Genomic DNA, 54,585 nt, shown 5'->3' on the forward strand with positions numbered 1-54,585 from the left:
CTCAGGCCGACGTGCTAGCCCACAACAGTTCCGCAGGGCTGCAGCGCCAGCGTGAGGAAACCGACCAGGTCGCCACCGCCGTCAACGAAATGGCCGCTACCACCCTGGAAGTGGCCAACAACGTGGCACGTACCGCCATCGCCACCCAAGAAGCCAACCGCCTCACCCAGCAAGGCCGCACCATCGCCAGCGAAACCCGCGAGGCGATCCAGCGCCTGTCGCTCTCGGTAGGCGAAACCGGCGAAACCGTCACCCGCCTGGCCCGCGACAGCAACGAAATCGGCGGCGTGGTCGACGTGATCAAAGGCATCGCCGACCAGACCAACCTGCTGGCCCTCAACGCCGCCATCGAAGCCGCCCGCGCCGGCGAAATGGGCCGTGGCTTCGCCGTGGTCGCCGATGAAGTGCGTTCCCTGGCTCAGCGCACCGCCCAGTCCACCGGGCAGATCCACGAACTGATCGCCAAACTGCAACGCACCGCCGACGAAGCGGTGCTGACCATGGATATCGGCCGCAAACAGGCCGACGAAGGCGTCGAGCGCGTACAACAAGCCGACCAGGCCCTCGCTGGCATCAGCGACGCCGTCGCCAACATCGCCGAAATGGCCGAGCAGATCGCCGCCGCTGCCGAAGAACAAAGCGCCGTGGCCGACGAAATCAGCCGCAATATCACCACCATCGCTCAGCTGTCCGACCAGACGGCAGGTGAGGCGCAGAGTACGGCGTTGTTGAGTGAGGAACTGACCAGCACGGCGCAGGGGCAGTATTCGTTGGTGGCGCGGTTTAATCGGTAAGTGGTGTTGGTGGGGTGCTATGCTCCAGGCTATACGTGCACCTGATGACAAGGAGAGTCCCGCGCCCTTGCCAGAGTCCAGTGGGCGTGGTTCATAACACGCAAAAAACGATACCTCCTCATCGTGTGCCTCGGTGTAGATGGGTTCAGGAAAATGGCCAGGGTGTTATACGCCACGTCCGTTCGCGGAGTTATGCACCAGCTGGTGTCTGTTTATAGTTATGCATAAGAATGGGGCCGCTGGTTCTCACATGAGTGCTCATCTCGAAAATGAAGCGCGCTTTACGTCATTGGTTGAACCGTTGTTTACAAAAGACGGCCTTCTTCCGTGCAAAAACATCTCCATTCGCAAACGTGGTTGGCATCACGACCTATTCTTGTCAGATGGCAATATACCGTTATTCCCCGCCCCTTTTAATCTAATGACCGCAAACTATCTCGCCAGTCATGAATCGCTATGGGAGCAGGCAGCACTTCGGGTTACTTCGTACTCCCCCATATGCGGCAGCGCGCCTGTTTTCGGCGTGCCTTTTCAAAAGGCAGTCAGCATAGCGCTGAGCAAAGGACAGATGCGAAGTAAGTTTTATTTTCCGGAGTACGTTGAGAATGGCCATCACAAAACCCTTCTGATGCAGCTCGACAAAACGAGTGACAGGAGAGGAGAGTTGCTGCAGCTCCAAACCTGGCAGTACACCCCAGGTAATTCGCATGCTCACTATCTCCATGCACTGTCGCATGATTTCAAGACCTACGTTTGCCACCTTGATGGAGCGGTGATCGAGTTCTCAGATGAGGATCTCGATTTATTTCTTCAGAAGTCAAGAAAAGTAAAGGGCGACAGGTACGAAAAGTTTTTCCGACTGGATGGAATGATCGAGATTGAACACATGCACAATCTCGCAAGAACATTTTTTATGACAGAAGATCTATATAACGAAGCATTTGAAGTTGCGGAACCGGGTGCACCGTATGCATAACCCTGCAGTCGAGCGAGACAGCCGCAAGCAGAGCTTGTGGCACCCTGCACTTCCACGCCAACACACAAAGCCATGATCAAGTCTATATTCAAAAAATCATTATTAAAAATAGCACTACGCCGGCCATCACCAAATAGCATCCCACGCTCAGGAGATGAAGGCGCTGCCGTTAATTGCTACACGACTCGCGCATTCACCGGGGCTGACAAAGCGCTTATTGTCTATTCCATGGATGGAGACTCTTTAGGATGCTTAGAATATGACGGAAACAAATACTCAATCAACACAACGCACAGCTTTGAAACGCTACTCGAATATGAGTTTGAATTCACACACTACCACGGGCTTTACACAACAACATATTTTGGCTGGCGGGACTTTGCAATCGGCGTGATTTTCAGAGCGCCATACGTTAAAGCATGGCTCCACTCTACCCATAGCAAAATATCACAAACTATCTATAACCAAAAGAAGCTTATCACTAAGCAACGAATTGAAATTCTCAAAACAGTACTTAACACCGAGCTCAACGGAAAAAGCGAAATATCCTCTTTAGATATAATGACATTGATGTATGACATTCGCTGGTACTTACACCCAAACCGCGACGAACAACATCACCGCATAGAGCTTTATTTAGATGCTTTAGCAGAAACAGAACATCTAAATAAATCACAGATGTACTACAAAATTACTGGTCATGGAATCGCTGCCATAGAGCTGTACGAGGAAGAAGAGCGAAAACACTCCGAAAGCATATCCACGCAAAGAAAAATGTTCTGGCTAACCATCGTCATAGCCGCTCTAACCATAGTGCAAGCCGGCCTGATAAAGCTTCCGCCACTTCTTGATCTGAGCAAGTAGGGTGGATCGGGGCGCGTAGCTGACGCCTTTTTCATCCACCATTGCAATTTCGAAGCGGTGGACGGAAAAAGCTTCAGCTACGCGCTCAGATTCTCCTACGAACCTTAGGTAATGTTTGCCTGATGATGTTTTTGGACTCCCCTCTTCAAACAGCGCCTAAGGTCAACTCAATGCTCATCCACAACACTCTCCAATATAAAGCCTGGGCGGATCGTCGAACGCTGGACGCGGTAGCTCAGCTCGACCCGCTGACGCAGCCTGAAGCGCTGGCCTTCGCGCGGCAGCAGCTCAACCATATGGTTCGCGTTGAAGAGCTGTTCCGCGCACGGCTACTTGGAGAGCCGGCACCGCATGGCAGTACCAACACCGATACCCTGCCCAAGCTCGATGAACTCGACCGCAGGCTGACGGCTGCCAACCAATGGCTGGCCGGGTACCTCGATGGCCTCGCGCCTGGGCAACTTCAGGAGCCCATTCGCTTTGTTTTCGTGGATGGCAAACAGGGCATGTTGAGCCGTGAAGAAGCGATCTTTCACCTGATCAACCACGGCACCTATCATCGCGGCGCCATCGGCCATGCACTCGACCGGGCTGACGGCAACCGGCCCGCCGATACCTACACGGTATTTATCCATGGGGCGGAGCCTGAGCGTAGAAACGCTTGAGGCATACTCACCGTTCGATGCAGATCAACCACCCGGCGCGCCATGACCAATCCGCAAACCCAGCTGAATGAACTGATCGCTCACCTTGCGGCGCTCACCGACATTCTCTCCTTCGACGCCCATAGCCATTGGGGCGCTCATTTCCGCAATTGCCTGTCGACTGCCCAAGCGCTGGCGGGCAGCAGTTGCGATGCGGATGAACTGACAGGCCTGGCGTGCTCTGTGATGTCGGTTTACGGCGGCATGGGCAGCTTCAACGATTACGCGCCGTGGGAAAATGGTCGCTTCATTGCCGGTATGGAGTCCCTGGATGAGGTCTCAAATCGCGTCTACATGTCGGCTCGGGCGATAAGGCTGCGCAACGCCACAGACGCAGACTGACGGCATACGCCCCCCCTGCAGAGACAACTGAATCGATGTCCACCAACACCCTATCCGCCTTGTTCCAGCCCGCGCCCATCCAGTGGGGCCTGCGAGGCGATCCCTATCTGTGGCAGGAAATGAGCGAGACGCTGGCCACCCTGCCGCTTCCGCCAAGCGAGGCGCAGCTGGCCGCCATTCTCGACGACACCTTCGAGCGCCTGCTTGGCCTATCGCCATCCTCGACGCAGTCGTCCGTATTCGTAGAGCGTCACAGCCATGGCGGCATGTCGTCGGGTGGGATCAGTCTGGTTTTCTGGCGCGAGAAGGGCTTACCGTTGCTGCTGGCTCGTTACCACGCCGCCCTTACCGGCAGCGATGCCAGACCGTGACAGCAAGTAATCTCAAACGGTGGCCGGATAAAGCGTCAGCTACCCGCTCCGGCCCGCCGACGAATTTGCTTTTTAACTGGTAATCACCTGGCAGCAGGTAACAGCATGCTGCCTATCGTGGCCAGCAAAGGACTAATCGAATGACAGAAAACGCCCCCACTTACTCTATCGTGCACGCCATACCGTCGGTGGAAACCTATCGCCACCTGCGGATCGCAGCCGGGCTGAGCGCCAAGACCGTCGAAGCTGCAACCCGTGGCCTGCCCAACAGCCTGTTCGCCGTGCAGATTCTCTGTGCTGGCGAACCGGTCGGTATGGGCCGCGTGATCGGTGATGGCGGCTCGTTCTATCAGGTGGTGGATATCGCGGTGCTGCCGGCCCATCAGGGGCGTGGCCTGGGCAAGCAGATCATGGCCGCGATCAGCGACTTCATCGCCCGCGAAGTGCCAGAATCAGCGTACGTCAGTTTGATCGCCGACGGCGAGGCGTATCGCCTCTATCAGCAGTTCGGCTTTGCACTGACTGCACCGGCAAGCCAGGGCATGGCGCTTCGCAAGGTAGTTTGTCGAAGGTGATAACGATGCTGACCCTCGTGCTGCTACCAGGAACGGATGGTACAGGCACCTTGTTCGAGCCATTCATAACGGCTCTCGGACAAGACGTCGCTGTTCAGGTCGTTAGCTATCCAGCCGTCGATGCACTTGGCTATAGCGAACTGGAAGCCCATGCGCGTCAATCGCTGCCAAGCAGTGGCCGCTTCATCTTGTTGGGCGCATCCTTTTCTGGCCCTGTTGCTGTGGCCATTGCGGCCTCGCGACCGCCGGGTCTAGTAGGCATCGTTCTGTGCAGCACCTTCGTTCGCAACCCACGGCCGGCATTTGGCCCGCTGCGGCATCTCGCTAGCCTGTTGCCCGTCAAGCTCGCGCCGTTGCCCGTTCTCAGTACGCTGTTGCTTGGTCGTTTCTCGACGCCAGCGTTGCGGGCTGCGTTCGCAGCAGCAATGTCGCTGGTGTCGGCGCGAGCATTACGCGCGCGATTGCATGCCGTCCTTGATGTAGAGGTCTCCATGCAGCTTGGAACTATCGACGTACCAATGCTCTATCTTCTCGCACAGCACGATCGCGTCGTTCCTACCAGCGCGCTCAAGCATATCCAGCGTATATCCCCCGCTGTGCAAGTTGCCCCTATCAACGCGCCACACTTCTTGCTGCAAGCAGCGCCTGTCGAGGCGGCTCAAGCAGTGGTGTCATTCACTCAGGCATTGCAAACAACCCAGCGCGAGCACACTGAATAACTGGGCGTTCAATATTGGTTGGCAAGCAGGCAAACGAGGGTGTCGAACATGTGCAGCAGGCCTACCATATCCTTCGGCATCAGCCCCGCTCTCGCCGCTAGCAGACGGCCGGTGCGGCAGCATACATAGGCACTCGGGATACATTAGACTGCCCGGCAAAATCGCTCGCGCGCTCGCCACAGCCCTCTGCATCCCTTCCTCCTGGTTCAATTCAATGCCCAAGGTTCACTCGTACCTGATTCGTTATCCCTCTGCCAGTTTGCTATTCGTGCAGTTGCTGGGCATCGTGCTCTACCCCTTCATGGAGCGGCTGTCCGAAGGCCGCGCCATCGTGGGAGCCTTCGGCATCATCGTGCTGGCGATGTCGCTGCGCATGGTGCGCAGCAGCCCGACCATCCAGTGGATTGCCTTCACTCAGGCCGCCTGCATCCTGGCGCTGACCGTGGCGGTCGAGTTCGAATACAGCTCTGTGCTGGCGATTCTGCTGGCAGCAATGGAGTCGAGCTTCTACTTCTATGCCGCTGGCGGCCTGATCGCCTACATGATGGAAGACCAGCGAGCGAGCACCGATGAGCTGTTCGCGGTCGGCGCCACCTTCACCCTACTGGCCTGGGCGTTCGCCCACGCCTTTTCCGTGTGCCAGTTGCTGAGCCCTGGTAGTTTCACCGCAGCCATCAACCCGGAAGCGGAACGTACCTGGGTGGAACTGCTGTTCCTGAGTTTCACCACCCTGTCGGGCGTCGGCCTGGGCGATATCCTGCCGCTAAAGCCATTCGCCCGGGCGCTGGTGATGCTCGAACAATTCGCCGGGGTCATGTACATCGGCCTGGTCGTTACCCGCCTGGTCAGCCTGACGGTCAGGCCAAAACCACACTGACTGGCCAAGCCCTGGCCCGCCAGTGGAAAACGCCTTGCCGTCTGCCAGACTGAATGAAGCGCGGCGCGGGCGAGCAGCACTACGGACTCGCTGGAGTGGCAGGTGAAAAAAGCCTGCCATCCATCCGTTTCGTTGCCTGGCCCCGTCTGAAATTGGCAACCGAACGCTTACAATCGCGGCCGAAAAATCGCAGCCGTTTGCACGATGTGCACCGGCTGGAAGCCCCACGCGATCAACGCAGCACGCCCAACACATAAACAAGCAGGCCTTATCAGAACATGGCGCTCGATCCCTTAACCATGTTGACGATCACCATCGCCCTCGCCTTGGCGGCGGCGCTTTATCTGGCAATCGAATGGCATACTGTGCGAGAGCCATCGCTGCTGTTCTGGAGCGCTGCTTTCGCACTGATCAGCGTGGGCTCGACGCTCGCCTTGTTGCGCGGCAGCGGCCTGTTACTGATCGGTATCTGGTTTGCCAACGGCTTGCTGATCACCGCGCACTGGCTGTTTCTGGTCGGCGTGGCACGCTTCACCGAGACTCGCCTGTCTCGGGCCTGGTGCCTGATGGTGATCGCCTGGTTCGCCATGCTGCTCCTGCCGGAAGGGCCGCAGTGGTCGAAGGTGATGTTGCTGGTCAATTCACTGTCAGTTGCGCTGACGGCGCTCTGGGCCAGCTGGCTGCTGCGCCCCCAAGGTAAATCCCTGGGTGCCGGTGCCGCGCAGCTGCGCTTCGTGCTGCTCGGCCACGGTCTGTTCTACATCGCCAAGACCATCCCAGTGCTGGTCCCAGGCACGCTGATCGACTTGGCGGCCTTTCGTGGCGAGATCATCCAGATCTCGCTGGTTGAAGGCGTGATGGCGCTCATGCTGATCGCCCTGTCGATGACTGGCACCGTGCGTTATCGCCGCGAGAAACGCATCGAGCGGCTGGCTGCCCGCGACCCGCTCACCGCCATGTACAACCGCCGCGCCCTTGAAGCACGGGCGCCACGCCTGCTCAACGAGGTTTCTCCGTCTCGCCCTGGCGCGCTGCTGTTGATCGATATCGACAACTTCAAGCTGGTCAACGACCTGCACGGGCATAGTGCAGGCGACCGCTTGCTGGTGGTACTGGGCGAGATGATTCGCCTGGTGCTACCCGACGGTTCACTGGCTGCCCGACTTGGCGGTGACGAATTCGTGATTCTGCTGCGCGATGCGTCCCAGGAACGCATCGTGAGGCTGGGCGATACGTTGCGCGAGCGGTTCCATGGCGTGGCCGCGCAAACCTTCGCCACCCCAGAAGCGGTAACCCTGAGCATCGGCGCCAGCCTGTTCGATCAACCGCCTGCCAGCCTGGTAGCGCTGATCGAACAAGGTGACGTGGCGCTTTATCAATCCAAGCGCGGCGGACGTAACAGCATTCGCCTGGTCGATCGTACCTTGAACGGCAGCTCTACCTCGGCCGTCTGATCAACCCGCAGCAGTGGCTCAGTTCTGCACGGCCTGAACCGAACCGCCATCCACCCGCAGGTTGCTACCGTTGATGAACGAGGCCCGCTCGGAGACTAGCAAGGCAATGGCTGCCGCTACCTCCTCAGCCCGGCCACGGCGCTGCTGGACGATGCCGGGGCGCTGCTCCTCGAGAAAGCTCGCCACCGCCTCGTCGAAGGAAACGCCCTCTTCCTCGGCCCGCTTACGCATCATGCCGTCGGTCATGTTGGTTTCGATAAAAGCCGGGGCCACGGTATTGCACAGCACGCCGTAAGCGGCTTCCTTGTAAGACAGGTTCTTCACGAAGGCGCCGAGTGCGGCCTTGGATACGTTGTAGACGGCCTCCTCCCAGTAGGGCTGAACGGCGTTCTCCGAGGTGATGCACACCAATCGCCCCCATCCCCTCTGGCGCATGGCAGGAATGGTGGCCCGAGCGACGCGCACGGCGGAAAAGAAATCGGTGGCCCAGGCTTCCTGATAGTCACTGTCGGGTAACTCCAGCGGGTCGCCCTTGGCACCTGTGACACCGGCGGCATGCACCACGATATCGATTTGCCCAAAGCGGGCTTCGCCAGCCTTGACCAGCGCATCGACCTCATCCTGGCGAGTCATGTCCGCGGCGACCCTCAGCGCGTCGCCAGGCAGATCGGCACTTGCCTTGTCCAGGGCGGCCTGATCCTTGTCGGTCAGCAGCAGGTGAACCCCTTCTTCGGCAAGCAGCTTTGCCGTGGCCAGACCAATACCCCCGGCAGCGCCACTGATGAGCGCAACGCGCCCCTTGATGTGCAGATCCATAGAAACCTCATTGACGTGTGAAAGATGCTGGGCAGAGCCGGCCCACAGGTGATCGATGGACTCGACCCGCACGTGCAAGATTCACAGTAAATGACGACCTGCACCCGACGCCTATTGCGCCAGGGCTGTCTGGATTACCTAGCTGAACGTATCGCCGTCATCGAAGAAATCCGAGCTATCGAAGGCATCGGTGTCGATGTCGTCGGTGCCGGCGTAGGGCGCATCGTCCAAGCTGCTGGCGAAGCTGTCCTGGGCGGGCAGGTCTTCACGGATGACTTCGACGATTTCCTGAGGCTGATCGTGTTGGAACATGCTGGTCAGCAGATCCGCGACCATCACCCCGCCCGCCACGCCGGCCGCCGTCTGCAAGGCGCCGCGCATGAAGCCGCCGCCCTGAGCAGCCGCTGCACCAGCAGGCGCACTGGCAGCCGGCGCAGCCGCAGTGTTTTGCGAGAAGCGGGTTTCACCCCAGCCCGCCGGGCGCTGCGCAGGCTGTGCGGCACTATTGGGCTGGCCGCCGCCGAACAGGCCGGCGAGAAAGCCGCCATTACCTGAGCGCTGTCGTTGCTGCTCGGCGGCCTGGGCTTCCAGTTCACGCACGCGCTGATCCAGGCGTTTGATCGCCGCCTCCTGAATCAAAATCGCCTGGGCCATGTAATACGGCGCGGCTGGCTGGCGGGCCAGGTGCCCCTTGACCTGCGCTTCGGCCTCGGTATCGCGTAGTCCCCCCTGGTGCTCGGCCTCCTGCAAGCGGGAGAACAGGCCATCGATCAGGGTTTGCTCTTCGGAATTCATGGGCGCCTCGGTTGAGCGATGAAAGGTGAGACATCCTTGTACGACGTGCTGATGCGACGCCTGGCGCCGCTGAATGAGAGATAGGACTGAAAGGGAAAATTACAAGTTCCGGGCTGGCCGCAGTAAAGATGCACCGCCGATAGCGCGGACGGTTCGCAGGCATGCCGAGCTCAGACAGTTGTCGGTCATGCGTAGCTCTATCGCGGGCAACCTTTTAACCATCAGCAAGAGCCAATCCAATGGCCAACAAGCCGCTTACCCTCGTGTTGTAGACGCCTGTAAATGGAACGCATCAAGGGCGCATCCATAACGGGAAAAGGAATGGGTAATCCTTTGCTGAAGAATGGGCCGCGCAGAACGATTTCCACCCTTACCGAATAGGCAGCTCTGAAAAATGGGCAGAAATACCGCCGTGTGGCTGGGCATCAAGGCCCACGAGGTAAATGGTGTTGGAAAACGCATGAGATGCGCGGTGATGGAAGGCTGCACTCTGAACTTGAACGTGGAGCGGCTATGGAAAACCAGGATAGCTACCGCTGAGATCAATAGAGGAAGGCATCAATACAAGCTATCAGCTCACTCGTCGTCGGCCATGAAACAGTGAAAATCGACACCCAAAGCGCATTCACAAATATCCTTGAGGAGATTATTAAGCTCAAGTGAACTCATACTTTCATTCAAAGACTGACTATCCGCCCAATAGGTACTGAGTATCCACTCAGGACATCCTGAAGTTCTACGCGTATACGAGCAATTCAAGCAACCAGAAAAACTGGACAGGTGTTCAACGCCCACAGCCAACAGCGTGTCAATTCTTGCCGCATTCGCTTCAACTGCTTTGATCTTCATAGTCGTTACAGCTTCAATGGCCATAATGTCTCCCTTAGCATAAACACTGCAAAGAAAATTAAAGTATCAAGCGTGCCCCCTGCCCAACAGACTTGAAGGCGGGAAAACTAGAACAACTCAAGAATTTTCATCAACGTAGATTCGAAACTACTGCCTCGACGACAAGCCAGCGGCAACTGGAGTTGGACTCAGCCCGTCACACACGATCACCATCGAATTCAACATCATTTTTCGACTCAGAAGCATCTAGATGCCCTGAAACAATACTGCCGATTGCCAAGGTAAGGCCAAACGTATTCACTCCATTCAAGCTCTTAGCGAACACATCGCCTTTATGCATGGTCGCCACAGCCTTGACTATTGAAAGACCAAGCCCATGATGAGTGTCACTTCCGGCTCGCGCACCGTCGACCCTGTAAAAACGCTCGAACAGGCGCTTCAAATGCTCTTCCGCAATGGGCTCACCATAATTCGCAACAGACACCACAGCCATGTTGCCTCGCGTAGTGATGGAAACCGTTACCGTAGTGCCTGCAATGGCGTGCCTGGAACTGTTATCCAGTAAATTCGCCAATGAGCGATGGAAGAGCTGTCGATCGATGCATGCCACCCCATCGCCCTCGACTGTAACAACATTGTTCTTTTGCTGAAAAAGAGGCTCGACATACTCAACGGTTTTAAACGTTTCTTCACGCAAAGATACTTCTTTTAGTTGGGTCGCACGCACCCCGGACTGAGCGTGAGATAGAAAAAGCATGTCATTGACGATGGAGGTCATCCTTTCCAACTCTTCCAGATTCGACTCCAGCAGCTCCACCAATTCATGGGTATCTCGCTCACGAGAGAGTGCCAACTGGGTTTCCCCTATCAGGTTAGTCAGTGGTGTTTTCAACTCGTGAGCGACATCAGCGTTAAAGCTCTCCAGTTGCATCCACGCCACTTCCTGTCGTTCAAGCACCCCATTGAAGGAAACGGCCAACTCCTTCAACTCTTCTGGGAGGACTGCCGCATCCAGACGCTGCCCATACTTCCCGGGAGCCAGACGCTGCGCTTGATCACTCAAGCTATTGATGGGGCGCATTCCAACTTTGGAAATAAAATAACCTAACAAGGCAACAAGAAGCACGCTAAACACGCTGATGAACAACAGGGCGCGAGTAAACTCACTCAACGTGCCCATATATGGCGTAGAGTCTATTGCAACAACAAACCTGAGCGCGGGTCGTTCACCATTAACTGAAATATCCGAGATCAACAGGTAAAGAGCACACGCATCTTCACTTGAGCCTGGCACTTGATTAAAGCCACTTGGCAAAGATGAAAAATCCACATCCGCAGGCGGCTGCCCGCCTATTCGATACAGCGAATCCTCACTCAATACCCAGTAACGAACTCGCCCGCCCTCGGCAGCGGACAAGTCCGTCACTTTGGTGACAACAGCTTGCCAGTCATCAAAATTGGTACGAGCGCTTATCCATGGCTCCATGAGCGACTCCCGGAATAACAGTTCGTTATGCATTTGGCTCTCCAGCGACTGATGCAGCGCCACTCGCAAAGAAAAACCAAACACCGATGCAATTAGCACGGACGCAACTGCAAACATCAAAGCCAGGCGGCCGGACACTGATTTTTTTATCATTGAACTCACTCTATGCCGACTGGCGCTCGGGGCGTACCTCAAGAACATAACCCATACCCCGAACGGTATGGAGCAACTTCATTTCATACGGAGCATCAATCTTGCTTCTGAGTCGTTTTATTGCGACTTCGACAACATTGGCGTCGCTATCGAAATTCATATCCCAGATCTGTTCTGCAATCATCATTTTCGACAGAATCTGCCCTTGGTGCCTGGCCAAAAGACTCAACAAGGAAAACTCCTTGGCTGTCAGTTCCAGACGCTCTCCAGCTCGCGAAACTTTCCTCGACAATAAATCCAGATGAAGATCGTGGATCTGCAGCTGCGCGATGTCGGCCCCATCGCTCGGGCGTCGGCGCAACAGTGCCTGGATACGTGCGACTAGCTCTATGAGAGAAAATGGCTTTGGAAGATAGTCATCTGCACCATGCCTCAGGCCTTTTACACGCTCGTCGACAGACCCTCGTGCAGACAGCATCAAGACAGGCGTCTGTTTAGTCATACGCAGGTTTTCGAGGACGCTATAACCATCCATACCAGGAAGCATTACATCCAGAACAACTGCATCGTAGTCATATTCCAATGCAAGGTGGAGCCCTACGGTTCCCGTGGAGGCAACGTCAACGGTGAACCCCAGTTCACTAAACGCTCGATTTATGTAGGAAGAAGTTTTTTCTTCATCCTCCACAAGCAATAACCTCATATATTCCACCTGATAGCTAAAGCCAACTTTATAGTCATTCATCATACAGAACGTTTCCAACAGGCAGCTGACATCCAACTGACATTTCTGTCAGAAAACACTCTAGGCCATTCTGACGAAAATGTTATCCACCGGTCATCTGAATGACAGTCGCGCAATCATAATCTAACCAGAACGCAGATCAAACTCATGGGCAATCCTAATTAACACTTCCTGGATGGCATTAATAAGTGCGACACCGCTCGCACTAAAAACACGTAACAGAGACGAGGAGACTAACATCGATCAACGTCACCCAATCGAAAAGTTCGGCAATAACCAATCACTATGCAACAACCCTTTCACATTAGCGACTCCCAAAATCACAACCAAACAGGTGCAATATGAAAATCATCGCAATCCTTGCTACCGCTCTACTGACATCCTCATTCGTAATGGCTGCAAACGCCTCACCCGCCCTTGGCAATACAGCTACGGCTCAATACCGCTACGGCATGGATTTAGATGTAGCGAGAGTGATCTCGATTTCTGAACCCAAAGAAGCTTGCGGCCTAGTGCCCGTGACCATGCAATATGAAGACAGCCAAGGAGATCGGCATTTCTTGAGCTTTACTCAGCTCAATTCGGGCCCACGCTGCCCGGATAACTGAGGAAAAGGTACGACTATTCGATAGTTTGCAAGCGTCGAAGAATTATCACGACTCACGTATATTTAATCCTGCCGAATAAGCAGTTATCACAACAGACCACACCAGGACAGAGTAATGAAACGAGCCCTTCTATTCGCTGGCAGCCTCACGTTCATTCTGGCGGGCCACACAGTTGCGCAAGAGCGGATATTGATATCGTCAGAATGGGGTAATGCAACGGCACGTCTGGTCGATAATGATGCGACACAGGCATTGGTAGCGATGTTGCCGGTAACGATAGAGATGCGCGATCACCTTCGTCAGGAAAAGACTGGCGACTTACCGTCACCGCTACCGGAAGTAAATCGCCAGAGAGACTTCTCGACAGGCACGATCGGGCTCTGGGGACCTGATCACTTCGTCATCTATTACAGTAAGGGCCGCGTCCCCTCACCTGGCATCGTGATTCTTGGGGATATAGAAGGGGATATCTCCTTTCTGGATCGTCCGGGCCCCATTACCGTCAGGGTTGAACAGGCTGAATAGGCTTTCTTGAAACAGTAAGCAACCGCGCCTTGTCACCCAATACAAGGCGCGGTTCACAGCTCGATCATTGACTCGACAACCCGCCAAGCCCGGCTCAACACACGCCGCTACTGCGCGCGAGCCACACTCGAGTAACCATCAGCGCATCTGCAGAATGATCGGGTTGCTGCTTGCGGGGCTGGTTCGCTCTCGCAGTTCGCCGACCTCAGCCGCAGTCACTGCGCCGCCCTGGTTGCCCCAGGCGGTACGAATGAAAGTCAGCACTTCTGCCATCTCGGTATCGCTCAACTGATTGCGGAACGGCGGCATGCGGTACGCATCAGGCACGCCTTGTGCGACAACCCGATCCGAACCGTTCAGAGTCACATTGATAGAGGTGGCGTTATGTTCTGACATCGAAGAGGAAGCCCCCGCCAGGGGCGGCATCCACTGCCCCTGGCCTCGCCCATCGATACCGTGACAGGAGCTGCACTTGGCCACATAGGTGCTCGAGCCGGGTTTTGCCATGTCCGCTGCCTGGAGCGGCTGCGCCAGTAAAGGATCCCAGGCGGGGCCGTCTCTCTCGGGGTCACCGGGGAGTGATCCAAGATAGCGAGCGATGGCAGCCAGATCCTTATCCGTCATGTATTGAGTCGAGTTATTAAATGCCTCCGTCATGGTGCCGGTGACGACGCTGTGCACGTTTCGCCCGACCTGCAGGTACTGGACGATCTCTTCTTCGCTCCAACGCCCCAGGCCCGTATTAGGATCCTGCCGCAAACTCGGCGCGTACCAGCCATCCAGCAACGCGCCGCTCAGATACAGTGGATTGGTTTCGTCCAACCCCCTCTCGTTCATCGCTATTCCGCGAGGCGTATGGCAGCTACCGCAATGGCCTGGCCCTTGAACGATGTAGGCGCCGCGATTCCACAACTCATCCTGCCCGGGCTTGTCCTCATAGGCTCCTTCTGGCGCGAAAACAGCGTTCCACATCGCGATGGGCCATCGCATGTTGAGCGGCCAGGGAATCTTACTTTCCCGATTCTCCATACGAACAGGCTCAACCCCTTGGGTGAAGAATGCATAGAGGGCGCGAATGTCATCGTCACTGAACTTGGCGTATGACGGGTAAGGCATCGCCGGGTAGAGGCGGTGCCCGTCTGCCGCCACACCAGCGCGTATCGCGCGGTCGAACTCGGCCAGACTGTAATTGCCGATTCCAGTCTCTGGATCGGGTGTGATGTTGGTGGTGAAGATGGAGCCCAACGGGGTTGCCATTTCATAGCCCCCTGAAAACGGAGCACCATCCGGAGTGCTGTGGCAGGCAACGCAATCGCCCAGCCTGGCAACATACTCACCGCGTTGAATCAGCTCGGGAGTCGCTGCGGCCGCGCTTTGATTCGCCAACGGTGAGTAAGGCGTGCGAGTGACGAACCAGGCCAAACCCGCTGCAGCCACGATGCCGCCCACCAGGAGGGATGTAATTGTCTTTTTCAACGGTGCATTCCTTTCTCAGGCGTCGAAGCTGTAATGCGAAAAAGGCATGCTGCGAATCCGCTGCCCGGTGAGTCTGGAAACAGCATTCGCCACAGCGGGTGCGACAGCGGGCAAAGGCGGCTCACCGATGCCCCCCATCTTGGCGCCGCTTTCGACTATCCGGACGTGCACATTCGCCATCATCGCCATCGGCAAGACGCGGTAGAGGTCGTAGTTGCGAGCTACAGGCTGGCCATTCTTGTACTCCGCCTCTTCGATCAATGCCTGGGACAAACCAAGGGCGACCGCCGAATTGACCTGGGCATCGATTATTGCCGGGTTGACGATGCTGCCAGGGTCGATTGCCTGCCAGATATCGTGCACTTTGACCTGACCATTGAGAATCGAGACTTCGGCGATGACTGCCACCTCCGAGCCAAACGGCGACGCCATTGCGACACCACGCGCACGGCGAGAGCCATCCTCGGCAGTGAACGGGCCACGCTTCCAACCACCAGAATGATCAGCGACGGCAATCAGCAAGTTGGTCAACCGCTCGTTGCCCTGCAGCAGTTTCATCCGCAGGTCGTAAGGATCTTGGTTGCCGGCATCGGCTAGCTCATCCAGAAAGGCCTCGTAAACGAAGTCGTTGATGGAGTTACCTACCGACCGCCAGTAAGCGAGCGACGCCGGCGTTTTCACGTAGCGCTGGGCGATCCGGCGATTGGGTATCCGATAACTTTTTTCCGTCAGCCCCTCGACTGCCGTGGGGTCGATCTTTTCACCACGTTTGTTGGCGATACCTTCAGTCGGCCCCTCGGTGACAGTGACCGCCTCGAGCGCAACCGGCATACCCTGTTCATCAACCCCGCCCCGCATGTGCACGACGGCCATAGGTCGCAATGGATCGCGCAGGAACTCTTCCTCGCGGCTCCAGATGACTTTGACCGGGCGACCAACCGCTTTAGCCAGGGTGATTGCCTGCGGATAGGGCGATGCGTTGGGGTATATGAAATGCCGGCCAAAAAAGCCGCCCAACAACGGTGAGTGGACTTTGACGCGCGAAGCATCGAGGCCGGTCTGCTTGAGAATCTCGGCCAGAAAAAGATCGGGAGCCTGGTTGGGCAACCAGACTTCCAGACTTCCGTCGCGATCGAAACGCGCGAGCGCTGAAGGAGGTTCCATCTGAGCATGGTGGAGGTATTGGGTGTGGTAGCTTGCCTCGACAGTCTTGCGTGCACCGTCGAACGCTTTCGTCAGTTCCCCCTCCTCCTCCGCCACATCGCCCTTGTCACGATCGCTGGTGAGCTGCTCCCGGTAAGCCTGCGTAGAAAAGTCTGCTGGCATGTAACGCATCGCCGACTTGTCTTGCGGCTCCTTCCATTCGACCTGAAGCGATTCTGCCGCACGCTTGGCGTTCCACCAGCGCGGCGCTACCACCGCCACGGCACCGGGCAGTACATGCACGGAGTGGACACCCGGCATGCCCTTGACCTGCGCTTCGTTGCGTAAGCTGCCCACCTCCAGACCGAGCCGAGGCGCGTGCTGGACGGCAGCATGAAGCATGTCGTCCACACTGCAATCAATCGTGTAGATAGCCTTACCGGTCGACTTCTCGTACACGTCCAGTCGCTTGACCGGCTTACCGATCCAGCGAAAGCTTCCTGGGTCTTTGAGCTGAACCTGCTCGGGATCAGGGATGGGACGATCCAGCGCTGTTTGCGCGAGTTCGCCATAGCTCGCCGACTTCCCTGAAGCGAGGTGAATGACTCGACCTGGCTCGGTGGTGAGTTGCGTGATCGGTACGCCCCACAACTCAGATGCCGCTTGAAGCAACATTAAGCGGGCCGAAGCGCCGAGCTTTCGCATGGTCGTGTAACTCGAGCGAACCGACATGCTGCCGCCGGTGAACCGCCCACCATTGTCCATCACCATGTAGTCGCCACCAGGCGGTGCCATCTCTACAAAGAAGCTCTCGGGGCTCGCATCCAGTTCTTCACCGACAATTTGCGCCAGGCCGGTGAAGATGCCCTGGCCACCTTCAGCGAACGGGCTTTTCAAATGAATGGTGTTGTCCGCCCGAATTTCCAGGAACGCCGGTACGCGTGTGCCGGGAGCAAGTGCCTTGATGCTCTGTGCTGCCCGCGCTTCTTCAATCGGAATGCCGAAGCTGATCACCAATGCGCCCGCTGTAATACCAGCAGAGGCCAGGAGAAACCTGCGCCGAGAAATATTGACCGGTTCTACAGACGCAAAAGTGCCGTCTTGACCGGTGGAGTTATCCAGCATAACCATGGCCTGTCCTTCCGTCGTATCAGTGGAAGCGCGATTGCTGCGGCTTCATAGGGGGCTCGGGGCGAGATTCAGTAGCTCGTACTGCTTAACCCCAAAAGTCGTAAACGTAAGAGAACCTAAACTTGCCCTGAGGACAGCTCACTGATCGCCGACTTGATCGCGTTGTAGGTTCCGCAACGACAGAGGTTGGTCATCGCCGATACGATTTCTGCTTCCGTCGGATTGGGCGTGCGTTTGAGCAAAGCAGTCGCAGCCATGACCTGGCCGGACTGGCAATATCCGCACTGGGCCACCTGATGTTTGACCCAGGCGGCAACGACTCGCTTGCCGAGTTCGTCATCTTCTACGGCTTCGATGGTGCGGATTTCCCTGCCGGCCACACCCTCAACAGGCGTTACACAGGAACGTACCAAGAACCCGTCGACCATGACGGCGCAAGCTCCACACTGGGCCAGCCCACAGCCGTACTTCGTTCCTGTAAGGCCAATATCATCGCGGATAAGCCACAGCAGCGGAGTTCCAGGCTCCGCCTCGACCTCATACTTGTTGCCGTTGACGTTAAGTTCCATGGTTCTAATCTCGGTCGGCTATATATATTTATTCTATGTATCCGTGGAGCTCGGCGACGGGCTCAATTCGGACGCACCTTCATTATTGAAACGACTAATAGCTGTATTTTCCTTACAGAATCGCCAGGTGCCGTGACAGGAAAGCGCTAAAAATACGTTTTTATATCAACAGGCATGTGATGCCAGATAGCTCATTTCACTGAGTTTCTTGCCTGATCCTATCTAGCGCTTCTTTACTCAGGAAAAGTATGGCTTTCATCAACATCTTAGTAGCGGCTGGCTACTTGGCCATCTTGCAAAGACGCTCATTAACGATGATAAAAATTGCTATCTGCAACAAATTCGTTTATGTCGCTGCCACATAGACAGTTCGACATATTGAAAGCCTCCGCTCTCTCGTCGTTCTACATCTTTTGGGATATGCGGCGGCGCCGTGAAGGCTTGAATTGATTGTTCTAGTCGATATCCATGCAACGTTGTGGTGGAACCCGGTATGAAAGCCACCTGTGCGGTACGCAAGTATTTGTTCTTGCCATAGATCGAAGATCGCGCTTCGCTCTGCATTGGCTGCTCGATTGGTAACGTTGTCGGGTGGGCGCCGAATCCTTACCTAGAACCGCTGTCGTACGCCTTAACTTCAAGTTTTCACATCATCGGGCTCACATGCACAACTCTTCATTCGCTTGCCTCCTCACGCTATGCATCTGCCTGTTCAGCCTCACCGCAGTGGCGGCAAGCAACAGAGCCGAGGCTTTTTATGGACAGGGGATGGAGGCGTTGAACCAGCTGCAACAATTGACCAACGAACAGAGCGGTAACGCCGAGCGACTCGACCGCCACCTTGATGACTTCACGACCAATATCGATCGCGCTGCGCAGCTCGGGCACCCGGCTGCGAAGCTATTTCAAGTGCAAATACGCCTGAAGAAGCAGAGCAAGGATCCCGTCGTGGCACTGGAGAACCGGCGCCAAGGCTGTGCTTCTCTGGATGCCTTGGCCAGAAAAGGTTTTGTGGCCGCGGCCGTGCTGAATGTTCAGGAGTGCGACACCGCTTACAAACGCTTCGAATTCACCAGCCCTGAACACCTGGCCGTGCTCGATGCTGTCGAGCAATCACTGCAGCACGACGATCCTGCCATGGCCTATTACCCACTGCCGATAAGAGCCAGCCAGTGCTTCGCCATTGCCCCGGCTCAGGTCAATGCGCTGAGCCATGGGCAGTTCCGCGCAGAGGCCGAATACATCCTTGGCAATAGCCAGGCACCGGAAAGCCGCGAGGTTATCGAGCGCAACCTGAAATGGCTGGAGGCAGCTTTCCAGCACGGCTGTACCGCCTCATTGGATATGCGCCCCGTATTGCGCAAGCAATTGGCGAAATACCCGTAGCGGCATAATGACATCATCCTGCAAAATTACCGCAGCTTCGCCACGCCAGCCGATCAAAGCTGCAATCCTCGCGGCGTGCCGCTACGCTTATTCGTCATAAATGCCAGCAGGCCGTATTGATGCCCCAACCGCTCGACCACAGTGATCAGACCCGACGCATGATGCTCAAGGCCCTGCTGTGGGTAACGATGTGCTTCGGGGTACTTTTCTCGATATTCAACGCAACCCGCGGGCTCTGGCTGCTGGTAAGCCTTGAAGCGGTCTATACGCTGCTGTCGCTGTACATGCTGATGGTCGTCGAGCGTACCCGTCACTTGCGAGCATTGACCATCATCTACCTGATTCCCTTCCTGACAGTGATGATGCTCACCTTGGCCAACCCACATACATCGGTGGGTATCTTTGCCTGGATCCAGACCATCCCCATCATCCTCTACCTGCTGCTCGGCCTGCGCCTGGGGCTGATCGGCTCACTAGTGTTCGTCAGCCTGGGGCTGTACCTGTATACCCTGCATTACGCCGAAAAAGACCCGATGGACAACCTGGGTTTTATGCTCGACATCGGCCTAGCGAGTCTGGCTATCACCATCTTCTCCCACACCTATGAACGAAGCAGGGTTCTCACCGAAAGGCGCCTGATCGAGCTGATCAGCACCGATAACCTCACCGGCCTGGCCAACCGTTCGAAACTCGCCGAGGTGTTCCATCGCGAGCGCCACCACGCACGCCGCAACAATACCCCGCTGGCCTTGGTGTATCTGGATATCGATCACTTCAAGCAGATCAACGACCGCTTCGGCCATGAAGCGGGCGATCAGGCACTGCGCCATTTCGCCACCGTGCTATCGCAGCGCCTGCGCGCCACCGACCTGCTCTGTCGCCTGGGTGGCGAGGAGTTTGCGGTGTTATTGCCCAATGCCAATGCCATACAGGCCGCCACGATTGCCGAAAGCCTGCGCGAGCGCCTGGCCGGTATGCCCGTGGAGCTCAAGGGCACGCCGCTGCAGATGACACTCAGCGCCGGGGTCGCCAACCTCGGGCAGGATGGCGAACGCCTGGACGAGCTGATGAGCGCAGCGGATCGGCGCACCTACGCCGCGAAACGCGCGGGACGTAATCAGGTCGTCAGCGATGAGGCGGCAGCTGCCACCTGATAACCGCCTTGGCATTGAAAATACATGCGTTTTTCGTTCTGCCAAACACCACGCCACCTCGAAAAAGCCCGCGCCAGGCCTGGCAGGTAGCTGCAGCACGGCTATGCTGAAACTCCATATCGTCCCCCGGAATCTGCCCAGGAGCATCATATGGATATCGCCAGCCTGTTCGCCGAAATACACACCCTGCCCAGCGTTCCCAAGGTCGCCCAGGATCTGATCCAGCAATTCGACAACCCCGCTACCAGCCTGGAAAGCGTGGCACGCAACATCGAGCGTGACCCGGTGATCGCCGCCAAGGTACTGCGCTTGGCCAACTCCGCACGCTTTCGCGGCTCGCGAGAGGCCAGCAGCGTGGAAGATGCTGCCATGCGCCTTGGCTTCAACACCCTGCGCACGCTGGTTCTGGCCTCGGCCATGACTGGTGCCTTCAAGGTCGACACCGGCTTCGACCTGAAAAGCTTCTGGATTCGCAGCTTTCGCGTTGCCAGCATCGCGCGCGCCCTGGCCAAGCAGCTCAAGCTGGACGCTGACGCGGCCTTCACCTGCGGCATGATGCACAACATCGGTGAACTGCTAATCCAGAGCGGCGCACCGGATTTTGCCCGCCGCCTGAACCGTCACCCGCACCGCGAAGCCGCCGCCCAGGCTGCTGAGGAAACCCTGCAACTTGGCTTTGGCTACCCGGAAGTCGGTGCCGAGCTGGCAAGGCGCTGGCAGTTGCCGGCACTCATCCAGAATGCCATCGCCTATCAGGGCAAACCCGGCCAAGCGCCGGACGGCGGTCAATATGCGCGCCTGGTGGCGCAATCCATTCATGTTGAGGAAAGCCTCGAGGCACACGGCCTGACCGACGAAGCCCGCCAGGATCTGGAAGGCCCGCTGTTCGAGGAAGTGGATCTAGCCAAACTGTTCGAAGCACTGCCGGCGGTACTGGAGGCTGACAAGGCGTTTGGCGAGTTACTCGCGTAGCCGCACGCTTGCGGGCGACGCGATGGTGGCCATCCGGCAGGGTTGCCACTGAAACCACCAATCGCCGGCAGTCCGGCGCCTACGGCTGCAGTCATTCAGCAAGGTCGGCATCAATCATCGTTGATGCACTTGCCACAAAACATGCAGATGCCGGATAAGCATCAACCATCCGTTGGCAGATGCCAGACGTATAGAAAGTGGGCTCACTACTTGGGCTTCCTGGCGCTGCAGTGGGTGCACAGCGTCAGGATGTATCGACCTTCATCTCAGCGCGAGAGCGAAAGCCTGGCCAGAACCCGCGAAGTATTGAGGGAGAACAGCAGCCGTTTTCAACTCTGGCCAGAACAAAATCGCCAACTTGAAGCGACCACAAGGTACCACCTGATTCAGTCGCGACCCGGTTTCTTGGCAGTAGCCTCATCGGCCTGGGCGAAAGCCATAATGACGTCGCGCACCACCTTGCGCTGCTGGGGCGACAGCGCAAGGAAGGCTTCGATCGCTTCTCGCTCGGGATAAAACAGTGGGTCTTCCCAACGCCCACGCTGTTCCCGCACCGCTAAAGCGGCACGTTCGCCAAAGCGCAGCGCCTGCGGTTCGATGCGTAACCACTCGGCCAGTACCTGCAACTTGTCCTGCGACGGAATGGCCTGGCCCCTGAGCCAGCGAGACACTGCCTGGAAGGTCACCGAACGGCCCCAATAACGGGAGTTGAACTCTCGTTCCAGTACAGCGGGACGATCAGGGTAACCAGCAGCGAGCATGGCGTCGCGCAGGCGCTGGGCAAATTCGGTTTTTTCATTCATGGGGCGGACGTTAATTCCGCTTCCATGCTTGATTGAACATGCGGTTGAATCTTACATGAAATTCATGGTTTCATTGCAATTACAGCAAGGCCAATCATGCACAGGGAGAGCGCCATGAGCACGCCGTTGAAGTTTCGTTTCGATGGCCGGCAGGTCATCGTCCACGCCAGTAACGATGGCCGTATTTGGTTCACGGCCGAGGCCATCTGCCAGGCGCTGGAGTTCCCCGATATTCACGCGGCCCTGCTGTATCACTGCAGGCCGGATGGCATCCTCTTCGGCAATGAGCACTCGCCTCTAGCAAGGATCGACCTGCAAAACCTTTTGCAACTGAGCCGGCACTGCAGCGCTCATCGTGCTGCGCGCTTGCAAGGCTGGCTGTGTGATGAGTTATTACCGGCACTGCTCATCCACTCTGAGATGCCCCAGCACCACCAGTTGAGCAACGCCGATCAGCGACTGCAAGCGCTCAAATGGCAGGGCAACTGGTGGTTGTCCGTCGAGGACGTGATGCAACTGTTCGGCACACACTCAGGTAACGCTCTGCCGGTGTCGCAACACGAACAGCTGTAGCGGCGCAGATTTGTTACATGCAGCACTGCTTGTACTTTTTACCGCTGCCGCAGGTGCATGGGTCGTTACGGCCAACCTTGGTTTCGTCACGGCGCACCGGCAGCAACGGCTCAAGATGCTCCTGCCAGTACGCGTAAATCGCCACAGCAGCTGGTTCGAGCGTGGCGACGGAAGCATCGTACTCGTCATCGGACATGGCATTGAGCGCTTCCGAACCGCTCTCGGCGCCATGCAGAATGATCACCGCCAATGAGACTTCCAGCGCCTCGGGCAAGCCATCATCGAGCCAGCCCGCCGTATTCGCACCGCGCAGGTAACCCGAGCACCACTCGGAAACGATCAGCTTCTCGCCCTTGCCATTGTCGTCGGCCAGGAAGATCGCCTCATAATCGTCCGGCTCTTCACCGAGCATGTAAGCCGCTTCGCTCATCAACTCGATGGCCAGCTTACGGAAGGTTTCCGCCTCCTTGTCGCTCGGCCAGCGCGGCAACTTGTCGGCCCAGATGGCCGGATACCAGGTGCCCGGGTCGATCTGCCGTGGCCCCGAGACGATGCCGGCAAAAAAACCATCCAACTCGCTGGCAGACAGAATGGAATCATCGTTGCCGTACTTGAGCAGCAATTGATCGAGCTTTTCGAGCCCCTTGTTATCCATCGAAAACGCTCCCCTGCAAAAAAGGTCGCTACTGTCCCACAGATGGCGGTTGTCAAAAAGCCTTGTCAGCCGTCCGGCATATCACCCGTGCCCTCGCCGCGACAGCCCGGTACAATGCGCGCTTGACCGTGCTCAGCTCATATAAAGAAAAAACATGTCCTTGCCCAAGAACCACCTGGAACTGCTCAGCCCTGCCCGTGATGTCAGCATCGCCCGCGAGGCCATCCTGCATGGCGCCGACGCCATCTACATCGGCGGCCCGAGCTTCGGCGCGCGGCACAATGCCTGCAACGACGTCAGCGATATCGCCGGGCTCGTGGAGTTCGCCCGCCGCTATCACGCCCGGGTGTTCACCACCATCAACACCATCCTGCATGACGATGAACTGGAGCCAGCGCGCAAGCTGATCCACCAACTCTACGACGCGGGCGTGGATGCGCTGATCGTGCAGGATCTGGGCGTACTGGATCTGGACATCCCGCCGATCGAGCTGCATGCCAGCACGCAGACGGACATCCGCACCCTGGGCCGGGCCAAATTCCTCGACCAGGCCGGCTTCTCGCAGCTGGTACTGGCCCGTGAGCTGAACCTGCAGGAAATCCGCGCCATCGCCGATGAAACCGATGCCGCCATCGAATTCTTCATCCATGGCGCGCTGTGCGTGGCCTTCTCCGGCCAGTGCAACATTTCCCACGCCCAGAACGGCCGCAGCGCCAACCGTGGCGACTGCTCCCAGGCCTGCCGCCTGCCCTACACCCTGAAGGACGATCAGGGCCGCGTGGTCGCCTTCGAGAAACACCTGCTGTCGATGAAGGACAACAACCAGAGCGCCAACCTGCGCGCCCTGGTCGAGGCCGGTGTACGCTCGTTCAAGATCGAAGGCCGCTACAAGGACGTGGGCTACGTGAAGAACATCACCGCCTACTACCGCCAGCGTCTCGATGACATCCTCGAAGAGCGCCCGGATCTCGCTCGTGCCTCCAGCGGCCGCACCGCACATTTCTTCCTGCCCAACCCGGACAAGACCTTTCACCGTGGCAGCACCGACTACTTCGTCACCGACCGCAAGGTCGATATCGGCGCCTTCGATTCGCCGACCTTTACCGGGCTCTCCGTTGGCCACGTCGAGAAAGTGAACAAGCGCGACCTGATCGCCGTCACCCATGAGCCGCTGTCAAACGGTGATGGCCTTAACGTACTGGTCAAACGCGAAGTGGTGGGTTTTCGCACCAACATCGCCGAGTTGAAAGAAGAGTTCGAGGAAGACGGTGAGAAGCGCTGGCGCTACCGCGTCGAGCCCAACGAGATGCCGGCCGGCATGTTCCGCCTGCGCCCCAACCATCCGCTGAGCCGCAACCTCGATCACAACTGGCAGCAGGCGCTACAGAAGACCTCTGCCGAGCGCCGCATCGGCATCCAGTGGCAAGTCATTTTGCGCGAAGAACGCCTGACCCTGACCGTTACCAGCGAAGAAGGCCTAAGCGCCACCGCCAGCCTGGACGGCCCATTCGGTGCCGCCAACAAACCGGAGCAGGCCCTCGACGGGCTACGTGATCTGCTCACCCAACTGGGCACTACCATCTACCACGCCCAAGGCGTAGAACTGGATGCACCCCAGGCGTTCTTCGTTCCGAACTCGCAGCTCAAGAACCTGCGCCGCGAGGCCATCGAAGCACTCACCGAAGCACGCATCGCCGCCCACCCACGTGGCGGGCGCAAGGCCGAAAGCACGCCGCCCCCGGTGTACCCGGAGTCGCACCTGTCGTTCCTGGCCAACGTCTACAACCACAAAGCACGCGAGTTCTACCATCGCCACGGCGTGCAGTTGATCGACGCGGCCTACGAGGCCCACGAAGAACTGGGCGAAGTGCCGGTAATGATCACCAAACACTGCCTGCGCTTCTCCTTCAACCTGTGCCCAAAACAGGCCAAGGGTGTCACCGGCGTGAAGACCAAGGTCGCGCCGATGCAACTGGTACACGGCGATGAAGTGCTAACCCTAAAGTTCGACTGCAAGCCCTGTGAAATGCATGTGATCGGCAAGATGAAGGGCCACATCCTCGGCCTGCCGCTTGCCGGCAGCGCCGCGGCTCAGGTGGTCGGCCATATCACCCCTGAAGACCTGATGAAAACCGCACGGCAGCGCGCGCCGCACTGAGAGCGATCTAGCAAGGAATCTACGCAGGCGGGCACACCGATGAGCCCGCCTCGACTATCGACAAGGATGTTGCCGCATGACCCGCTGGCTGGATAAACCTTCGATGGACAGCGACGAACTGATCGATCAGGTGATCGAGCGTTCGCAGCGCTTTTTCAGCCAATACTCCTCGCCGGTCGCCAAGTTCTGCCCGCCATTATTCGGCTTCGCCATCTTTCTGTTCTATTTCAATAGGCACGGGTTCTACCCGACCTTCGATCTGTTTCAGTTTTCCTCACTGTTACTGGCCGCTGCCATCCTTGGCTTCGTACTCATCGGTACCTACGTGCTGCTGCTAATGGTGCCGGGTGCCTGGCTGCATTACGGATTCACCAACTCACCGGCCATCAAGGAGGACTTGCGTTATTTCCGCCTGTCCAGCGACAGGCAGAGCTACCGGTTCGTGGGCATTCTGATCGGCCTGGTCTACATAGCGCCATTCGCCGCCAGCGCGCTCAGCGTGATGTACGTGACAATCAACCACACGTCGTTATTCCAGCCGGCAATCTTTCTGATTCCAGCGCTGATGACTCTGGCCTCAGGGTTGGCGGTGCAAAAGCTACTAGAACTGCGCAGCTATAGTTTTCTGCGCTACATGTGGTCCGCTTATATTCCGGCCGTGATCGTCGCGCTCTTCAGTTTTCTGATCATTCGCGACGCAGCCACCGGTATTGACCGAATTGAGAGCGACCTGCTGCGGGCCTGCGTCGTCTACGGCACCCCGCTATTGATAAGTGCCCTCGCTGGATTCTGTGCCATCAGCTTCGTGGCCGGCTGGAGTTTCACCCTGCACTTCGCCACGTTCTTCGCACTGCTGATCGCCTTCTACAGCGGTCTGTTAACCGCGCTGCCGGACAAGACCGTCCGCAGCATCGGCCTGGGCAACTACCAGGCCGAACGAATCATCTTCGAAGATGCGTACTGCGATGCAGAAACCAGGCAGGCTCTGGCGCTCGACGAGCGCTGCTCACTGGAGAACGTGCATGTGGTCTGGCTGATGGGCGACACGCTGTCGTTCAAGACCACGGCAGAGAGCGACCGGCTGATCCAGGTACCGGCGCGCTATATCAAGACAGTTATCCAAGCACCGAGGTGACTGGCAGGAGATAGACAAACCACCTCCTGCCTACCACTCACTTCAACTGACTGGCAAAACGCTCCACCGCAGCCAGCACCTGCTTGGCGCCCTGGCGGATTTCGGCCATTACGCCCCCGGCCTGGTTGGCCAGTTCGAGCCCGGCTTCGGCCTGAGTGCGGCTGCTGGCCATATCGCGTACCGCGGCGTCCACTAGCTTCTGGTTTTCCTGCACCACGCCAACGATTTCTTCGGTAGCGCTGCTGGTGCGGCTGGCCAGTTGGCGGACTTCATCGGCAACCACGGCGAAGCCGCGACCCTGTTCCCCCGCACGCGCTGCCTCGATGGCCGCATTGAGCGCCAGCAGGTTGGTTTGCTGGGCGATGCTGCCGATGGTTTGCACCATAGTACTGATCAGGATCGACTGCTTGCCGAGTGCCTCGATGCCCTGAGATGCCGAGGTCATCTCTTCGGAAATACGCTGCATGGTCTGCACGGTATCAGTCACCACCTGGGCGCCGCGCTGGGCACTGGTATCGGTCTGCTGAGAAATTCCGTAGGCAATGCCTGCGGCCTCGTTGACCTCTTCCTCGCGGTTGACCTGATCGGTGACCAGAGTGGCGAACTTCACCACTTTGTAGAGTTTGTCCTGGGTGTCGTGTACCGGGTTGTAGGTCGCCTCCAACCAAACCACTCGACCATGACTGTCGATGCGCTTGAAGCGGCCGGCGACGAAGTCGCCACGGTTGAGTCGCTCCCAGAACTGCTTGTACTGGGGAGTATGGGTTTCCTGAGGATCGCAAAACAGGCTGTGGTGCTTGCCCTTGATGCGCTCCAGACCATAACCCATGGCCTGCAGAAACTGATCGTTGGCGGTCAGCACGTTGCCACTGAGGTCGAACTCGATCACTGCGGTGGAGCGCAGCAACGCGTTGATGAAGTCTTCGTTCTCCCGCGCACGGTTCATGGTCTCGGTAATTTCCGTACCAAAGCACTGGATGCGCCGCACTACGCCGCTCTCGTCCACCACCGGTTGCCAGCAGGCCTGAATCCATACCAGCGCGCCATCTGCGCGCAGGAAGCGATAGCGGTCACGCACCGAACCACCGGTTCGAACCGACTCGCGCAGGTTCTTGAAGCACGGCAAGGTCTTCACGTATGGCGGCACGATATCGCTCATCGGCCGGTTGCTCAGCTGCTCGACGCTGTAACCGACGAAGCGGGTGAAGTTGGCATTGCAATCGATGATTCGATACTCGGGATCGACCGTCAGCATGATCATCTCGGTCTGGATACCCTGATATAGCTGCCGGAGCAATGACAGTTCGGCATCCTTGACCTGTAATTCTTTTTTAAATCGACTACCGAACATGCTCTTTGCTCCAGAAGCAATCTTGTTGAAGGTCATCGGCCATTTAGGCGTTTTATTGAGCGAACCGTGGGAACAGCACGACGGCATGCCGACCTGCCATCAAGCATAGAAGGCAGGTGCACAGTAGGAACAATTTTCAGGGGTAAAAAAGCGCAGCCCTCGTGAGCCGGTCAGCGTGGAAGCACATTGACATCAAGCGTTGGTAAAAGTGCAACGGGAAAGACTACGCAACTAGCAATGTCTACCCCCGGCAAAACCGAGACAGGCGACACCGTGAGCCTCCCTTCTGCGCAGCACGACATCAGGCATGCCTCACAAACTCGGCCGCTGGTTCTGGCTTCATGGCTGCCCACATCATAAGATGGCGCCATCGCGGGCCAACCCCTTGTATGGCCGCACAATTTTCTCTCTGCTGATCTTCGCCGTACCGTTCAACGAGTCAGCGGATAACATCCTTGTCCAACTGACCCGCAGCAGCCTGGAAGAAGCGCAACGCCAGAAGCTGATCTGAGGCTATAAATGAGGGCCTGCGATCAATTGCTCGCGCCCCTGCTTTCGAGCAGCCTGCTAATTGGATCGACAGCACTACGCGATCAAGGACTGACGAACATGTACTACCCCAGAGAAGAACAGCGCGACTTCCTGTTCACCCTGTCCTCCCTCGCCATCTGGATGATTCCCGCCTTCGCTCTTATCGCCTTTCTGGCGCAGAGCGGCGCTACGGTTGCGATGATCAAGGTGTGGCCGGCAACAATGGAAGGTGTGGTCACCGCTATAAAGATACCGCCGTACGACGATAATGTTCGACAGTACGAGTACAGCTTCAGCAAGGCAGACGGAACACGCTTTGTAGACGTATTCGAACTACAGCGCCAACCAGGCGCATCTACCTACGTGGTTGGCCAGACCATAGAGATCATGCAATCGCGCTTGTTCCCAGACGTTCAACTCCCACGCGAGCGTTACGAGCACAGCCGCATGAACTTCCTGGTGTTCACCTCCTGTATCGCAGCGATTTTCCTGCTGCTCAGCGTGTCCATCTACGCGCTGGTCAGGCAGTGCTCCCACGCCCGCGAAGATATCCATTACTGAGCCTGCCGCTGCGCTACTCTGGGCACATCGTCGACATGGAGGATACGCATGACTTACCCACCCTATTTGCAGGCCGGTGATCGAGTCGTGCTGTTCGATGGTGTCTGCAAGCTGTGCAATGGTTGGAGCCGCTTTCTGATCCGCCATGACCGCGCTGGCAAACTCAAGCTGTGCAGCGTGCAATCCATCCAAGGCCAGGCGATCCTCGCCTGGTTCGGCATGCCGCTGGATCATTTCGACACGCTGCTCTATGTCGAGGGTGATCGGGCGCTGAAGCGCAGCGATGCGATTCTGGCGATCCTTAGACAATTGCCGGTGCCCTGGCGGTGGCTCGGGGTACTGCGCGTCATACCGCGGGGCGTGCGCGACTGGGCGTACGATCCCATCGCCCGCAACCGTTATCGCCTGTTCGGCCGCCATGCGCACTGCCAGTTACCCCGTCCCGAAGACCGCGAGCGCTTCCTGCATGACTGACGCCCTGCTGGCGCGCCTGACGCTGGGCGTGATCTTTATCTACCACGGCCTGGTGCCCAAACTGCTGTTCAGGGATGCCACCGAACTGCAGTTGCTCGACGCCCATGGTATGCCTCACAGCCTGCTTCCCTTGACGGGCATTGCCGAACTGTTGCTGGGGCTGATAATCGTACTGCTGCGTCGCCAGCGCTGGCCGCTCTACGCGGCGCTGGCGGCGTTGCTGGGCCTGCTGGTGGATGTGGCTATCGTTGCGCCAGCGTTGCTGACCCAGGCGTTCAATCCGCTGACGTTGAACTTGGCAGCCATGGTGCTTTGCGTGATCGCACTGCGCGATGGATCGCGCACGTGATCTAACCTCAGTTACGCCCCTGTTCACGCAGAATGCGCGCAATCTCTGCCTGACGTCGATAGGCCGGCGCCTCCACCGCGTTAAAGTCACGACTGTAACGCGCCGCGAAGCCGGCAGTGCCCCACTCCCGGTACTGCTGCACGTGCAGCAACTCGTGGGCCCACAGCGCCACATCCAGCTCAGCCATCTGGGCATTGCGAAACACGATGATGTCGACCAGGGTCACCGCCTTGATATCGGGATTCTGCATCACGTTGCGCGCGGCGCTCAGCTCATCGAAGTCGCCTACCTTGTAGCGCACGGCGTCGAGCAATTCGGCGGCATAGAACGGCAGCAACTGGCGCCGGACTTCAGCGGGAATCGGCAAGGTACCTTCCCGCGTGGCCGACTCACGCGAGCGCAAAATCCAGCCTTCCAGCGCATTGGCCGAGATCGTTCCGGCACGCTCCTGCATCGGCCCGAGTACGCCGTTCGGGTCAGGTACGCAGATGCAGCCGCCCAGGCACACCTGGGTTTCGCCGGGCGCGCAGGCCAACACGGGGGTTACCTGGAAGACAGCCAGAAGGACGAACGCCAGACTGCGTTTGAACATGGATCGCTCTCGATTACGCAAAGAGGCGACCTTGGCGTCAGCGGCGCAGAATGTCCAGCCTCTTAGAGCCTGTTCACGATCTCCATGCAGGGCTTTATCTATTTTGATTGCGACGTGGCGAAAGCGGTCATCAGGCGCTGCTGCTTTTCTTTTGTGGGAGGGGCTTTAGCCGCGATTGTGCCTATCTAGGCGTAAAGAGCTCGCGGCTAAAGCCCCTCCCACGAGCTACGCGAACGACCGCTCTTGCCTTGTAGTTGCCCGTACGCATGCCCCGAAAGATCGTGAACAGGTTCTTAGGTGTCAGCTCAGTGAGTCGAGACCCAAAGCCTTGGCGCAAGCCTGTAGCGAGCGACGCTGGGTGTCGGCGTACAAACTCAGTTCGTCCTGCACGGTAGCGCCCAGGGCTACCTGAAAATCCACCTGATTCGAGTCGATGGCGTAATCAGCCTGAGCGCCCGCGCCCAGGTTGGACTGGAAGATCCCCGCCGCGCTGACGGGCAGAAAGTCTTCGTAAACCAGCGGTTCGAAGCGCACATGGCCAGCCTCGATCAGGGCATCAAGTTGCTGCGGGCGCTCCTCTTGCAACGCCGCGGCGATACCTGCGGGCGTGGCGAAGTAGCGGAAGTAGGCCAAGCCATCGCGGCGCATGGCCTCATGATCGTCGGGGAAGGCCTGGAAGTGTTCGGCCATCAGCGCGTCGTAGCGCCCGGCATTGGCTTCGCTCGGCGTTTCACCCAGGGCCTCGCGGGCACTGTCGAGCAGGCGGTCGTAGAGTTCGCGACCTTTCGGCGTCAGCGCCGCACCGCGCTGTTCGATCTCGCCGAAACGGGCGGTGTGGCTGCCTTGCGGGCCATCCTGGCCGACGAAGGCCACCGCCTCCTGCAGCGCCTTGAAGCTGGTCTGGCGCAGCAGGATCGGGCAGTTGCGCCGCGGCGGCCCCTCGATCACCGCTTTTGGGGTGATGCCGTGGCGCGGCATGCCGGCCTGAATCGCATCGATATCCAGAGTGCGCGGTGTCAGGTGATTGATGTGTGGCCCCTTGAACGCCACCACATCGGCGATCAGACGATGCTGATCGTGCAGTTGCCGATACTGTTCGGCACTGACCGTCGCCTGGGTGTGCCAGCGGAACGTCTCCAGCGCCTCGCCGACGAACTCGTGCGCCTCGCTAGCCAGCAGGCCGCCAGCGGTCTCGCACTGCTCGATCAGTTCGATGGCACGCGGGGTGAAGATGCGCCGCCTGGCCAGCAATTCGGCGGCCATGCCGCGCAATCCGGCATCCTCGATCAGCTCCAGACGCAGCAGCGAAGTGAACACCCGGAACGGGCTGGCCTGCAGCGACGCTTCATGGGTGGCGCGAAACGCCGTGGAATGCACCGGCACCCCTGCCGGGGCCAGGTCGTAATAGCCCACCGGCTGCATGCCCATCACCGCGAACAGCCGGCGAATGGTCGACAGTTCATCGGCGGTGCCGAGGCGAATGGCACCGTGGCGTTCCACGTCCAGCCGCTCGATCTCGCCGGTAACGCGCAGATGTTCGGCAACCTCGGGCCGGCCCTGCATGACCTGCGCGTTGGTCTGCGCCACCAGCTCAAGCAACGTGCCGTAGAGCGGCACTTCGCTCCGGTACAGATCGGACATGGCACGGGAAAACTGCGCACGGATACTGTCCGGGCTGACGAACGCGGAGGTGTTCATGGTGAGTGGTTTCTCCCTCGAATCAGAGCCAGCGGCCGGCTGCCGCCTGATCAGGATTCTGCGTAGCCCGCCGGTGCCTGGCAACCGACATCTCATCAGCTTTTCATTCCGCCAGGGAATGCTGCGCGACGATCATCGTCGCACGGCGCTTTCCACTCCGGCCTTGCCCAGTACCCACTCGACCAGCGCCCGCACTTTCGGCAACTCCAGCGACTGTTCGGCGCAGGCGATGTAGTGCGCGCCTTCGCTGACCTTCAGGTGCTGCCAGGGGATCACCAGTTTGCCTTCGGCCAGCTCGTCCTCGACCAGAAAGCGCGGCACCAGGGCGACCCCACAACCGTCCTGGGCGGCGCGAATGCACATATAGAAGGTGTCGAAACGCGGGCCGTGGTAACTGTACTCAGTGTCGATGCCCTGTTCGTCGAACCACTGGTGCCAGGCTTCAGGTCGTGACGCGCACTGCAACAACACCAGCGAAGTCAGGTCACCAGCGCTGGTGAACGCCGCAGCTGGCAGGATCGACGGCGCACAGACCGCGATCACGTCCTCGCCGAACAGCTCGGTGCATACCGCGCCGGGCCAGGTGCCATTGCCATAGAAGAACGCCACGTCGGCCTTGGCCTGGACGAGGTCGAAGGGCTCCAGCTCGTTGCGGATATCGAGATGAATGTTCGGGTGCGCCTTGGAGAACCCCTTGAGGTTGGGGATCAGCCAGCGCACCCCGAAGGTGGGCTGGGTTGATACCCGCAGCACCTCGGTCTCGCCGCCGTAGGAGAGGATGTAGCGGCTGGAGATATCGACCTGAGTGAGGATCTTGTCGACCTCGGCCAGATACAGCTCGCCCGCGGGGGTTAGCTGCAGGCGCCGGCGAATGCGATGGAACAGCAGATGCTGGAGCATTTCCTCGAGTTGCGCGACCTGCTTGCTGACCGCGCTCTGGGTCAGGTGCAGCTCCTCGGCGGCACGGGTAAAGCTCATGTGTCGGGCTGCCGACTCGAAGCACTGCAGGGCGGCCATGGTGGGAAGCAGGCGTTTGGACATGAAAACTCCGAGAGCTCGGGCAGCGATGGTTCATTCTCTGGGGGAATGATGTGGTGCGTAAAGGTCGTTTGTTCGAAAAAAACATTCGGGTCGATACTGCGTGAAGTCGCTGTAAACGACGCCCCTATTCAGAGCCTGCCGACGATCGGGCACCCAGCACGCCAGATCGTCGCCAGGCTGCAACGCAGGAGAGAACGATGCTCGGTCAACTGCTCGAAAGCCTCGGTGTAGAGGCACACGCCTTCCAGAGCGGCGAACATGCCGTCTACACGCCAATCGACGGTAGCCGGCTCGCCGGCGTGACGCTGGAAAATGCCGAAGCAGTGCGCGCCAAGATCGCCACCGGCCACCAGGCATTTCTGGCCTGGCGTGACGTGCCTGCCCCTCGCCGCGGCGAGCTGGTGCGTATCTTCGGTGAGGTGCTGCGCGAGCATAAGGCTGCACTGGGCGAACTGGTGTCCATCGAGGCCGGCAAGATCACCCAGGAAGGCCTGGGTGAAGTGCAGGAGATGATCGACATCTGTGACTTCGCCGTCGGCCTGTCGCGCCAGCTGTACGGCCTGACCATCGCCTCCGAACGCCCCGGCCACCATATGCGCGAGACCTGGCACCCGCTGGGTGTGGTCGGGGTGATCAGCGCCTTCAATTTTCCGGTCGCGGTCTGGGCCTGGAACACCACCCTGGCGCTGGTAGCCGGTAATGCGGTGATCTGGAAGCCCTCGGAAAAGACCCCGCTGACCGCCCTCGCCTCCCAAGCCCTGTTCGACAAGGCGCTGAAGCGGTTCGGCGACGCGCCGCAAGGCCTGGCACAGCTGATCATCGGCGACCGTGAAGCGGGTGAGGCACTGGTCGACGATGCTCGCGTGCCGCTGATCAGCGCCACCGGCAGCACCCGCATGGGCCGCGAAGTCGGGCCGCGGGTGGCAGCGCGCTTCGGTCGCAGCATCCTCGAACTGGGCGGCAACAACGCGATGATCCTGGCGCCCAGCGCCGATCTCGACCTTGCCGTGCGCGGCATCCTGTTTAGCGCCGTCGGCACCGCAGGGCAGCGCTGCACTACGCTGCGTCGTCTGATCGCCCACCGCTCGGTCAAGGACGAAGTGGTCACCCGCCTCAAGGCGGCCTACGGCAAGGTGCGCATCGGCGATCCGCGTCAGGACAACCTGGTCGGCCCGCTGATGGACAAGCAGGCCTTCGACGCCATGCAGAGCGCCCTGGCCCGCGCCCGCGACGAAGGCGGCACGGTATTCGGCGGCGAGCGCCAGCTGCAGGAGCGCTACCCGGATGCCTATTACGTCAGCCCGGCCATCGTCGAAATGCCCGGCCAGACCGACGTCGTACGCCATGAAACCTTTGCGCCTATTCTCTACGTGCTGAGCTACGACGAGTTCGAGGATGCCCTGACGCTGAACAATGACGTGCCCCAGGGCCTGTCGTCGTGCATCTTCACCCTCGACGTACGCGAAGCCGAGCGCTTCCAGAGTGCCTCGGGCAGCGACTGCGGCATCGCCAACGTGAATATCGGCACCAGCGGTGCGGAAATCGGCGGCGCCTTCGGGGGCGAAAAAGAAACCGGCGGCGGTCGCGAATCCGGCTCCGACGCCTGGAAGGCCTATATGCGCCGGCAGACCAACACCGTCAATTACTCGCGCCAGCTACCCCTGGCCCAGGGCATCGTTTTCGACTGAGCGAGGTCGCGCCATGCGTCAATTGCAGCATGCCTGTCTGTGGGAAACGCTTACGCCGCGCGAATCATTGTCCGGGCCGCTGAATGGCGATGTGCAGGCAGATGTCTGCATCATCGGCGCCGGCATCACCGGGCTGTCGGCCGCCTTGCACCTGCTCGAACAGGGGCGCACGGTCTGCGTGCTCGACGCCCATGAAGTGGGCCACGGCGGCTCGGGGCGCAACGTCGGCCTGGTCAACGCGGGTACCTGGATCAAGCCCGATGATGTCGAGGCCACCCTGGGCCAGCGCCACGGCAGCCGCCTCAACGAGGTGCTCGGTCAGGCGCCCGCCGCGGTGTTCGCGCAGATCCAGCGCCTTGGCATCGACTGCCAGGCACGCAACGATGGCACCCTGCACATGGCGCACAACGCCGCCGGCCTGGCCGACCTCAAGGATCGCGAAGCGCAGTGGCGGCGGCGCGGTGCCGATGTCGAACTACTCACGGGAGCGGCCTGTGCCGACTACTGCGGCACCGACAAGATCACCGGCGCGCTGCTTGACCGCCGCGCCGGCACCATCAACCCAATGGCCTACACCATGGGCCTGGCCCGCGCCGTCATGCGTCTCGGTGGGCGCATCCACCAACACTCCCTGGTAAAAGCGCTGACCCGTTCTGGTGATGCCTGGCAGGTACGCAGCGGCCAGGGCGCGGTGAACGCGCAGAAGGTGATCATCTCCACAGGCGCTTACACCGAGGGCGAATGGACGGAGCTGCAGCGTCACTATTTCCGCGGCTATTACTACCAGGTCGCCTCGGTGCCACTGCAGGGCGCTGCGGCCGATCAGGTACTGCGCCACGGCCAGGGTTCCTGGGACACGCGTACAGTGCTCAGCAGCATCCGCCGCGACGCCGATGGCCGCCTGTTGCTGGGCAGCATGGGGCGCGCCAACAACAAGCCGGACTGGTTCATCCGCGGCTGGGCCGACCGCATCCAGCAGCACTACTTCCCGGCGCTGGGCAAGGTCGAATGGCAGCTGCACTGGACGGGCTGCATCGACTTCACCCCCGATCACCTGATGCGTCTTTTCGAGCCTGCGCCCGGGCTGGTCGCGGTCACAGGCTACAACGGCCGTGGCAACACCACCGGTACGGTGGTCGGCAAAGCCCTGGCGCAATTCCTGTTGAGCGACGACAGCGCAGCGCTGCCCACTCCCTTCTCACCCATGCAGGCACTGCGCGGCGCAGAGCTGCGCAGCAGCATGTACGAGACCGGCTTCTCGCTGTATCACGCCGGCCAGTGCCTGCGGGTCATTCTGTGAGCCACCTCGAAGCAGCGCTCCAATAGGGTCGCATTGCTCCCCTGCACGAGGTGGGCACACGCTGCAGGCCTGAGGCCCAATCGCCGGCAAGCCAGCTCCTACGCACTGGCGGTAACCCAGATCCTGTAGGAGCCGGCTTGCCGGCGATGGGTGGCTGGGCGTCAATCCGCCAGGCTGGCTGACGCCGGACTGAGCATCTCGATCTCGCGAATCTCGAAATCCCGGCGCAGGTACTCCATGCGCCGCTCATGGAAGTCGCGCATGTGCGGCAAGGCGCTGTGCACCGCTAGGTGCTCGCGGGACTGCCAGACCTCGAAGAAGATGAACAGCGTAGGATCCTGCGCATCGCGCAGCATGTGGTACTCGATGCAGCCGGGCTCGGCGCGACTTGGCTCGACATGGGCGCGGAACAACTGCTCGAAGGCCTCGGCCCGTTCCGGGCGGGTATGGGCGTGAAGGATGAAGCCGTACATGGGAATCTCCGTGGTGAATGCCATTTGCACCCTACAACAGCAAATAGCGGGAGATTCATGCTTTTCAGTCAATGGTGATTTGCCCATGCAGGCATTTTTCCCCTGCACGGGAGCCCGTAACCTGGCGCCATTCAATCAGTTACGGGTAACCCAGCATGAAGAAGATTCTGCTCCTCAATGGCGGCAAGCAGTTCGCCCATTCCGATGGTCGACTCAACCGCACCCTGCATGAAACCGCCGCAGCGTTTCTCGACGGGGCCGGCGTCGAGTTCAAGACCACCGAGATCGACGGGGGTTATGACGTCGCCGAAGAGGTGCAGAAATTCCTCTGGGCCAACGTGGTGATCTACCAGATGCCAGGTTGGTGGATGGGCGCGCCGTGGATCGTCAAGAAATACATCGACGAAGTGTTCACCGAAGGCCACGGCAGCCTGTACGCCAGCGATGGTCGCACCCGCTCCGATGCCTCACAGAAGTACGGCAGCGGCGGCCTGATCCACGGCAAACAGTACATGCTCTCGCTCACCTGGAACGCCCCGCAGCAGGCCTTCGACGACCCCAGCGACTTCTTCGAAGGCAAGGGCGTGGATGCCGTCTACTTCCCGTTCCACAAGTCTCAGCAGTTCCTCGGCATGAGCGCCCTGCCGACCTTCCTCTGCGTGGACGTGATGAAGCGCCCCGACGTCGAGCGCGACGTGAGCCTTTACCGGGAACATCTGGCGCGGATCGTTCAGGTAGACGCCTGAAAACGACCCAGGCTTAAAAGCTGCTGCGCCGCTCAGAGCAATTGCGGCTTGAGCGGCCTGGAAAAGTGATAGGTGGTCACGCAGCACAGTAGCAAACCGCCAATACCGAGCATACCGCCGACGATGCCCACATTGGCCACGCCCAGTTGGCTGCTCACCACGCTGCCGAGCAAGGCACCGCCGCCGATGCCGATATTGAAGATGCCGGAAAACAGCGCCATGGCCACATCGGTGGCGTCCGAGGCCAGGTTCAGCACCTTGGCCTGCAGCGCCAGACCGAAGCACATCATGGCGATGCCCCAGACCACGCTCAGCGTCGCCAGGTAAGCATGTTCGCGAGCCACTGGCAGCAGGAACAGCATGCACAGGCTCAGCACGCTGATCGCCGCGATCACGAAACCGCGCGGGTATCGTGCGCTGTAGCGGCTGAACAGGATGGAACCGATGATGCCGGCACAGCCGAACAGCAGTAGCAGTACGGTGATCATGTCTCCAGCGATACCCGCCACTTCCAGCGCGAACGGCTCGATGTAGGTATACGCGGTGAAGTGGGCGGTAATCACCAGCGCGGTGAGCACGTACACGGTGACCAGCGCCGGGCGCTTGAACAGCACCGGCAGGCTGCGCAGCGAGCCGGAGTTCTGGCTTGGGAGCAGCGGCAGGTTCTTCATCAGGCACAGCACCACCACGCCCGCCACCACGGCGATCACGGTAAAGGTGGTACGCCAGCCCAGCACCTCGCCGATAACGCGGCCCAGAGGAATGCCCAGCACCATGGCCAGGGCGCTGCCGGTCGCCAGCAAACCGAGGGCTTGCGCCTGCTTGCCTTCAGGTGCCACGCGGATCGCCAGGGACGCGGTAATCGCCCAGAACAGCGCATGGGCCAGGGCGATGCCGATACGGCTGACCATCAGCACGCTGAAGCTCCAGGCGATCCCCGACAGCACGTGGCTGGCGATGAACAGCATGAACACGAAAGCCAACAGCTTGCGCCGCTCGATATTGCGGGTCAGCAGCATCAGCGGCAGCGACGCCAGCGCCACCACCCAGGCATAGATGGTCAGCATCAGGCCGACGCTCGCGGTGGTCATGTCAAAGCTGTGGCCGATCTGGCTCAGCAAGCCCACCGGCACGAATTCGGTGGTGTTGAAAATGAAGGCGCCCAGCGCCAGTGCAATCACGCTCAGCCAGCTACCGCTGTGCGCCTGCTCGGGTGTGTTCATTCGGGTGATATCCGCCCTTGGGGAACGCTGGCTACAACGGCCTTTCGCCCGCAGCCTGGAGGGCAGCGAACGGCTGTAGGAAGCGAACGAAAAAATAGAGCCCCATACACGACGAACACGCACACGGCAGCTCGCGCTCCCGGGGCGATGAACGCGGGGAGTGGCGGATGCGAGAGCGGAAAATTATAGGTATAGGGATGGCCTGCGGCGGCGATTCTACGCTCGGCCAGGCACGTCGACAATATGGTCGCGAAGGCGTTGTAACGCCGGGCGATAGCCGGTCTGCAGAAAGGACACTGCTTGCTTAAATAACGTTATCTCGCGACATGCACCCTACGTTTCATGCGCCCTCACGGCCATACGCCGCGATCACCCATTCTTGATTCCTTTGCGAATCCAAGCCGCGAAGATCCGACCCACTTGCCCCACGGCTCAATGGCCGGCGGCGTCCTGCGTGAGAAATGCCGCTACGGCATCGGCGGCCGACTCCAAATGCTGCTCATGACTATAACCAGAGACCTTCAATGGTTTGAGGTCGTGATCGCCGGCGGTCAGCCAGACCAGTTCGATGGCTCGTGACAACTGATAGCTCGCCACGGTATGGCGGTCGCCCATTGCGTCGCGTTCGCCCTGGACGATGAGGGTCGGTGTCTTCAGATCGGCCAGGTGCGCAGTGCGGGGTTTGTCGGCCTTGCCGATGGCGTGGAAGGGATAGCCCAGGCAAACCAGGCCATCCGCCTCCAGTTCGTCCGCCAGCAGACTGGCCATACGCCCGCCCATGGACTTGCCGCCGATGGCCAGCGGCCCGGTGACCTGTTGTCGCACGGCGGCATGCACCTCGCGCCAGCGCTCGAGCAGTTTCGCCTGGGGATTGGGTGGGCGTTTCTTGCCGTCCTGCCGGCGCGCGGCCATGTAGTCGAACTCGAAACGCACCACCGTCAGCCCACGGGCCGCCAGTTTCTCTGCCATCCGGTTCATGAAATCGCTGTCCATCGGCGCGCCGGCTCCATGGGCGAGGATGAGTGTGCCCAGGCTGTCGCCCGCAGGCCGATCCCACAGCAGCTCTGTCGCTGGACTTCCCTGTGCCTGTTGACCGGCGTCAATACCGCTCTGCTGCCCTTCTCGCATGCTTGCCTCGCTCATAAAAAGCCCTCTGTTACCGTGCGGTCATTCCGATCCGCGTGGGGGCTGCAGATGATCTGCCCATAACCGTGGATGGAAAGCCAGACATGAACACAACAACCAGTTCCGCCTATAACTACAAGGTGGTTCGCCAATTCGCCATCATGACGGTGGTGTGGGGCATAGTCGGGATGGGGCTCGGCGTGCTTATCGCAGCGCAACTCGCCTGGCCGTGGCTCAACTTCGACCTGCCCTGGACGAGCTTCGGCCGTTTGCGCCCGCTGCACACCAACGCGGTGATCTTCGCCTTCGGCGGCTGTGCTCTGTTCGCTACCAGTTACTATGCCGTACAGCGCACCTCCCAGGCCACGCTGTTCGCGCCCAAGCTGGCGGCCTTCACGTTCTGGGGCTGGCAACTGGTGATCCTGCTGGCGGCCATCACCCTGCCGCTGGGCTACACCAGCTCCAAGGAATACGCCGAGCTGGAATGGCCGATCGACATCCTGATCACCATCGTCTGGGTCAGCTACGCGATCGTGTTCTTCGGCACCATCATCAAGCGCAACGTCAGCCATATCTACGTCGGCAACTGGTTCTTCGGCGGGTTCATCCTCACCGTGGCGCTGCTGCATGTGGTCAACAACCTGGAAGTGCCGGTCACGCTGACCAAATCCTATTCGCTGTATGCCGGTGCCACCGACGCGATGATCCAGTGGTGGTACGGCCACAATGCGGTGGGTTTCTTCCTGACTGCCGGCTTCCTGGGGATGATGTACTACTTCGTGCCCAAGCAGGCCGGGCGCCCGGTGTACTCGTATCGCCTGTCGATCGTGCACTTCTGGGCGCTGATCACCCTGTACATCTGGGCCGGCCCGCACCACCTGCACTACACCGCGCTGCCGGACTGGGCGCAATCGCTTGGCATGGTGATGTCGCTGGTGCTGCTGGCGCCGAGCTGGGGCGGCATGATCAACGGCATGATGACGCTGTCGGGCGCCTGGCATAAGTTGCGCACCGACCCGATCCTGCGCTTTCTGGTGGTGTCCCTGGCGTTCTACGGCATGTCGACCTTCGAGGGGCCGATGATGGCCATCAAGACCGTCAACGCCCTGTCCCACTACACCGACTGAACCATCGGCCACGTGCATGCCGGCGCCCTCGGCTGGGTCGCCATGGTCTCCATCGGCTCGCTGTACCACATGATTCCCAAGGTGTTCGGCCGTGAGCAGATGCACAGCATCGGCCTGATCAACGCGCACTTCTGGCTCGCCACCATCGGCACCGTGCTGTACATCGCCTCGATGTGGGTCAACGGCATCGCCCAGGGCCTGATGTGGCGTGCAGTGAACAGCGACGGCACGCTCACCTACTCCTTCGTCGAAGCACTGGAGGCCAGCCACCCCGGCTTCGTGGTGCGGGTGATCGGCGGCGCGATCTTCTTCGCCGGCATGCTGCTGATGGCCTGGAACACCTGGCAGACCGTGCGCGCCAGCAAGCCGGAAGAGCTGGAAGCGGCCGCGCAGTTCTCGGTACAGGGAGCCCACTGATGAAACACGAAATCATCGAAAAGAACGTCGGCCTGATGGCCCTGCTGATGGTGTTCGCCGTGAGCATCGGCGGGCTGACACAGATCGTCCCGCTGTTCTTCCAGGATGTGGTCAACGAGCCGGTCGCCGGCATGAAGCCCTACACCGCGCTGCAGCTCGAAGGCCGCGACGTGTACATCAAGGAAGGCTGCGTGGGTTGCCACTCGCAGATGATCCGCCCGTTCCGCGCCGAAACCGAGCGCTACGGCCACTACTCGGTAGCCGGTGAAAGCGTGTGGGATCACCCCTTCCTGTGGGGCTCCAAGCGCACCGGGCCGGATCTGGCGCGCGTCGGCGGCCGCTACTCGGATGAGTGGCACCGCGCACACCTCTACAACCCGCGCAACGTGGTACCGGAGTCGAAAATGCCTTCATACCCGTGGCTGGTCGAGAACGTGCTGGACGGCAAGGACACGCCCACCAAGATCAAAGCCATGCGTTTTCTCGGCGTGCCCTATACGGACGAGGACGTCGCCGGCGCAACCGCTGCTGTGAAGGGCAAGACCGAGATGGACGCCCTCGTCGCCTACCTGCAAGTGCTCGGCACTGCCTTGAAAAACAAGAGGTGACCTCATGCTTTTCGACTTTATCGACATCGGTTTGCTACGTGGCATCGGCACTGCACTGGTTTTCATCGCGTTCACCTGCGTGACGCTCTGGGCTTATAGCGGCAAACGCGCCAAGGCCTTCGACGATGCAGCCAACCTGCCCTTCGCCGATGAACCTAATAAAGAAGCTTCGAGGAATGACACCCCATGACCACCTTCTGGAGCTGGTACATCACGCTGTTGACGGTCGGCAGCCTGGTCGCATTGTTCTGGCTGCTGTTCGCCACCCGCAAAGGCGAACGCAAGAGCACCACCGATCAGACCATGGGTCATTCCTTCGACGGCATCGAGGAATACGACAATCCCCTGCCGCGCTGGTGGTTCATGCTGTTTCTCGGCACGCTGATCTTCGCGGCTGGCTACCTGGCACTGTATCCGGGCCTGGGCAATTTCAAGGGCCTGCTGCCAGGCTATGAGGACGGCTGGACGCAAGTCGCCCAGTGGGAACGCGAAGTCGCCAAGGCCGACGCCCTGTACGGGCCGATCTTCGCCAAGTATTCGGCCATGCCGCTGGAGCAGGTGGCGCAGGACGAACAGGCGCTGAAGATGGGCGGCCGGCTGTTCGCCACCTATTGCTCGATCTGCCACGGCTCGGATGCCAAGGGCGCGGTGGGCTTTCCCAACCTGACGGATCAGCACTGGCGCTGGGGCGGCGATGCCGAAACCATCAAGACCACCATCCTCAACGGGCGTATCGGCACCATGCCAGCCTGGGGTGAGGTGCTCGGTGATGACGGTGTGCGCAACGTGGCGGCTTATGTGCGCAATGGCCTGGCCAAACTGCCATTGCCGGAAGGAAGCAATACCGATCTGGACAAGGGCAAGCAGCTGTACGACAGCACCTGCGTGGCCTGCCACGGCCCGACCGGCACCGGCATGGCCCTGCTCGGCGCACCAGACCTGACGCACCCGGGTGGCTGGATCTACGGCTCCAGCCTGGCGCAGCTGCAGCAAACCATCCGCTATGGCCGCAATGGTCAGATGCCTGCCCAGGAGCAGTATCTGGGTAACGACAAGGTGCATCTGCTGGCGGCCTACGTGCTGAGCCTGAGCCGCAAACCGCAACCAGGCGAATAATGCCCATGTGTAGGAGTGGCTTTAGCCGCGAGCTCTTTGGTGTCTGGTCGGGCGATAAAGCTCGCGGCTAAAGCCGCTCCTACGCAGGTCGCCATCTATCAGCTACCGTTGCTTTACCTACTCAGGAGGCAACGGAATGCCCCACTCAGTCAGTTTGCGCAGTGGCCGAACCTCGCAAATCAATCAAATCTACCTGCTCACTGCCACCGTTAAAAACCGCCAGCCAGTATTTGCCAGTTTCGCACTCGGTCGCCTTCTTGTTCGTGAACTGCAAAGTGTCGAAAACCTGGGGCTGGCTGAGTCGCTCGCCTGGGTAGTCATGCCAGATCACCTGCACTGGCTGGTATCCCTGCAACAAGGCTCGCTCAGCGAATTGCTGCATCGCGTCAAAGGACGCAGCGCCTTGCAAGTGAATAGTCGGCTCGGCCGCCAAGGCAAACTCTGGCAAGAGGGTTTCCATGACAAAGCGCTACGCCGTGAGGAGGACATACTGCCAACTGCACGATACATCGTTGCCAATCCTCTACGTGCAGGCCTGGTAAAACGTATCGGCGATTACCCCTTTTGGGATGCAGTGTGGCTCTGAAAATCAGCTCAATATTTTCAGCCAGGCTCCAGCAACTTTGAATGCAATTAGCGAGAGCAGCCTACTGTGGGAGGGGCTTTAGCCCCGAGCTGTTTGCACCGGATAAAGCTCGGGGCTGAAGCCCCTCCCACAAAGCCCCGCCCACAAATACAGGTTCCCAGGTCGCAGGCTTCTACTCCTTCGGTAATGTCCTCTCGCCCCAAAGTCCCGCCACCATTGGCCGCGCCTCCTCTCGAAACACAGCAAAGCTCACTACAGAGCGCTTTCCGCATATTTCCGATGCATTGCACCGCCCCTGCCGGTCGGGGATACTCGCGCCGCCCAAAATATCTATCGCCCCATCCGCAGCACCCAGCCCAGCGTGGAACCCAGCATGAGCCCAGCAAGCAGTCCGGCTGCCTACAACTACAAGGTCGTCCGCCAGTTCGCGGTGATGACAGTGGTCTGGGGCGTGGTCGGCATGGCACTGGGTGTGTTCATCGCGGCGCAGCTGGTGTGGCCGCAGTTGAACCTGGGCATGGAGTGGACGAGCTTCGGCCGCCTGCGCCCGCTGCACACCAATGCGGTGATCTTCGCCTTTGGCGGCAGCGCGCTGTTCGCCACCAGCTATTACGTGGTGCAGCGCACCTGCCAGGTACGGCTGATGTCCGACCGCCTGGCGGCCTTCACCTTCTGGGGCTGGCAAGCGGTGATCGTCGCGGCGGTGATCAGCCTGCCGATGGGCTACACCAGCAGCAAGGAATACGCCGAGCTGGAATGGCCGATCGATATCCTCCTGGGCATCGTCTGGCTGGCCTACGTGGTGGTGTTCTTCGGCACCATCGCCAGGCGCAGGACACGCCACATCTATGTCGCCAACTGGTTTTACGGGGCATTCATCCTGGTCACCCTGATGCTGCACGTGGTCAACAGCGCAGCGGTGCCGGTCAGCCTGTTCAAGTCCTACTCGGCGTATGCCGGCGCCACCGATGCGATGATCCAGTGGTGGTATGGCCACAACGCCGTGGGCTTCTTCCTCACCACCGGTTTTCTGGGGATGATGTATTACTTCGTGCCGAAGCAGGCGGCGCGACCGATCTACTCCTATCGCCTGTCCATCGTGCACTTCTGGGCGCTAATCACCCTGTACATCTGGGCCGGCCCGCACCACCTGCACTACACCGCCCTGCCGGACTGGGCCCAGAGCCTGGGCATGGTGATGTCGATCATCCTGCTGGCGCCGAGCTGGGGCGGCATGATCAACGGCATGATGACCCTCTCCGGCGCCTGGCATAAGTTGCGCACGGATCCGATCCTGCGCTTTCTGGTGGTGTCCCTGGCGTTTTACGGCATGTCGACCTTCGAAGGCCCGATGATGGCCATCAAGACGGTCAACGCCCTCTCCCACTACACCGACTGGACCATCGGCCACGTGCATGCCGGCGCCCTTGGCTGGGTGGCGATGATCACCATCGGCTCGCTGTATCACCTGATCCCCCGGGTGTTCGGCCGCGAGCAGATGCACAGCCTGGCGGCGATCCATGTGCACTTCTGGCTGGCGAGCATCGGCACCGTGCTGTACATCGTCGCGATGTGGGTCAACGGCATCACCCAGGGCCTGATGTGGCGGGCGGTGAATGAAGACGGCACGCTCACCTACTCCTTCATAGAGTCCCTGGAGGCCAGCCACAACGGCTACGTGGTGCGCATGATCGGCGGCGCGATCTTCTTCAGCGGCATGCTGTTGATGGCCTGGAACACCTGGCGCACCATCGGCTCCGCCCAGCCGGCGCAGTACGATGCCGCCGCACGGATTCCCGTTGCCCAGTCAGGGAGTGCCAACGGATGAAACACGACCTGATCGAAAAGAACCTTGGCCTGATGACCCTGCTGATGGTCATTGCCGTGAGCGTCGGCGGCCTGACACAGATCGTCCCGCTGTTCTTCCAGGACGTGGTCAACGAGCCGGTCGCTGGCATGAAGCCCTATACCGCGCTGCAGCTCGAAGGCCGCGACGTGTACATCAAGGAAGGTTGCGTCGGCTGCCATTCGCAGATGATCCGCCCGTTCCGCGCCGAGACCGAACGCTACGGCCACTATTCGGTGGCTGGCGAAAGCGTGTGGGATCATCCCTTCCTGTGGGGCTCCAAGCGCACCGGGCCAGATCTGGCGCGCATCGGCGGCCGCTACTCGGATGATTGGCACCGCGTGCACCTGATCAACCCGCGCGACCTGGTACCGCAATCGAAGATGCCGGCCTATCCCTGGCTCGCCGACAAGAAGCTGGACAGTGCGCTGACCGCCGAGAAGATGAAGGTCATGCGCGACTTCGGCATTCCCTACAGCGATCAAGATATCGCCAAGGCCGGGGAAGCGGTCGAGGGGCGCAGCGAGCTGGACGCTCTGGTCGCTTATCTGCAGGTGCTCGGCACCGCCATTCAGAACAAGCGGTGAGCCCATGCCAGCCTTCCTGACCGACATCGGCACCATCCGCGGCATCGGCACCGCGGTGGTGTTCATCGCCTTCGTCACCGTGGTGCTGTGGGCCTACAGCAACAAGCGCAAATCCAGCTTCGACGAGGCAGCCAACCTGCCCTTCGCCGATGAGCCGGAGGCTCGCAAGGACAGCAACGATGGTGCAGGGAGCGACAGGCCATGAGCACCTTCTGGGGTTTCTACGTGGCCCTGCTCACCCTCGGCACGCTGCTGGCGGTGACTTGGCTGATCTTCGCCACCCGCAAGGGCCAGCGCCCCGACAACACCGACCAAACCGTCGGCCACAGCTTCGATGGCATCGAGGAATACGACAACCCGCTGCCACGCTGGTGGTTCCTGTTGTTCGTCGGCACCTTGATCTTCGCCTTTGGCTACCTGCTGCTCTACCCCGGCCTTGGCAACTTCAGGGGGCTGCTGCCGGGCTACGACGAAGGCTGGACGCAAGTCGCCCAATGGGAGCGGGAAATGGCCGTCGCCGATGCCCGTTACGGCCCGCTGTTCGCCACGTACGCCGCCATGCCCATCGCCGATGTGGCCAAGGACGAGCGGGCGCTGAAAATAGGCGGTCGCCTGTTTGCCAACCATTGCTCGGTGTGCCACGGCTCCGATGCCAAGGGCGCCTTCGGTTTTCCCAACCTGACCGACGATGACTGGTTGTACGGCGGCGACCCGGAGACCATCAAGACCTCCATCATGCAGGGCCGCCAGGGCGTGATGCCTGGCTGGCAGGAGGTGCTGGGCGATGACGGCGTGCGTGACGTCACCGCCTACACCCGCAGCCTCTCCGGACTGGAAAACCCGGCGGATATCGCCGTGGATGTGGACAAGGGCAAGCAGCTTTACAACAGCAGCTGCGCCATGTGCCACGGCCCCGACGGCAAGGGCATGCAGGTGCTTGGCGCGCCCAACCTGACCGACAAGGTCTGGCTGTACGGCTCCAGCTTCGCTCAGGTGCAGCAGACCATCCGCTACGGCCGAAGCGGCCAGATGCCGGCGCAAGAGGACTTTCTCGGCAACGACAAGGTGCACCTGCTGGCCGCCTACGTGTACAGCCTGTCGCAGCGTGACAAAGAGCCCGTGGCGGAGCGAAATCAGGAGAAAGATTGAGCGCACTGATCTGGGTCAGGGCGGGGTTTCGATGCTGCGCCTAGGATGGTCATACCTGATCCCTGCGACGGGTAGCCGCAAGCCCGATGAGGGCTGGAGGCGTACCATCGGCGCAGCGAACGATTGCGACCGGCAAGTATCGGTCGCGACATGCCCGACCAACCGTTGTGGTAGCCCTCGATGAGCCAACAGATCCCCGTCAAGAACGTCACGCCCGCTGCTGCAGGCGAGACCATCGACCTCTATGCCAGTCGCGAGAAAATCCACACCCGCGCCTTCAGTGGTTTCTACCGCAACCTGCGACGGGCCGGCGGCGCCCTGTTGTTCATCCTCTACTTCGGCACCGTGTGGCTGAACTGGAACGGCCACCAGGCGGTGTGGTGGAACCTGCCGGAACGCAAGTTCCACATCTTCGGCGCCACCTACTGGCCCCAGGATTTCGTGCTGCTCTCGGCGCTGCTGATCATCGCCGCCTTCGGGCTGTTCTTCATCACCGTCTTCGCCGGCCGTGTGTGGTGCGGCTACACCTGCCCGCAGAGCGTCTTCACGTGGATTTTCATGTGGGCGGAAAAGGTCACCGAGGGCGACCGCAACCAGCGCATGAAGCTGGAAAAAGCCCCCATGAGCACCGCCAAGTTTCTCCGCCGCTTCGCCAAACATGCCATCTGGCTGGGCGTTTCGCTGATCACCGCGGTGACCTTCGTCGGCTACTTCTCGCCGATCCGCGAACTGCTCGGCGAACTGCTCACCTTCGAGGCCAGTGGCTGGGCGCTGTTCTGGATCGGCTTCTTCACCCTCGCCACCTACGGCAACGCCGGCTGGCTGCGCGAGCAGGTGTGCATTCACATGTGCCCGTACGCGCGCTTCCAGAGCGTGATGTTCGACCAGGACACCCTGATCGTTTCCTACGACCCGCGCCGTGGCGAAGCCCGCGGGGCGCGCAAGAAGAGCGCCGATTACAAAGCCCAGGGCCTGGGTGACTGCATCGACTGCACCCTGTGCGTGCAGGTCTGCCCGACCGGTATCGACATTCGCGATGGCCTGCAGATCGAATGCATCGGCTGCGCCGCGTGCATCGATGCCTGCGACAGCATCATGGACAAGATGAACTACCCCCGCGGGCTGATCAGCTACACCACCGAGCACAACCTTTCCGGGCAGCAGACCCAACTATTGCGCCCACGCCTGATCGGCTATGCGGTCGCGTTGCTGGCGATGTTCGCGGTGTTCGGCTGGGCGCTGAACAATCGCCCGTTGGTGGAGCTGGACGTGCTCAAGGATCGGGTACTCTTCCGCGAGAACGAGCAGGGCCGGATCGAGAACGTCTATACCCTGAAGATCATGAACAAGGCGCAACAGGACGTCGTCTACCGCATCGAGGCCGATGGCCTGGACGGCCTGGTCTACGAAGGCCGTCGCGAAGTCCGCGCGCTGGCCGGCGAAGTGCTGGCGATCCCGGTGGAGCTGTCCATCGATGCCGAAAAATTGCCATCCAGCACCAACGAAATCACCTTCCGCATCCGCGCCACGGATGACGAGAGCATCCACAACGACGCCAGTAGCCGGTTTATCGGCCCCAGCGTGCGATAGCTGCAAGGCTGATGGGCTGGTGGACTGAAGCGAAACGCCAAAGCGAATGACCCAAGCCAAGCACCAACACCGAGAAGAGAAAGCAGGCCAGCCATGAACGAAGAGACTCAACCCGCTCCTTGGTACAAGCAGTTCTGGCCGTGGTTTCTGATCGCCCTGCTCGGCTACTCGGTGATCCAGGGGCTGACCCTGCTGACCGTGGCCACACGCAACCCGCCGGGGCTGATCTCCGACGATTACTACGACGTCGGCAAGGGCATCAACCAGTCGCTGGAACGCGAGAACCTGGCCGTGCGCCTGCAATTGCGCGCCACCCTCGACCTCGACGATCAGCGCGGCATTGCCGAGCTGCACCTGCAGGGCAGCAGCGCGCCGGCGCAACTGGTGCTCAACCTGGTATCGCCCACCCAGCCCGAGCGCGACCGTCGCGTGGTGCTGCAGCATCAGGGTGAGGGCCTGTATCGCGGCAACCTGCAGGACAGCGTGCAGGGCCGGCGCTTCGTCGAGCTGATCGGCCAGGAAGGCGGCCAGGACTGGCGCCTGTTCGAGGAAGAAACCCTGCAACCCGGCCAGAGCGTCCAGCTCGGGGATGAAGCCTGATCGACGCCCCAGCCCTCGGGACTGCTCAGGCCGTCCCCACGCCCTGCTACCACTGTGCTCTGCCTGTGCCCGCGGGCACGCACTTCCAGGCCGTGGTATTGGGGCAATCCCGCGAGATGTGCTGCCCCGGTTGCCAGGCGGTGGCCGAAACCATCGTGCTGAATGGCCTTGAGCATTACTACAGCCACCGCAGCGAGACCGCCAATAATCCTCGGCATTTGCCCCTGGTACTGCCGGACGAGCTGGCACTGTACGACCGCAGCGACGTGCAGCAGCCCTTCGTCGAACATCAGGGCGAGCTGAGCGAAACCAGCCTGCTCATCGAAGGCATCAGTTGCGCGGCCTGTGGCTGGCTGATCGAGAAACACCTGCACGGCCTGACGGGCGTAGCCGAAGCCAACCTCAACCTGTCCAACCATCGCCTGCTGGTGCGCTGGGACGCGAGCACCCTGCCGCTCAGCGAACTGCTCGGCGCGATCCGCCGTATCGGCTATGCCGCCCATCCCTGGCATGCTGATGCCGCTGCCGAGCAGTTGACCCGGGAAAACCGCCGCGCCATGCGCGAGCTGGGAGTGGCCGGGTTGCTGTGGATGCAGGTGATGATGGCGAGCATGGCCACCTGGCCGGAATTCAATGTCGACCTGAGCCCGGAGTTGGACAGCATCCTGCGCTGGGTCAGCCTGTTTCTCACCACCCCCATCGTCTTCTATTGCTGCGGCCAGTTCTTCCGTGGCGCCCTGCGTGACCTGCGCACCCGCCACCTGAGCATGGACGTTTCCGTTTCGCTGGCCATCGGCGGCGCTTATGCCGCGGGGATCTGGTCCACGGTAACGGGCCACGGCGAGTTGTATTTTGACGCGGTGGGCATGTTCGCCCTCTTCCTGCTCAGCGGCCGCTACCTGGAACGTCGCGCCCGGGAACGCACTGCAGCGGCGACCGCGCAGCTGGTCAAGCTGCTGCCGGCCTCCTGCCTGCGCCTGGATGAACGCGGCCAGAGCCAGCGCATCCTGCTCAGTGAGCTGCGCGTCGGTGACCGGGTACAGGTACCACCCGGCGCCTTGCTGCCTGCGGACGGCCGGGTACTGGAAGGCCACTCAAGCGTCGACGAATCCCTGCTCACCGGCGAATACCTGCCGCAACCCCGCACGATCGGTGATGGCGTAACGGCCGGCACGCTCAACGTCGAAGGCCCGCTCACCGTCAAGGTGCAGGCACTGGGCGACGCCACCCGGCTGTCGGCCATCGTGCGCCTGCTGGAACGCGCCCAGAGCGAAAAACCGCGCCTGGCGGAAATCGCCGACCGGGTCGCCCAGTGGTTCCTGTTGATCGTTCTGGTGGTGGCCGCCATCGTCGGCCTGGTCTGGTGGCAACTCGATCCGTCGCGCGCCTTCTGGGTGGTCCTCGCCCTGCTGGTCGCCACCTGCCCCTGCGCCCTCGCCCTAGCCACGCCAACCGCCCTGACCACCGCCACCGGCACCCTGCACAAACAGGGCATGTTGCTGACTCGCGGTCACGTGCTGGAAGGCCTGGAGCAGATCGACACGCTGATCGTCGACAAAACCGGCACCCTCACCGAAGGCCGCCTCACCCTGCGCGCCGTGCACCCGCTGGGCAGCCTGGATGGCGATGCCTGTCTGGCCCTCGCCGCCGCCCTGGAAAGTCAGTCCGAACACCCCATCGCCCGCGCCTTTGGCCATGCTGCAGCGCCTGTCGAAGCATTGCAGAGCTTCCCCGGCCTGGGCTTGCAGGGCACTGTGGGTGGCCGCCGGCTGCGTATTGGCCAGCCCGCGTTCGTCAGCGCACTCAGCGCCAGCCCAGCACCCGATATTCCGGGGGATCAGGGCCAGTGGCTGCTGCTCGGTGATGAACAGGGCCCACTGGCCTGGTTCGTCCTCGATGATCGCCTGCGTGACGACGCCCCTGCGCTGATCGAGGCAGCCCGTGCTCGTAACTGGCAGATTCTCCTGCTCAGCGGCGATAGTTCACCCATGGTCGGCGAAGTGGCCACTCAACTGGGTATCGAGCAAGCACAGGGTGGTCTGACACCAGATGCCAAGCTGGCCGTCCTCCGCGACCTGCAAGCACAAGGGCGGCGCGTGCTGATGCTTGGCGATGGCGTCAACGACGTGCCGGTACTCGCCGGAGCCGATATCAGCGTGGCCATGGGCTCGGCCTCCGACCTGGCAAAGACCAGCGCCGACGCGGTGCTGCTATCCAATCGCCTGGGCAGCCTGGTCGACGCCCTGCGCCTGGCTCGCCACACCCGCACCATCATCATCGAGAACCTGGCCTGGGCCGGGCTGTACAATGGCCTGGTGCTGCCCTTCGCGGCCCTCGGTTGGATCACCCCGATCTGGGCCGCGCTGGGCATGTCGTTCAGCTCATTGCTGGTGGTGCTCAATGCGCTGCGCCTGGGAAAATCATCATGACCGCCTTGTACATCCTGATTCCCGTTGCCCTGCTGCTGGTCGCCTTCGCCGTGTGGCTGTTCTTCTGGGCGGTCGACAGCGGCCAGTACGACGATCTCGACAGCCCGGCCCATCGCATCCTCTTCGACGACGATGACCCTCGCCACAAAGCGGCGGTGAAGCAGGCATGCGAGCCAGACCAGAAACCCCATGACTGACCTGCTGCCGCACTTGCTGTCCGCGCTGATTCTCGGGCTGCTTGGCGGCGGCCACTGCCTGGGCATGTGCGGCGGGCTGATGAGCGCCCTGACCCTGGCCATTCCTCCTGAGCAGCGTGATCAGCGCTTGCGCCTGCTACTGGCCTATAACGTCGGTCGCATTCTCAGTTACGCCGTCGCAGGACTATTGCTCGGCCTGGCGGGTTGGGCGCTGGCCAGCGGCCCGCTGGCGGTCGTGTTGCGCAGCATCGCTGGACTGCTGCTGATCGTCATGGGGCTCTGCCTGGCCGGCTGGTGGAGCGGCCTGACGCGCATCGAAGCACTGGGCCGCGGCCTGTGGCGACATCTGCAGCCGCTTGCCCGCCGGTTCATGCCGATCACCAGCCCGTCCCGTGCGCTGGTACTCGGCGGCCTGTGGGGCTGGCTGCCCTGCGGGCTGGTCTACAGCACCCTGCTGTGGGCGGCCAGCCAGGGTAACGCCCTGCACAGCGCCGCCTTGATGCTGGCATTCGGCGTCGGCACCCTGCCGGTGCTGCTGGCCACCGGCCTGGCGGCCGAGCGCCTGGGCCGCCTGCTGCGCCAGCGTGGCGTGCGCATGGCCGGTGGCCTGCTGGTGATGCTGTTCGGCCTGTGGACACTGCCCGGCCCGCACCAGCACTGGCTGATGGGGCACTAGGACTACTTGAAGCCATCTCGTTGCCTGGCCAAGAGACAGGCGCAACGGTAGCGCTCTGCCGCGCCCCATGACTCAGATCAAAAAGCCCCGCCCAGGCGCGCCCTAGACTGCCGAGCACCCAATGCTTAAGCGGAGCTCGCCATGCTCGACGCCATCCAGTGGGATTCCGACCTGATCCGCCGATACGATCAAGCCGGCCCGCGCTACACCTCGTACCCGACCGCCGTGCAATTTCATGACGGCATGGGCTCATTCGATCTGCTCCACGCCCTGCGCGAAAGCCGTCGAGCCCTGCGCCCACTGTCGCTGTATCTGCACCTGCCGTTCTGCGCCAACATCTGCTACTACTGCGCCTGCAACAAGGTCATCACCAAGGATCGCGGCCGCACCCAGCCTTATCTGCAAGCGCTGGAACTGGAGATGACGCTGATCGGCCGCCATCTCGACAAGCGCCAGCACATTGAACAGCTGCACCTGGGCGGCGGTACCCCGACCTTTCTCAGCCATGACGAACTGCGCCGGCTGATGACGCAATTGCGCGAGCACTTCCCCCTGCTCGACGACGACTCCGGCGACTACAGCATCGAGATCGATCCTCGCGAAGCGGACTGGTCGACCATGGGCCTGCTGCGCGAACTGGGCTTCAATCGCGTCAGCCTCGGCGTGCAGGATCTCGACCCCAACGTGCAGCGCGCGATCAATCGTCTGCAGAGCCTGGAAGAAACCCGCGCCATCATCGAGGCCGCGCGCACCCTGCAGTTTCGCTCGGTGAACATCGACCTCATCTATGGCCTGCCGCAACAAACCCCGGAGAATTTCGCCCACACCGTGCAACAGGTGATCGCCCTACAACCGGATCGCCTGTCGCTGTTCAACTACGCCCACCTGCCGGAACGCTTCATGCCGCAGCGGCGCATCGACAGCAACCAGTTGCCCAGTGCGGCGAACAAGCTGGCCATGCTGCAGGGCAGCATCGAACAATTGGCGAGCGCCGGTTATCGCTACATCGGCATGGATCACTTCGCCCTGCCTGACGACGAGCTAGCCAGCGCTCAGGAAGATGGCAGCCTGCAGCGCAACTTCCAGGGCTATACCACCCATGGCCACTGCGACCTGATCGGCCTCGGTGTCTCGTCGATCAGCCAGATCGGCGATTTGTACTGCCAGAACAGCGCCGACCTGGCAGTTTATCAACGCAGTTTGAATAACCAGCAACTGGCGACCCAGCGCGGCCTGCTATGCAATGACGACGACCGCTTGCGACGCGCCGTAATCCAGCAGTTGATCTGCCACTTCCAGCTGGACTTCACGGAAATAGAACGGCGCTTCGCGGTGAACTTCCGCAGCTACTTCGCCGACGCCTGGCCGGCCTTGCAGCAGATGGATCGCGACGGTTTGATCGAACTGAGAGCCGGCAGCATCGAAGTGCTGCCGGCAGGGCGGCTGATGGTGCGCTCGCTGTGCATGCTGTTCGACCGCTATCTAGGCGCGCAGAACCTGCAGCGCTTCTCGCGGGTGATCTGAACCGCGCCACGCAGATGCCTGGCTCACCCGTTCAGCAGCGAACCGACAGTGGCGCTCTGTTCGGTGGTGAGCTTCTGATCCCTCATCACCCTCGCCAGCTCGGCAGTGGCGGTGGTTAGCGCGCCACTGATCGAACCGACTTCGGTCTGCAGGGCCTGGGCACTTGCCTGCCT

Annotated in this window: 57 protein-coding genes and 2 pseudogenes (2 of these 59 cut by a window edge); 40 read left to right on the forward strand and 19 right to left on the reverse strand. The window is 60.3% G+C overall.

Going from position 1 to position 54,585, the window contains the following annotated elements; all coding sequences use genetic code 11:
- The 10 genes from ACZ0AI_RS08860 to ACZ0AI_RS08905 form a co-directional block, all read left to right on the forward strand.
- On the forward strand, window positions 1-794 hold the 3' portion of the coding sequence (locus ACZ0AI_RS08860; RefSeq protein WP_463565419.1) for a methyl-accepting chemotaxis protein. Its footprint begins 772 nt before the window's first position; the window shows 794 of its 1,566 coding nt (coding positions 773-1,566); its start codon lies off the left edge, out of view; the stop codon is at window positions 792-794.
- A 250-nt stretch (window positions 795-1,044) separates the two neighbouring features.
- Window positions 1,045-1,770 carry a hypothetical protein gene (locus ACZ0AI_RS08865; RefSeq protein ID WP_463565420.1) on the forward strand — a complete coding sequence of 242 codons (726 nt, stop codon included), beginning with the start codon at window positions 1,045-1,047 and terminating at the stop codon, window positions 1,768-1,770.
- 72 nt (window positions 1,771-1,842) lie between these two features.
- On the forward strand, window positions 1,843-2,634 hold the full coding sequence (locus ACZ0AI_RS08870) for a hypothetical protein (RefSeq protein WP_463565421.1): 792 nt from the start codon (window positions 1,843-1,845) through the stop codon (window positions 2,632-2,634).
- Between the two features lie 122 nt (window positions 2,635-2,756).
- Window positions 2,757-3,299, forward strand: a complete 543-nt coding sequence (locus ACZ0AI_RS08875) for a DinB family protein (protein ID WP_463565422.1) — start codon at window positions 2,757-2,759, stop codon at window positions 3,297-3,299.
- Window positions 3,300-3,341: 42 nt separating this feature from the next.
- Window positions 3,342-3,680 (forward strand): DUF6966 domain-containing protein, encoded by a 339-nt coding sequence (locus tag ACZ0AI_RS08880; RefSeq protein WP_225833451.1) that lies wholly within the window; start codon window positions 3,342-3,344, stop codon window positions 3,678-3,680.
- Window positions 3,681-3,715: 35 nt separating this feature from the next.
- The gene (locus ACZ0AI_RS08885) at window positions 3,716-4,051 is read left to right on the forward strand and encodes a hypothetical protein (RefSeq protein ID WP_463565423.1); all 336 of its coding nucleotides are present in this window, start codon (window positions 3,716-3,718) and stop codon (window positions 4,049-4,051) included.
- 140 nt (window positions 4,052-4,191) lie between these two features.
- A complete protein-coding gene (locus tag ACZ0AI_RS08890) occupies window positions 4,192-4,626 on the forward strand; it encodes a GNAT family N-acetyltransferase (RefSeq protein WP_463565424.1) in 435 nt (144 codons plus the stop codon).
- A 5-nt stretch (window positions 4,627-4,631) separates the two neighbouring features.
- Complete coding sequence (locus ACZ0AI_RS08895; protein ID WP_463565425.1) at window positions 4,632-5,345, forward strand: alpha/beta fold hydrolase; 714 nt, start codon at window positions 4,632-4,634, stop codon at window positions 5,343-5,345.
- A gap of 214 nt (window positions 5,346-5,559) precedes the next feature.
- Window positions 5,560-6,222, forward strand: a complete 663-nt coding sequence (locus ACZ0AI_RS08900; protein ID WP_225833459.1) for a potassium channel family protein — start codon at window positions 5,560-5,562, stop codon at window positions 6,220-6,222.
- Window positions 6,223-6,500: 278 nt separating this feature from the next.
- Window positions 6,501-7,676, forward strand: coding sequence for a GGDEF domain-containing protein (locus ACZ0AI_RS08905; RefSeq protein ID WP_463565426.1), 1,176 nt, complete (start codon window positions 6,501-6,503; stop codon window positions 7,674-7,676).
- An 18-nt stretch (window positions 7,677-7,694) separates the two neighbouring features.
- On the opposite strand, the gene ACZ0AI_RS08910 is transcribed toward ACZ0AI_RS08905, so the two are convergent.
- From ACZ0AI_RS08910 to ACZ0AI_RS08930, 5 genes are all read right to left on the reverse strand, one after another.
- Window positions 7,695-8,492 (reverse strand): SDR family NAD(P)-dependent oxidoreductase, encoded by a 798-nt coding sequence (locus ACZ0AI_RS08910; RefSeq protein ID WP_463565427.1) that lies wholly within the window; start codon window positions 8,490-8,492, stop codon window positions 7,695-7,697.
- Window positions 8,493-8,630: 138 nt separating this feature from the next.
- A complete protein-coding gene (locus ACZ0AI_RS08915) occupies window positions 8,631-9,287 on the reverse strand; it encodes a DUF2076 domain-containing protein (protein WP_463565428.1) in 657 nt (218 codons plus the stop codon).
- Window positions 9,288-9,863: 576 nt separating this feature from the next.
- Window positions 9,864-10,160, reverse strand: coding sequence for an antibiotic biosynthesis monooxygenase family protein (locus tag ACZ0AI_RS08920; protein ID WP_463565429.1), 297 nt, complete (start codon window positions 10,158-10,160; stop codon window positions 9,864-9,866).
- Window positions 10,161-10,332: 172 nt separating this feature from the next.
- Window positions 10,333-11,775 carry a heavy metal sensor histidine kinase gene (locus ACZ0AI_RS08925; RefSeq protein WP_463565430.1) on the reverse strand — a complete coding sequence of 481 codons (1,443 nt, stop codon included), beginning with the start codon at window positions 11,773-11,775 and terminating at the stop codon, window positions 10,333-10,335.
- A 10-nt stretch (window positions 11,776-11,785) separates the two neighbouring features.
- On the reverse strand, window positions 11,786-12,478 hold the full coding sequence (locus ACZ0AI_RS08930; protein WP_225833470.1) for a heavy metal response regulator transcription factor: 693 nt from the start codon (window positions 12,476-12,478) through the stop codon (window positions 11,786-11,788).
- Window positions 12,479-12,861: 383 nt separating this feature from the next.
- Here ACZ0AI_RS08930 and ACZ0AI_RS08935 point away from each other — a divergent pair, with 383 nt between their 5' ends.
- Together ACZ0AI_RS08935 and ACZ0AI_RS08940 are read left to right on the forward strand one after the other, a co-directional pair.
- Window positions 12,862-13,128: a DUF2790 domain-containing protein gene (locus tag ACZ0AI_RS08935; protein ID WP_463565431.1), complete on the forward strand. Its 267-nt coding sequence runs from the start codon at window positions 12,862-12,864 to the stop codon at window positions 13,126-13,128.
- Window positions 13,129-13,242: 114 nt separating this feature from the next.
- The gene (locus ACZ0AI_RS08940) at window positions 13,243-13,653 is read left to right on the forward strand and encodes a cyclophilin-like fold protein (protein WP_463565432.1); all 411 of its coding nucleotides are present in this window, start codon (window positions 13,243-13,245) and stop codon (window positions 13,651-13,653) included.
- 138 nt (window positions 13,654-13,791) lie between these two features.
- Here the strand turns inward: ACZ0AI_RS08940 and ACZ0AI_RS08945 are convergent, their stop codons facing one another.
- The 3 genes from ACZ0AI_RS08945 to ACZ0AI_RS08955 form a co-directional block, all read right to left on the reverse strand.
- Window positions 13,792-15,129: a c-type cytochrome gene (locus tag ACZ0AI_RS08945; RefSeq protein WP_463565433.1), complete on the reverse strand. Its 1,338-nt coding sequence runs from the start codon at window positions 15,127-15,129 to the stop codon at window positions 13,792-13,794.
- Window positions 15,130-15,144: 15 nt separating this feature from the next.
- Window positions 15,145-17,403 (reverse strand): xanthine dehydrogenase family protein molybdopterin-binding subunit, encoded by a 2,259-nt coding sequence (locus ACZ0AI_RS08950; protein ID WP_463565434.1) that lies wholly within the window; start codon window positions 17,401-17,403, stop codon window positions 15,145-15,147.
- A gap of 116 nt (window positions 17,404-17,519) precedes the next feature.
- Entirely contained in the window at window positions 17,520-17,972 is a 453-nt protein-coding gene (locus tag ACZ0AI_RS08955) for a (2Fe-2S)-binding protein (protein ID WP_463565435.1), read from the reverse strand.
- A 768-nt stretch (window positions 17,973-18,740) separates the two neighbouring features.
- Between ACZ0AI_RS08955 and ACZ0AI_RS08960 the strand changes: the two genes are divergently transcribed.
- From ACZ0AI_RS08960 to ACZ0AI_RS08970, 3 genes are all read left to right on the forward strand, one after another.
- Window positions 18,741-19,358 (forward strand): hypothetical protein, encoded by a 618-nt coding sequence (locus ACZ0AI_RS08960; protein ID WP_463565436.1) that lies wholly within the window; start codon window positions 18,741-18,743, stop codon window positions 19,356-19,358.
- Between the two features lie 119 nt (window positions 19,359-19,477).
- Entirely contained in the window at window positions 19,478-20,512 is a 1,035-nt protein-coding gene (locus tag ACZ0AI_RS08965; protein WP_463565437.1) for a GGDEF domain-containing protein, read from the forward strand.
- A 150-nt stretch (window positions 20,513-20,662) separates the two neighbouring features.
- Window positions 20,663-21,484: an HDOD domain-containing protein gene (locus ACZ0AI_RS08970; protein ID WP_463565438.1), complete on the forward strand. Its 822-nt coding sequence runs from the start codon at window positions 20,663-20,665 to the stop codon at window positions 21,482-21,484.
- A gap of 386 nt (window positions 21,485-21,870) precedes the next feature.
- Here the strand turns inward: ACZ0AI_RS08970 and ACZ0AI_RS08975 are convergent, their stop codons facing one another.
- Window positions 21,871-22,287: a transcriptional regulator gene (locus ACZ0AI_RS08975; RefSeq protein WP_463565439.1), complete on the reverse strand. Its 417-nt coding sequence runs from the start codon at window positions 22,285-22,287 to the stop codon at window positions 21,871-21,873.
- A gap of 114 nt (window positions 22,288-22,401) precedes the next feature.
- On the opposite strand from ACZ0AI_RS08975, the gene ACZ0AI_RS08980 reads away from it, so the two are divergent.
- Window positions 22,402-22,860 carry a BRO family protein gene (locus tag ACZ0AI_RS08980; protein ID WP_463565440.1) on the forward strand — a complete coding sequence of 153 codons (459 nt, stop codon included), beginning with the start codon at window positions 22,402-22,404 and terminating at the stop codon, window positions 22,858-22,860.
- Between the two features lie 13 nt (window positions 22,861-22,873).
- Here ACZ0AI_RS08980 and ACZ0AI_RS08985 read toward each other — a convergent pair whose 3' ends face one another.
- Window positions 22,874-23,515, reverse strand: a complete 642-nt coding sequence (locus ACZ0AI_RS08985; RefSeq protein WP_463565441.1) for a UPF0149 family protein — start codon at window positions 23,513-23,515, stop codon at window positions 22,874-22,876.
- Window positions 23,516-23,669: 154 nt separating this feature from the next.
- On the opposite strand from ACZ0AI_RS08985, the gene ACZ0AI_RS08990 reads away from it, so the two are divergent.
- Window positions 23,670-25,673 carry a peptidase U32 family protein gene (locus tag ACZ0AI_RS08990; RefSeq protein WP_463565442.1) on the forward strand — a complete coding sequence of 668 codons (2,004 nt, stop codon included), beginning with the start codon at window positions 23,670-23,672 and terminating at the stop codon, window positions 25,671-25,673.
- Between the two features lie 76 nt (window positions 25,674-25,749).
- Window positions 25,750-26,808, forward strand: a complete 1,059-nt coding sequence (locus ACZ0AI_RS08995; protein ID WP_463565443.1) for a hypothetical protein — start codon at window positions 25,750-25,752, stop codon at window positions 26,806-26,808.
- A 37-nt stretch (window positions 26,809-26,845) separates the two neighbouring features.
- On the opposite strand, the gene ACZ0AI_RS09000 is transcribed toward ACZ0AI_RS08995, so the two are convergent.
- Complete coding sequence (locus tag ACZ0AI_RS09000; protein WP_463566081.1) at window positions 26,846-27,298, reverse strand: methyl-accepting chemotaxis protein; 453 nt, start codon at window positions 27,296-27,298, stop codon at window positions 26,846-26,848.
- An 84-nt stretch (window positions 27,299-27,382) separates the two neighbouring features.
- A pseudogene (locus tag ACZ0AI_RS09005) lies at window positions 27,383-28,246 on the reverse strand (PAS domain-containing protein); the annotation flags it as partial.
- A gap of 220 nt (window positions 28,247-28,466) precedes the next feature.
- Here ACZ0AI_RS09005 and ACZ0AI_RS09010 point away from each other — a divergent pair.
- The 4 genes from ACZ0AI_RS09010 to ACZ0AI_RS09025 all read left to right on the forward strand — a co-directional run bounded on the left by ACZ0AI_RS09010 (window position 28,467) and on the right by ACZ0AI_RS09025 (window position 30,074).
- Window positions 28,467-28,670 (forward strand): hypothetical protein, encoded by a 204-nt coding sequence (locus ACZ0AI_RS09010; protein WP_463565444.1) that lies wholly within the window; start codon window positions 28,467-28,469, stop codon window positions 28,668-28,670.
- A 98-nt stretch (window positions 28,671-28,768) separates the two neighbouring features.
- The gene (locus tag ACZ0AI_RS09015; RefSeq protein WP_463565445.1) at window positions 28,769-29,251 is read left to right on the forward strand and encodes a hypothetical protein; all 483 of its coding nucleotides are present in this window, start codon (window positions 28,769-28,771) and stop codon (window positions 29,249-29,251) included.
- A gap of 48 nt (window positions 29,252-29,299) precedes the next feature.
- Window positions 29,300-29,725, forward strand: coding sequence for a thiol-disulfide oxidoreductase DCC family protein (locus tag ACZ0AI_RS09020; RefSeq protein WP_463565446.1), 426 nt, complete (start codon window positions 29,300-29,302; stop codon window positions 29,723-29,725).
- The gene (locus ACZ0AI_RS09025; protein WP_463565447.1) at window positions 29,718-30,074 is read left to right on the forward strand and encodes a DoxX-like family protein; all 357 of its coding nucleotides are present in this window, start codon (window positions 29,718-29,720) and stop codon (window positions 30,072-30,074) included. Before ACZ0AI_RS09020 ends, ACZ0AI_RS09025 begins: the two co-directional genes overlap by 8 nt.
- Before the next feature lie 7 nt (window positions 30,075-30,081).
- Here ACZ0AI_RS09025 and ACZ0AI_RS09030 read toward each other — a convergent pair whose 3' ends face one another.
- The 3 genes from ACZ0AI_RS09030 to ACZ0AI_RS09040 form a co-directional block, all read right to left on the reverse strand.
- Window positions 30,082-30,666, reverse strand: a complete 585-nt coding sequence (locus ACZ0AI_RS09030; RefSeq protein ID WP_463565448.1) for an eCIS core domain-containing protein — start codon at window positions 30,664-30,666, stop codon at window positions 30,082-30,084.
- A gap of 300 nt (window positions 30,667-30,966) precedes the next feature.
- Window positions 30,967-32,364, reverse strand: coding sequence for a 2-oxoadipate dioxygenase/decarboxylase HglS (hglS, locus tag ACZ0AI_RS09035; protein WP_463565449.1), 1,398 nt, complete (start codon window positions 32,362-32,364; stop codon window positions 30,967-30,969).
- Between the two features lie 132 nt (window positions 32,365-32,496).
- Entirely contained in the window at window positions 32,497-33,405 is a 909-nt protein-coding gene (locus ACZ0AI_RS09040; RefSeq protein ID WP_463565450.1) for a LysR substrate-binding domain-containing protein, read from the reverse strand.
- A gap of 197 nt (window positions 33,406-33,602) precedes the next feature.
- On the opposite strand from ACZ0AI_RS09040, the gene amaB reads away from it, so the two are divergent.
- Both amaB and amaA read left to right on the forward strand, forming a co-directional pair.
- Window positions 33,603-35,093: an L-piperidine-6-carboxylate dehydrogenase gene (gene amaB / locus ACZ0AI_RS09045; RefSeq protein ID WP_463565451.1), complete on the forward strand. Its 1,491-nt coding sequence runs from the start codon at window positions 33,603-33,605 to the stop codon at window positions 35,091-35,093.
- A 13-nt stretch (window positions 35,094-35,106) separates the two neighbouring features.
- Entirely contained in the window at window positions 35,107-36,393 is a 1,287-nt protein-coding gene (gene amaA / locus ACZ0AI_RS09050; RefSeq protein WP_463565452.1) for an L-pipecolate oxidase, read from the forward strand.
- A gap of 161 nt (window positions 36,394-36,554) precedes the next feature.
- On the opposite strand, the gene ACZ0AI_RS09055 is transcribed toward amaA, so the two are convergent.
- Window positions 36,555-36,866: a putative quinol monooxygenase gene (locus tag ACZ0AI_RS09055; protein ID WP_463565453.1), complete on the reverse strand. Its 312-nt coding sequence runs from the start codon at window positions 36,864-36,866 to the stop codon at window positions 36,555-36,557.
- A gap of 155 nt (window positions 36,867-37,021) precedes the next feature.
- On the opposite strand from ACZ0AI_RS09055, the gene mdaB reads away from it, so the two are divergent.
- Window positions 37,022-37,612: an NADPH:quinone oxidoreductase MdaB gene (gene mdaB / locus ACZ0AI_RS09060; RefSeq protein WP_463565454.1), complete on the forward strand. Its 591-nt coding sequence runs from the start codon at window positions 37,022-37,024 to the stop codon at window positions 37,610-37,612.
- A gap of 32 nt (window positions 37,613-37,644) precedes the next feature.
- Here the strand turns inward: mdaB and ACZ0AI_RS09065 are convergent, their stop codons facing one another.
- Both ACZ0AI_RS09065 and ACZ0AI_RS09070 read right to left on the reverse strand, forming a co-directional pair.
- Window positions 37,645-38,835 carry a sugar transporter gene (locus ACZ0AI_RS09065; protein WP_463565455.1) on the reverse strand — a complete coding sequence of 397 codons (1,191 nt, stop codon included), beginning with the start codon at window positions 38,833-38,835 and terminating at the stop codon, window positions 37,645-37,647.
- Window positions 38,836-39,267: 432 nt separating this feature from the next.
- Window positions 39,268-39,963, reverse strand: coding sequence for an alpha/beta family hydrolase (locus tag ACZ0AI_RS09070; RefSeq protein ID WP_463566082.1), 696 nt, complete (start codon window positions 39,961-39,963; stop codon window positions 39,268-39,270).
- 101 nt (window positions 39,964-40,064) lie between these two features.
- On the opposite strand from ACZ0AI_RS09070, the pseudogene ccoN (ACZ0AI_RS09075) reads away from it, so the two are divergent.
- The 15 genes and pseudogenes from ccoN (ACZ0AI_RS09075) (at window position 40,065) to hemN (ending at window position 54,412) form a co-directional block, all read left to right on the forward strand.
- Window positions 40,065-41,504: pseudogene (gene ccoN, locus ACZ0AI_RS09075) on the forward strand (cytochrome-c oxidase, cbb3-type subunit I).
- A complete protein-coding gene (gene ccoO, locus ACZ0AI_RS09080) occupies window positions 41,504-42,112 on the forward strand; it encodes a cytochrome-c oxidase, cbb3-type subunit II (RefSeq protein WP_225833525.1) in 609 nt (202 codons plus the stop codon). Before ccoN (ACZ0AI_RS09075) ends, ccoO (ACZ0AI_RS09080) begins: the two are co-directional and overlap by 1 nt.
- A 4-nt stretch (window positions 42,113-42,116) precedes the next feature.
- Entirely contained in the window at window positions 42,117-42,302 is a 186-nt protein-coding gene (locus ACZ0AI_RS09085; RefSeq protein ID WP_463565456.1) for a cbb3-type cytochrome oxidase subunit 3, read from the forward strand.
- Entirely contained in the window at window positions 42,299-43,228 is a 930-nt protein-coding gene (gene ccoP, locus ACZ0AI_RS09090; protein WP_463565457.1) for a cytochrome-c oxidase, cbb3-type subunit III, read from the forward strand. The genes ACZ0AI_RS09085 and ccoP (ACZ0AI_RS09090) overlap by 4 nt, the downstream gene beginning before the upstream one ends.
- Before the next feature lie 136 nt (window positions 43,229-43,364).
- On the forward strand, window positions 43,365-43,814 hold the full coding sequence (locus ACZ0AI_RS09095; protein WP_463565458.1) for an REP-associated tyrosine transposase: 450 nt from the start codon (window positions 43,365-43,367) through the stop codon (window positions 43,812-43,814).
- A gap of 373 nt (window positions 43,815-44,187) precedes the next feature.
- The gene (gene ccoN / locus ACZ0AI_RS09100) at window positions 44,188-45,642 is read left to right on the forward strand and encodes a cytochrome-c oxidase, cbb3-type subunit I (protein ID WP_463569985.1); all 1,455 of its coding nucleotides are present in this window, start codon (window positions 44,188-44,190) and stop codon (window positions 45,640-45,642) included.
- Window positions 45,639-46,247, forward strand: coding sequence for a cytochrome-c oxidase, cbb3-type subunit II (gene ccoO, locus ACZ0AI_RS09105; RefSeq protein ID WP_463565459.1), 609 nt, complete (start codon window positions 45,639-45,641; stop codon window positions 46,245-46,247). The genes ccoN (ACZ0AI_RS09100) and ccoO (ACZ0AI_RS09105) overlap by 4 nt, the downstream gene beginning before the upstream one ends.
- A 4-nt stretch (window positions 46,248-46,251) precedes the next feature.
- Window positions 46,252-46,452, forward strand: a complete 201-nt coding sequence (locus ACZ0AI_RS09110) for a cbb3-type cytochrome oxidase subunit 3 (protein WP_463565460.1) — start codon at window positions 46,252-46,254, stop codon at window positions 46,450-46,452.
- On the forward strand, window positions 46,449-47,396 hold the full coding sequence (gene ccoP / locus ACZ0AI_RS09115; RefSeq protein ID WP_463565461.1) for a cytochrome-c oxidase, cbb3-type subunit III: 948 nt from the start codon (window positions 46,449-46,451) through the stop codon (window positions 47,394-47,396). Before ACZ0AI_RS09110 ends, ccoP (ACZ0AI_RS09115) begins: the two co-directional genes overlap by 4 nt.
- A gap of 180 nt (window positions 47,397-47,576) precedes the next feature.
- Window positions 47,577-48,986, forward strand: a complete 1,410-nt coding sequence (gene ccoG, locus ACZ0AI_RS09120) for a cytochrome c oxidase accessory protein CcoG (RefSeq protein WP_463565462.1) — start codon at window positions 47,577-47,579, stop codon at window positions 48,984-48,986.
- Between the two features lie 93 nt (window positions 48,987-49,079).
- A complete protein-coding gene (locus tag ACZ0AI_RS09125; RefSeq protein WP_463565463.1) occupies window positions 49,080-49,586 on the forward strand; it encodes a FixH family protein in 507 nt (168 codons plus the stop codon).
- Window positions 49,586-52,015 (forward strand): heavy metal translocating P-type ATPase, encoded by a 2,430-nt coding sequence (locus tag ACZ0AI_RS09130; RefSeq protein WP_463570119.1) that lies wholly within the window; start codon window positions 49,586-49,588, stop codon window positions 52,013-52,015. Before ACZ0AI_RS09125 ends, ACZ0AI_RS09130 begins: the two co-directional genes overlap by 1 nt.
- Entirely contained in the window at window positions 52,012-52,212 is a 201-nt protein-coding gene (gene ccoS / locus ACZ0AI_RS09135) for a cbb3-type cytochrome oxidase assembly protein CcoS (protein ID WP_463565464.1), read from the forward strand. The genes ACZ0AI_RS09130 and ccoS overlap by 4 nt, the downstream gene beginning before the upstream one ends.
- Entirely contained in the window at window positions 52,205-52,888 is a 684-nt protein-coding gene (locus ACZ0AI_RS09140; protein ID WP_463565465.1) for a sulfite exporter TauE/SafE family protein, read from the forward strand. Before ccoS ends, ACZ0AI_RS09140 begins: the two co-directional genes overlap by 8 nt.
- 141 nt (window positions 52,889-53,029) lie before the next feature.
- On the forward strand, window positions 53,030-54,412 hold the full coding sequence (gene hemN, locus ACZ0AI_RS09145) for an oxygen-independent coproporphyrinogen III oxidase (protein WP_463565466.1): 1,383 nt from the start codon (window positions 53,030-53,032) through the stop codon (window positions 54,410-54,412).
- Between the two features lie 23 nt (window positions 54,413-54,435).
- Here the strand turns inward: hemN and ACZ0AI_RS09150 are convergent, their stop codons facing one another.
- A protein-coding gene (locus ACZ0AI_RS09150; protein WP_463565467.1) for a hypothetical protein crosses the window boundary here: on the reverse strand, window positions 54,436-54,585 show its end. Its footprint extends 354 nt past the window's final position; the window shows 150 of its 504 coding nt (coding positions 355-504); the start codon falls outside the window, past its right edge — the gene reads right to left on this strand; the stop codon is at window positions 54,436-54,438.

Source organism: Pseudomonas sp. AC355 (genome assembly GCF_979258205.1).

What these genes read in the sequence shown, in the direction of transcription:
- ACZ0AI_RS08875 (WP_463565422.1), top strand. Translation starts at nt 2,757, where the DNA reads ATGATGTTTTTGGACTCCCCTCTTCAAACAGCGCCTAAGGTCAACTCA.
- ACZ0AI_RS09110 (WP_463565460.1), top strand. Translation starts at nt 46,252, where the DNA reads ATGCCAGCCTTCCTGACCGACATCGGCACCATCCGCGGCATCGGCACC.
- ccoS (WP_463565464.1), top strand. Translation starts at nt 52,012, where the DNA reads ATGACCGCCTTGTACATCCTGATTCCCGTTGCCCTGCTGCTGGTCGCC.
- ACZ0AI_RS08975 (WP_463565439.1), bottom strand. Translation starts at nt 22,287, where the DNA reads ATGAATGAAAAAACCGAATTTGCCCAGCGCCTGCGCGACGCCATGCTC.
- hemN (WP_463565466.1), top strand. Translation starts at nt 53,030, where the DNA reads ATGCTCGACGCCATCCAGTGGGATTCCGACCTGATCCGCCGATACGAT.
- ACZ0AI_RS09095 (WP_463565458.1), top strand. Translation starts at nt 43,365, where the DNA reads ATGCCCCACTCAGTCAGTTTGCGCAGTGGCCGAACCTCGCAAATCAAT.
- ACZ0AI_RS08995 (WP_463565443.1), top strand. Translation starts at nt 25,750, where the DNA reads ATGACCCGCTGGCTGGATAAACCTTCGATGGACAGCGACGAACTGATC.
- ACZ0AI_RS08980 (WP_463565440.1), top strand. Translation starts at nt 22,402, where the DNA reads ATGAGCACGCCGTTGAAGTTTCGTTTCGATGGCCGGCAGGTCATCGTC.
- ACZ0AI_RS08880 (WP_225833451.1), top strand. Translation starts at nt 3,342, where the DNA reads ATGACCAATCCGCAAACCCAGCTGAATGAACTGATCGCTCACCTTGCG.
- ACZ0AI_RS08925 (WP_463565430.1), bottom strand. Translation starts at nt 11,775, where the DNA reads ATGATAAAAAAATCAGTGTCCGGCCGCCTGGCTTTGATGTTTGCAGTT.
- ccoO (WP_225833525.1), top strand. Translation starts at nt 41,504, where the DNA reads ATGAAACACGAAATCATCGAAAAGAACGTCGGCCTGATGGCCCTGCTG.
- ACZ0AI_RS08935 (WP_463565431.1), top strand. Translation starts at nt 12,862, where the DNA reads ATGAAAATCATCGCAATCCTTGCTACCGCTCTACTGACATCCTCATTC.
- ACZ0AI_RS08890 (WP_463565424.1), top strand. Translation starts at nt 4,192, where the DNA reads ATGACAGAAAACGCCCCCACTTACTCTATCGTGCACGCCATACCGTCG.
- ACZ0AI_RS09085 (WP_463565456.1), top strand. Translation starts at nt 42,117, where the DNA reads ATGCTTTTCGACTTTATCGACATCGGTTTGCTACGTGGCATCGGCACT.
- amaA (WP_463565452.1), top strand. Translation starts at nt 35,107, where the DNA reads ATGCGTCAATTGCAGCATGCCTGTCTGTGGGAAACGCTTACGCCGCGC.
- ccoO (WP_463565459.1), top strand. Translation starts at nt 45,639, where the DNA reads ATGAAACACGACCTGATCGAAAAGAACCTTGGCCTGATGACCCTGCTG.
- mdaB (WP_463565454.1), top strand. Translation starts at nt 37,022, where the DNA reads ATGAAGAAGATTCTGCTCCTCAATGGCGGCAAGCAGTTCGCCCATTCC.
- amaB (WP_463565451.1), top strand. Translation starts at nt 33,603, where the DNA reads ATGCTCGGTCAACTGCTCGAAAGCCTCGGTGTAGAGGCACACGCCTTC.
- ACZ0AI_RS08940 (WP_463565432.1), top strand. Translation starts at nt 13,243, where the DNA reads ATGAAACGAGCCCTTCTATTCGCTGGCAGCCTCACGTTCATTCTGGCG.
- ACZ0AI_RS09125 (WP_463565463.1), top strand. Translation starts at nt 49,080, where the DNA reads ATGAACGAAGAGACTCAACCCGCTCCTTGGTACAAGCAGTTCTGGCCG.
- ACZ0AI_RS08905 (WP_463565426.1), top strand. Translation starts at nt 6,501, where the DNA reads ATGGCGCTCGATCCCTTAACCATGTTGACGATCACCATCGCCCTCGCC.
- ACZ0AI_RS09070 (WP_463566082.1), bottom strand. Translation starts at nt 39,963, where the DNA reads ATGCGAGAAGGGCAGCAGAGCGGTATTGACGCCGGTCAACAGGCACAG.
- ACZ0AI_RS08885 (WP_463565423.1), top strand. Translation starts at nt 3,716, where the DNA reads ATGTCCACCAACACCCTATCCGCCTTGTTCCAGCCCGCGCCCATCCAG.
- ACZ0AI_RS09140 (WP_463565465.1), top strand. Translation starts at nt 52,205, where the DNA reads ATGACTGACCTGCTGCCGCACTTGCTGTCCGCGCTGATTCTCGGGCTG.
- ACZ0AI_RS08920 (WP_463565429.1), bottom strand. Translation starts at nt 10,160, where the DNA reads ATGGCCATTGAAGCTGTAACGACTATGAAGATCAAAGCAGTTGAAGCG.
- ACZ0AI_RS09040 (WP_463565450.1), bottom strand. Translation starts at nt 33,405, where the DNA reads ATGTCCAAACGCCTGCTTCCCACCATGGCCGCCCTGCAGTGCTTCGAG.
- ACZ0AI_RS08895 (WP_463565425.1), top strand. Translation starts at nt 4,632, where the DNA reads ATGCTGACCCTCGTGCTGCTACCAGGAACGGATGGTACAGGCACCTTG.
- ccoP (WP_463565461.1), top strand. Translation starts at nt 46,449, where the DNA reads ATGAGCACCTTCTGGGGTTTCTACGTGGCCCTGCTCACCCTCGGCACG.
- ACZ0AI_RS09025 (WP_463565447.1), top strand. Translation starts at nt 29,718, where the DNA reads ATGACTGACGCCCTGCTGGCGCGCCTGACGCTGGGCGTGATCTTTATC.
- ccoG (WP_463565462.1), top strand. Translation starts at nt 47,577, where the DNA reads ATGAGCCAACAGATCCCCGTCAAGAACGTCACGCCCGCTGCTGCAGGC.
- ACZ0AI_RS08865 (WP_463565420.1), top strand. Translation starts at nt 1,045, where the DNA reads ATGAGTGCTCATCTCGAAAATGAAGCGCGCTTTACGTCATTGGTTGAA.
- ACZ0AI_RS08950 (WP_463565434.1), bottom strand. Translation starts at nt 17,403, where the DNA reads ATGGTTATGCTGGATAACTCCACCGGTCAAGACGGCACTTTTGCGTCT.
- ACZ0AI_RS09055 (WP_463565453.1), bottom strand. Translation starts at nt 36,866, where the DNA reads ATGTACGGCTTCATCCTTCACGCCCATACCCGCCCGGAACGGGCCGAG.
- ACZ0AI_RS08985 (WP_463565441.1), bottom strand. Translation starts at nt 23,515, where the DNA reads ATGGATAACAAGGGGCTCGAAAAGCTCGATCAATTGCTGCTCAAGTAC.
- ACZ0AI_RS08990 (WP_463565442.1), top strand. Translation starts at nt 23,670, where the DNA reads ATGTCCTTGCCCAAGAACCACCTGGAACTGCTCAGCCCTGCCCGTGAT.
- ACZ0AI_RS08870 (WP_463565421.1), top strand. Translation starts at nt 1,843, where the DNA reads ATGATCAAGTCTATATTCAAAAAATCATTATTAAAAATAGCACTACGC.
- ACZ0AI_RS08900 (WP_225833459.1), top strand. Translation starts at nt 5,560, where the DNA reads ATGCCCAAGGTTCACTCGTACCTGATTCGTTATCCCTCTGCCAGTTTG.
- ACZ0AI_RS08930 (WP_225833470.1), bottom strand. Translation starts at nt 12,478, where the DNA reads ATGAGGTTATTGCTTGTGGAGGATGAAGAAAAAACTTCTTCCTACATA.
- ACZ0AI_RS09020 (WP_463565446.1), top strand. Translation starts at nt 29,300, where the DNA reads ATGACTTACCCACCCTATTTGCAGGCCGGTGATCGAGTCGTGCTGTTC.
- hglS (WP_463565449.1), bottom strand. Translation starts at nt 32,364, where the DNA reads ATGAACACCTCCGCGTTCGTCAGCCCGGACAGTATCCGTGCGCAGTTT.
- ACZ0AI_RS08910 (WP_463565427.1), bottom strand. Translation starts at nt 8,492, where the DNA reads ATGGATCTGCACATCAAGGGGCGCGTTGCGCTCATCAGTGGCGCTGCC.
- ACZ0AI_RS08965 (WP_463565437.1), top strand. Translation starts at nt 19,478, where the DNA reads ATGCCCCAACCGCTCGACCACAGTGATCAGACCCGACGCATGATGCTC.
- ccoN (WP_463569985.1), top strand. Translation starts at nt 44,188, where the DNA reads ATGAGCCCAGCAAGCAGTCCGGCTGCCTACAACTACAAGGTCGTCCGC.
- ACZ0AI_RS08915 (WP_463565428.1), bottom strand. Translation starts at nt 9,287, where the DNA reads ATGAATTCCGAAGAGCAAACCCTGATCGATGGCCTGTTCTCCCGCTTG.
- ACZ0AI_RS09015 (WP_463565445.1), top strand. Translation starts at nt 28,769, where the DNA reads ATGTACTACCCCAGAGAAGAACAGCGCGACTTCCTGTTCACCCTGTCC.
- ccoP (WP_463565457.1), top strand. Translation starts at nt 42,299, where the DNA reads ATGACCACCTTCTGGAGCTGGTACATCACGCTGTTGACGGTCGGCAGC.
- ACZ0AI_RS08970 (WP_463565438.1), top strand. Translation starts at nt 20,663, where the DNA reads ATGGATATCGCCAGCCTGTTCGCCGAAATACACACCCTGCCCAGCGTT.
- ACZ0AI_RS08955 (WP_463565435.1), bottom strand. Translation starts at nt 17,972, where the DNA reads ATGGAACTTAACGTCAACGGCAACAAGTATGAGGTCGAGGCGGAGCCT.
- ACZ0AI_RS08960 (WP_463565436.1), top strand. Translation starts at nt 18,741, where the DNA reads ATGGAGGCGTTGAACCAGCTGCAACAATTGACCAACGAACAGAGCGGT.
- ACZ0AI_RS09010 (WP_463565444.1), top strand. Translation starts at nt 28,467, where the DNA reads ATGCCTCACAAACTCGGCCGCTGGTTCTGGCTTCATGGCTGCCCACAT.
- ACZ0AI_RS09030 (WP_463565448.1), bottom strand. Translation starts at nt 30,666, where the DNA reads ATGTTCAAACGCAGTCTGGCGTTCGTCCTTCTGGCTGTCTTCCAGGTA.
- ACZ0AI_RS09065 (WP_463565455.1), bottom strand. Translation starts at nt 38,835, where the DNA reads ATGAACACACCCGAGCAGGCGCACAGCGGTAGCTGGCTGAGCGTGATT.